This is a genomic window from Blastococcus sp. TF02A-35, from assembly GCF_004571075.1.
Classification (GTDB): domain Bacteria; phylum Actinomycetota; class Actinomycetes; order Mycobacteriales; family Geodermatophilaceae; genus Blastococcus.
On the sequence record NZ_SPQP01000009.1, the window covers coordinates 1 to 55,936 of the forward strand.

58 protein-coding genes and 1 pseudogene (1 of these 59 cut by a window edge) are annotated in these 55,936 nt (G+C 76.0%); 36 read left to right on the top strand and 23 right to left on the bottom strand.

Features of this window, described 5'->3' with window-relative positions:
- Both E4P43_RS06195 and raiA read left to right on the top strand, forming a co-directional pair.
- Positions 1-469, top strand: a pseudogene (locus E4P43_RS06195) (phosphoribosyltransferase family protein); the annotation flags it as partial.
- A 39-nt stretch (positions 470-508) separates the two neighbouring features.
- Positions 509-1,195, top strand: coding sequence for a ribosome-associated translation inhibitor RaiA (gene raiA, locus E4P43_RS06200; protein ID WP_135144547.1), 687 nt, complete (start codon positions 509-511; stop codon positions 1,193-1,195).
- A gap of 34 nt (positions 1,196-1,229) precedes the next feature.
- Here raiA and E4P43_RS06205 read toward each other — a convergent pair whose 3' ends face one another.
- Positions 1,230-1,781, bottom strand: a complete 552-nt coding sequence (locus E4P43_RS06205) for a GNAT family N-acetyltransferase (RefSeq protein WP_135144548.1) — start codon at positions 1,779-1,781, stop codon at positions 1,230-1,232.
- 10 nt (positions 1,782-1,791) lie between these two features.
- A complete protein-coding gene (locus E4P43_RS06210; RefSeq protein ID WP_135144549.1) occupies positions 1,792-2,184 on the bottom strand; it encodes a PPOX class F420-dependent oxidoreductase in 393 nt (130 codons plus the stop codon).
- Positions 2,185-2,267: 83 nt separating this feature from the next.
- Between E4P43_RS06210 and secA the strand changes: the two genes are divergently transcribed.
- Complete coding sequence (gene secA, locus E4P43_RS06215; protein ID WP_135144550.1) at positions 2,268-5,207, top strand: preprotein translocase subunit SecA; 2,940 nt, start codon at positions 2,268-2,270, stop codon at positions 5,205-5,207.
- A 63-nt stretch (positions 5,208-5,270) separates the two neighbouring features.
- Here secA and E4P43_RS06220 read toward each other — a convergent pair whose 3' ends face one another.
- On the bottom strand, positions 5,271-5,810 hold the full coding sequence (locus E4P43_RS06220) for an Rv3235 family protein (protein ID WP_135144551.1): 540 nt from the start codon (positions 5,808-5,810) through the stop codon (positions 5,271-5,273).
- A 44-nt stretch (positions 5,811-5,854) separates the two neighbouring features.
- Positions 5,855-6,559 carry a LysM domain-containing protein gene (locus tag E4P43_RS06225; protein WP_135144552.1) on the bottom strand — a complete coding sequence of 235 codons (705 nt, stop codon included), beginning with the start codon at positions 6,557-6,559 and terminating at the stop codon, positions 5,855-5,857.
- 86 nt (positions 6,560-6,645) lie between these two features.
- On the opposite strand from E4P43_RS06225, the gene E4P43_RS06230 reads away from it, so the two are divergent.
- The gene (locus E4P43_RS06230) at positions 6,646-7,215 is read left to right on the top strand and encodes a hypothetical protein (RefSeq protein ID WP_135144553.1); all 570 of its coding nucleotides are present in this window, start codon (positions 6,646-6,648) and stop codon (positions 7,213-7,215) included.
- Between the two features lie 4 nt (positions 7,216-7,219).
- On the opposite strand, the gene E4P43_RS06235 is transcribed toward E4P43_RS06230, so the two are convergent.
- The gene (locus E4P43_RS06235; protein WP_135144554.1) at positions 7,220-7,474 is read right to left on the bottom strand and encodes a helix-turn-helix domain-containing protein; all 255 of its coding nucleotides are present in this window, start codon (positions 7,472-7,474) and stop codon (positions 7,220-7,222) included.
- A gap of 203 nt (positions 7,475-7,677) precedes the next feature.
- Here E4P43_RS06235 and E4P43_RS06240 point away from each other — a divergent pair, with 203 nt between their 5' ends.
- The 5 genes from E4P43_RS06240 (at position 7,678) to E4P43_RS06260 (ending at position 12,388) form a co-directional block, all read left to right on the top strand.
- Positions 7,678-8,469 carry an SAF domain-containing protein gene (locus E4P43_RS06240; protein ID WP_135144555.1) on the top strand — a complete coding sequence of 264 codons (792 nt, stop codon included), beginning with the start codon at positions 7,678-7,680 and terminating at the stop codon, positions 8,467-8,469.
- A complete protein-coding gene (locus E4P43_RS06245; RefSeq protein ID WP_135144556.1) occupies positions 8,469-9,764 on the top strand; it encodes a chromosome partitioning protein in 1,296 nt (431 codons plus the stop codon). Before E4P43_RS06240 ends, E4P43_RS06245 begins: the two co-directional genes overlap by 1 nt.
- A gap of 64 nt (positions 9,765-9,828) precedes the next feature.
- Entirely contained in the window at positions 9,829-11,208 is a 1,380-nt protein-coding gene (locus E4P43_RS06250) for a wax ester/triacylglycerol synthase family O-acyltransferase (RefSeq protein ID WP_135144557.1), read from the top strand.
- 66 nt (positions 11,209-11,274) lie between these two features.
- Positions 11,275-11,787 carry a hypothetical protein gene (locus tag E4P43_RS06255; protein WP_135144558.1) on the top strand — a complete coding sequence of 171 codons (513 nt, stop codon included), beginning with the start codon at positions 11,275-11,277 and terminating at the stop codon, positions 11,785-11,787.
- 91 nt (positions 11,788-11,878) lie between these two features.
- On the top strand, positions 11,879-12,388 hold the full coding sequence (locus E4P43_RS06260) for a MaoC family dehydratase (protein WP_113798727.1): 510 nt from the start codon (positions 11,879-11,881) through the stop codon (positions 12,386-12,388).
- 24 nt (positions 12,389-12,412) lie between these two features.
- Here E4P43_RS06260 and E4P43_RS06265 read toward each other — a convergent pair whose 3' ends face one another.
- Positions 12,413-12,838, bottom strand: coding sequence for an NUDIX domain-containing protein (locus E4P43_RS06265; RefSeq protein WP_135144559.1), 426 nt, complete (start codon positions 12,836-12,838; stop codon positions 12,413-12,415).
- A 73-nt stretch (positions 12,839-12,911) separates the two neighbouring features.
- Between E4P43_RS06265 and E4P43_RS06270 the strand changes: the two genes are divergently transcribed.
- The 5 genes from E4P43_RS06270 to E4P43_RS06285 all read left to right on the top strand — a co-directional run bounded on the left by E4P43_RS06270 (position 12,912) and on the right by E4P43_RS06285 (position 16,274).
- Positions 12,912-13,535: a DUF6758 family protein gene (locus tag E4P43_RS06270; RefSeq protein ID WP_135144560.1), complete on the top strand. Its 624-nt coding sequence runs from the start codon at positions 12,912-12,914 to the stop codon at positions 13,533-13,535.
- A gap of 161 nt (positions 13,536-13,696) precedes the next feature.
- Complete coding sequence (locus tag E4P43_RS19820; RefSeq protein ID WP_167759088.1) at positions 13,697-13,855, top strand: hypothetical protein; 159 nt, start codon at positions 13,697-13,699, stop codon at positions 13,853-13,855.
- Between the two features lie 3 nt (positions 13,856-13,858).
- Positions 13,859-14,476, top strand: coding sequence for a PH domain-containing protein (locus E4P43_RS06275; RefSeq protein WP_135144561.1), 618 nt, complete (start codon positions 13,859-13,861; stop codon positions 14,474-14,476).
- A 43-nt stretch (positions 14,477-14,519) separates the two neighbouring features.
- Positions 14,520-15,377: a PHP domain-containing protein gene (locus E4P43_RS06280; RefSeq protein WP_135144562.1), complete on the top strand. Its 858-nt coding sequence runs from the start codon at positions 14,520-14,522 to the stop codon at positions 15,375-15,377.
- Positions 15,378-15,407: 30 nt separating this feature from the next.
- Complete coding sequence (locus tag E4P43_RS06285; protein WP_245158962.1) at positions 15,408-16,274, top strand: PD-(D/E)XK nuclease family protein; 867 nt, start codon at positions 15,408-15,410, stop codon at positions 16,272-16,274.
- On the opposite strand, the gene E4P43_RS06290 is transcribed toward E4P43_RS06285, so the two are convergent.
- Positions 16,263-16,898: a LysE/ArgO family amino acid transporter gene (locus E4P43_RS06290; RefSeq protein WP_135144563.1), complete on the bottom strand. Its 636-nt coding sequence runs from the start codon at positions 16,896-16,898 to the stop codon at positions 16,263-16,265. The genes E4P43_RS06285 and E4P43_RS06290 overlap by 12 nt on opposite strands.
- 70 nt (positions 16,899-16,968) lie before the next feature.
- Here E4P43_RS06290 and E4P43_RS06295 point away from each other — a divergent pair, with 70 nt between their 5' ends.
- Positions 16,969-17,853, top strand: coding sequence for a LysR family transcriptional regulator ArgP (locus E4P43_RS06295; RefSeq protein ID WP_135144564.1), 885 nt, complete (start codon positions 16,969-16,971; stop codon positions 17,851-17,853).
- Here E4P43_RS06295 and E4P43_RS06300 read toward each other — a convergent pair.
- Genes E4P43_RS06300 through E4P43_RS06315 form a run of 4 tightly spaced genes read right to left on the bottom strand, consistent with a single transcriptional unit; the run spans position 17,843 to position 22,634 of the window.
- Positions 17,843-18,709, bottom strand: a complete 867-nt coding sequence (locus tag E4P43_RS06300) for an oxygenase MpaB family protein (RefSeq protein WP_135144565.1) — start codon at positions 18,707-18,709, stop codon at positions 17,843-17,845. The genes E4P43_RS06295 and E4P43_RS06300 overlap by 11 nt on opposite strands.
- Positions 18,706-19,623, bottom strand: a complete 918-nt coding sequence (locus E4P43_RS06305; protein ID WP_135144566.1) for an alpha/beta fold hydrolase — start codon at positions 19,621-19,623, stop codon at positions 18,706-18,708. The genes E4P43_RS06300 and E4P43_RS06305 overlap by 4 nt, the downstream gene beginning before the upstream one ends.
- Before the next feature lie 45 nt (positions 19,624-19,668).
- A complete protein-coding gene (locus E4P43_RS06310; RefSeq protein WP_135144567.1) occupies positions 19,669-20,796 on the bottom strand; it encodes a PQQ-binding-like beta-propeller repeat protein in 1,128 nt (375 codons plus the stop codon).
- An 11-nt stretch (positions 20,797-20,807) separates the two neighbouring features.
- On the bottom strand, positions 20,808-22,634 hold the full coding sequence (locus E4P43_RS06315; RefSeq protein WP_245158963.1) for a DEAD/DEAH box helicase: 1,827 nt from the start codon (positions 22,632-22,634) through the stop codon (positions 20,808-20,810).
- A gap of 193 nt (positions 22,635-22,827) precedes the next feature.
- On the opposite strand from E4P43_RS06315, the gene E4P43_RS06320 reads away from it, so the two are divergent.
- A complete protein-coding gene (locus E4P43_RS06320) occupies positions 22,828-23,478 on the top strand; it encodes a ferritin-like fold-containing protein (RefSeq protein ID WP_135144568.1) in 651 nt (216 codons plus the stop codon).
- A 66-nt stretch (positions 23,479-23,544) separates the two neighbouring features.
- Here the strand turns inward: E4P43_RS06320 and E4P43_RS06325 are convergent, their stop codons facing one another.
- The gene (locus tag E4P43_RS06325) at positions 23,545-23,787 is read right to left on the bottom strand and encodes a DUF3107 domain-containing protein (protein WP_135144569.1); all 243 of its coding nucleotides are present in this window, start codon (positions 23,785-23,787) and stop codon (positions 23,545-23,547) included.
- A gap of 102 nt (positions 23,788-23,889) precedes the next feature.
- A complete protein-coding gene (locus E4P43_RS06330; protein WP_135144570.1) occupies positions 23,890-24,531 on the bottom strand; it encodes a TetR/AcrR family transcriptional regulator in 642 nt (213 codons plus the stop codon).
- 70 nt (positions 24,532-24,601) lie between these two features.
- Between E4P43_RS06330 and E4P43_RS06335 the strand changes: the two genes are divergently transcribed.
- The 9 genes from E4P43_RS06335 to E4P43_RS06370 all read left to right on the top strand — a co-directional run bounded on the left by E4P43_RS06335 (position 24,602) and on the right by E4P43_RS06370 (position 37,558).
- Positions 24,602-25,642: an alpha/beta hydrolase gene (locus E4P43_RS06335; RefSeq protein ID WP_135144571.1), complete on the top strand. Its 1,041-nt coding sequence runs from the start codon at positions 24,602-24,604 to the stop codon at positions 25,640-25,642.
- Positions 25,643-25,684: 42 nt separating this feature from the next.
- Entirely contained in the window at positions 25,685-26,566 is an 882-nt protein-coding gene (locus E4P43_RS06340; protein WP_245158964.1) for a DUF3152 domain-containing protein, read from the top strand.
- 41 nt (positions 26,567-26,607) lie between these two features.
- Positions 26,608-28,029 carry a hypothetical protein gene (locus E4P43_RS06345; RefSeq protein WP_135144572.1) on the top strand — a complete coding sequence of 474 codons (1,422 nt, stop codon included), beginning with the start codon at positions 26,608-26,610 and terminating at the stop codon, positions 28,027-28,029.
- 628 nt (positions 28,030-28,657) lie between these two features.
- Entirely contained in the window at positions 28,658-29,818 is a 1,161-nt protein-coding gene (moeZ, locus tag E4P43_RS06350) for an adenylyltransferase/sulfurtransferase MoeZ (RefSeq protein WP_135144573.1), read from the top strand.
- Positions 29,819-29,886: 68 nt separating this feature from the next.
- Positions 29,887-30,468 (top strand): TIGR03086 family metal-binding protein, encoded by a 582-nt coding sequence (locus E4P43_RS06355; protein WP_135144574.1) that lies wholly within the window; start codon positions 29,887-29,889, stop codon positions 30,466-30,468.
- 29 nt (positions 30,469-30,497) lie between these two features.
- Entirely contained in the window at positions 30,498-30,791 is a 294-nt protein-coding gene (locus E4P43_RS06360) for an MGMT family protein (RefSeq protein WP_167759089.1), read from the top strand.
- A gap of 45 nt (positions 30,792-30,836) precedes the next feature.
- Entirely contained in the window at positions 30,837-30,998 is a 162-nt protein-coding gene (locus tag E4P43_RS19825; protein ID WP_167759087.1) for a hypothetical protein, read from the top strand.
- 54 nt (positions 30,999-31,052) lie between these two features.
- Positions 31,053-34,235 carry an ATP-dependent DNA helicase gene (locus E4P43_RS06365; protein WP_245158965.1) on the top strand — a complete coding sequence of 1,061 codons (3,183 nt, stop codon included), beginning with the start codon at positions 31,053-31,055 and terminating at the stop codon, positions 34,233-34,235.
- Positions 34,232-37,558: an ATP-dependent DNA helicase gene (locus tag E4P43_RS06370; protein WP_135144576.1), complete on the top strand. Its 3,327-nt coding sequence runs from the start codon at positions 34,232-34,234 to the stop codon at positions 37,556-37,558. The genes E4P43_RS06365 and E4P43_RS06370 overlap by 4 nt, the downstream gene beginning before the upstream one ends.
- 36 nt (positions 37,559-37,594) lie before the next feature.
- On the opposite strand, the gene E4P43_RS06375 is transcribed toward E4P43_RS06370, so the two are convergent.
- A complete protein-coding gene (locus tag E4P43_RS06375) occupies positions 37,595-38,089 on the bottom strand; it encodes a GNAT family protein (RefSeq protein WP_167759090.1) in 495 nt (164 codons plus the stop codon).
- Entirely contained in the window at positions 38,086-38,937 is an 852-nt protein-coding gene (locus tag E4P43_RS06380) for an alpha/beta hydrolase (RefSeq protein ID WP_135144578.1), read from the bottom strand. The genes E4P43_RS06375 and E4P43_RS06380 overlap by 4 nt, the downstream gene beginning before the upstream one ends.
- Positions 38,938-38,993: 56 nt before the next feature.
- On the opposite strand from E4P43_RS06380, the gene E4P43_RS06385 reads away from it, so the two are divergent.
- Positions 38,994-40,400, top strand: a complete 1,407-nt coding sequence (locus E4P43_RS06385) for a M20/M25/M40 family metallo-hydrolase (RefSeq protein WP_135144579.1) — start codon at positions 38,994-38,996, stop codon at positions 40,398-40,400.
- Here the strand turns inward: E4P43_RS06385 and E4P43_RS06390 are convergent.
- A complete protein-coding gene (locus E4P43_RS06390; RefSeq protein WP_135144580.1) occupies positions 40,397-41,170 on the bottom strand; it encodes a putative protein N(5)-glutamine methyltransferase in 774 nt (257 codons plus the stop codon). The genes E4P43_RS06385 and E4P43_RS06390 overlap by 4 nt on opposite strands.
- Positions 41,171-41,220: 50 nt before the next feature.
- Here E4P43_RS06390 and E4P43_RS06395 point away from each other — a divergent pair, with 50 nt between their 5' ends.
- Genes E4P43_RS06395 through nudC form a run of 4 tightly spaced genes read left to right on the top strand, consistent with a single transcriptional unit; the run spans position 41,221 to position 45,713 of the window.
- A complete protein-coding gene (locus E4P43_RS06395; RefSeq protein ID WP_135144581.1) occupies positions 41,221-42,117 on the top strand; it encodes a DUF2510 domain-containing protein in 897 nt (298 codons plus the stop codon).
- 52 nt (positions 42,118-42,169) lie between these two features.
- Complete coding sequence (locus E4P43_RS06400) at positions 42,170-43,480, top strand: pitrilysin family protein (RefSeq protein ID WP_135144582.1); 1,311 nt, start codon at positions 42,170-42,172, stop codon at positions 43,478-43,480.
- On the top strand, positions 43,477-44,835 hold the full coding sequence (locus E4P43_RS20790; RefSeq protein ID WP_135144583.1) for a pitrilysin family protein: 1,359 nt from the start codon (positions 43,477-43,479) through the stop codon (positions 44,833-44,835). The genes E4P43_RS06400 and E4P43_RS20790 overlap by 4 nt, the downstream gene beginning before the upstream one ends.
- Positions 44,832-45,713 (top strand): NAD(+) diphosphatase, encoded by an 882-nt coding sequence (gene nudC, locus E4P43_RS06410; RefSeq protein WP_135144584.1) that lies wholly within the window; start codon positions 44,832-44,834, stop codon positions 45,711-45,713. The genes E4P43_RS20790 and nudC overlap by 4 nt, the downstream gene beginning before the upstream one ends.
- Before the next feature lies 1 nt (position 45,714).
- Here nudC and E4P43_RS06415 read toward each other — a convergent pair whose 3' ends face one another.
- From E4P43_RS06415 to E4P43_RS06425, 3 genes are all read right to left on the bottom strand, one after another.
- Complete coding sequence (locus E4P43_RS06415; RefSeq protein WP_245158966.1) at positions 45,715-46,266, bottom strand: uridine kinase; 552 nt, start codon at positions 46,264-46,266, stop codon at positions 45,715-45,717.
- 95 nt (positions 46,267-46,361) lie between these two features.
- A complete protein-coding gene (locus tag E4P43_RS06420; RefSeq protein WP_245158967.1) occupies positions 46,362-46,979 on the bottom strand; it encodes an ANTAR domain-containing protein in 618 nt (205 codons plus the stop codon).
- Positions 46,976-47,242 carry a mycoredoxin gene (locus E4P43_RS06425; RefSeq protein ID WP_135144586.1) on the bottom strand — a complete coding sequence of 89 codons (267 nt, stop codon included), beginning with the start codon at positions 47,240-47,242 and terminating at the stop codon, positions 46,976-46,978. The genes E4P43_RS06420 and E4P43_RS06425 overlap by 4 nt, the downstream gene beginning before the upstream one ends.
- A 173-nt stretch (positions 47,243-47,415) precedes the next feature.
- Here E4P43_RS06425 and E4P43_RS06430 point away from each other — a divergent pair, with 173 nt between their 5' ends.
- The 4 genes from E4P43_RS06430 to E4P43_RS06445 all read left to right on the top strand — a co-directional run bounded on the left by E4P43_RS06430 (position 47,416) and on the right by E4P43_RS06445 (position 50,593).
- Complete coding sequence (locus E4P43_RS06430; RefSeq protein ID WP_135144587.1) at positions 47,416-49,410, top strand: ATP-dependent DNA helicase UvrD2; 1,995 nt, start codon at positions 47,416-47,418, stop codon at positions 49,408-49,410.
- A 158-nt stretch (positions 49,411-49,568) separates the two neighbouring features.
- Positions 49,569-49,868, top strand: a complete 300-nt coding sequence (locus tag E4P43_RS06435; RefSeq protein ID WP_135144588.1) for a hypothetical protein — start codon at positions 49,569-49,571, stop codon at positions 49,866-49,868.
- A 141-nt stretch (positions 49,869-50,009) separates the two neighbouring features.
- The gene (locus E4P43_RS20925) at positions 50,010-50,378 is read left to right on the top strand and encodes a WhiB family transcriptional regulator (protein ID WP_348522151.1); all 369 of its coding nucleotides are present in this window, start codon (positions 50,010-50,012) and stop codon (positions 50,376-50,378) included.
- Positions 50,375-50,593, top strand: coding sequence for a hypothetical protein (locus E4P43_RS06445; protein WP_135144589.1), 219 nt, complete (start codon positions 50,375-50,377; stop codon positions 50,591-50,593). The genes E4P43_RS20925 and E4P43_RS06445 overlap by 4 nt, the downstream gene beginning before the upstream one ends.
- Before the next feature lie 60 nt (positions 50,594-50,653).
- Here E4P43_RS06445 and E4P43_RS06450 read toward each other — a convergent pair whose 3' ends face one another.
- The 3 genes from E4P43_RS06450 to E4P43_RS19830 form a co-directional block, all read right to left on the bottom strand.
- Complete coding sequence (locus E4P43_RS06450) at positions 50,654-51,976, bottom strand: AarF/ABC1/UbiB kinase family protein (RefSeq protein WP_245158968.1); 1,323 nt, start codon at positions 51,974-51,976, stop codon at positions 50,654-50,656.
- 65 nt (positions 51,977-52,041) lie between these two features.
- Positions 52,042-53,145: a ThiF family adenylyltransferase gene (locus E4P43_RS06455; protein WP_135144590.1), complete on the bottom strand. Its 1,104-nt coding sequence runs from the start codon at positions 53,143-53,145 to the stop codon at positions 52,042-52,044.
- Positions 53,146-53,266: 121 nt separating this feature from the next.
- On the bottom strand, positions 53,267-53,419 hold the full coding sequence (locus tag E4P43_RS19830) for a DUF5679 domain-containing protein (protein ID WP_012950213.1): 153 nt from the start codon (positions 53,417-53,419) through the stop codon (positions 53,267-53,269).
- 412 nt (positions 53,420-53,831) lie between these two features.
- Between E4P43_RS19830 and E4P43_RS06460 the strand changes: the two genes are divergently transcribed.
- Positions 53,832-54,422 (top strand): M48 family metallopeptidase, encoded by a 591-nt coding sequence (locus E4P43_RS06460; RefSeq protein WP_209313753.1) that lies wholly within the window; start codon positions 53,832-53,834, stop codon positions 54,420-54,422.
- A 3-nt stretch (positions 54,423-54,425) separates the two neighbouring features.
- Here the strand turns inward: E4P43_RS06460 and E4P43_RS06465 are convergent, their stop codons facing one another.
- Positions 54,426-55,799 carry a zinc-dependent metalloprotease gene (locus E4P43_RS06465; RefSeq protein ID WP_135144591.1) on the bottom strand — a complete coding sequence of 458 codons (1,374 nt, stop codon included), beginning with the start codon at positions 55,797-55,799 and terminating at the stop codon, positions 54,426-54,428.
- Positions 55,800-55,928: 129 nt separating this feature from the next.
- On the opposite strand from E4P43_RS06465, the gene E4P43_RS06470 reads away from it, so the two are divergent.
- Positions 55,929-55,936, top strand: partial view of a S16 family serine protease gene (locus E4P43_RS06470; protein ID WP_135144592.1) — the 5' portion only. 1,015 nt of this gene lie beyond the right edge of the window; only the first 8 of its 1,023 coding nucleotides appear in the window; it begins with the start codon at positions 55,929-55,931; its stop codon lies off the right edge, out of view.

Sequence of the window (55,936 nt, forward strand, 5' to 3'; positions counted from 1 at the left end):
CGGGAGCACCAGGACGAACGCGGCCAGCACGACCGACCAGATCACGACGAACCCTCCTCCGCGCGGCGCTGCCGGGCTCCGGCAGGAGGGGGTCGCCGCGGTCGAGCGCCGGCTGCTGCGCCGTCGCGGGCGGGTGCGCGACTCCGCCGGCCTGACCGCGGCCCAGCGGCGGGCCAACCTGGCCGGCACCTTCGTCCCCGACCCGCGCGGCGGGCGGCTCCCCGTGGGCGCGCTGGTGGTGGTCGTCGACGACGTCGTCACCACCGGGGCCACCCTCTGCGCCGCGGCCGCGGTGCTCTCCGACCGGGCCCGGGCGGGCGGGCCGGCGGTGCTGGCGGCCGTCCTCGCCGCCACGCCGCGCCCCTCCGCGACCCCTCGGCCGGGCACCTCCGAGCCGCTCCGGTACCGGGCCGGGAACGTCCCCGGGGGCCACCACGATCGACTGTCGGGACCGGGGAGGAGCGACTAGCGTCGAAGCGACCAATGCCCGTCCCAACCGGGAGGTCTCATGGAGATCGTGGTCCGTGGTCGTAACGTCGAAGTTCCCGAGCACTACCGGCAGCACGTGGAGGACAAGGTCGGTCAGCTGGAGCGGTTCGACACCAAGCTCTCGCGCATCGACGTGGAACTCTTCCACGAGAAGAACCCCCGCCAGGCGGCCAACTGCCAGCGGGTGGAGATCACCCTGAGGGGCAAGGGCCCCGTGGTCCGCGCCGAGGCCTGCGGCCCGGACTTCTACGCCGCCCTCGACCTCGCCGCCGGCAAGCTCGACAACCGGCTCCGCCGGGCCGCCGACCGGCGCCGCGTCCACCACGGGCGGCGCACCCCGGAGAGCGTCCGGCTCAACGGCGCCGTGCTCGACGGCGGTGCCCCGGAGCTCGCCATCGAGGCGCAGCTGGAACGGGACCGCGAGCTGGCCGCCGGCCCGCACCTCACCGACCTCGACGAGCACCTGCCCGGGCAGATCGTGCGGGAGAAGCACCACCCCGCGACGCCCATGACCGTCGACCAGGCGCTCCACGAGATGGAGCTGGTCGGCCACGACTTCTTCCTCTTCCAGTGCGCCGACACCGGGCAGCCGACGGTCGTCTACCGCCGGCACGCCTACGACTACGGCCTGATCCGGCTGGCGCCGGTGTCCCAGGACGGCGCCGCGCAGACGCCGTCCGCGGTGCCGCAGCCGGCGACCGTCTGACCCGGGCGGGGCGCGGCCACCGGCCGCGCCCCGCTCAGTCGCCGGGCAGCCGGCCGAACAGCACGGCGTCGCGCCGGCCGCCGTCGCGGTGGTCCAGCGCGGCCCGCACCACGCCCTCGTCGCGGAAGCCGGCGCGCCGCGCGACCGCCTGGGACGCGGCGTTGCCGACGTCGACGAACAGGTGCACCCGGGGAGCGCCCAGGCCCAGCGCCCACTCGGCCAGGGCGTGCGCGGCCTCGGCGGCGTAGCCCTGCCCGCGCGCCCACGGCGCGACCCAGTAGCCGATCTCAGGGCCCAGGCGTCCCGGTCGCAGGTAGGCGCCGGCGGAGCCGACGAGCTCCCCGTCGGCCTCCACCGCGGTGGTCAGGCCGGTCCCGGCGGACCGCTCCCCGGGCGCGACCTCCTCCACGAACGCCCTCGCCGAGTCCCGCGTGTAGGGCACCGGCAGCTGGCCGATCCAGCGCTGGATCTCCGGGTCCTGGCAGGCCCGGTGCACCGGCGCCACGTCGTCGGCCCGGTAGGGCCGCAGCACGAGCCGCTCGGTGCGGACGGTCTCGGTGACCAGGTCGACGGCGGAGAGGTCCACCGCGCCATCGTCACGCGTTGCCGAGGATCCGGTCCACCGAGATCTCGATGACCACGCGGGCCGGGTTCTCCCGCGGCTGCTTGTAGCGCCGGGCGTAGCGCTCGACCGCGTCGGCCACCGAGGCGGCGTCGTCGCGCACCACCGCCGTCCCCTCCAGGGTGGCCCAGCGCGCGCCGTCGACCTGGCAGACGGCGACGCGCCCCTGCCCGCCCCGCACGTGCCGCGCCTTCGCCGACGAGCCGGACGTGATGACCCGGGCGGTCCGCGTGGCGGCGTCGTAGGTGACCCCGACCGGCACCACGTGCGGGGTGCCGTCGGGGCGCAGCGTGGTCAGCGTCGCGAGGTGCCGCTCGGTGAGGAACTCCAGCAGACCGGGGCCCGGGTCGGTGAGGTCGCGCGCCATCGGTGCAGCGTACGGATGGGGCGCGTGGTGTGCCGCGGACCGCACGGGGCCGCGCTCCCAGCTGCGCCGCCTACGCTGGGGACGTGGTGTTCTCGAAGATCCTCCGTGCCGGTGAGGGCAAGCTCGTCCGACGGCTGTCCAAGATCGCCGATGCGGTCGACTCGCTGGCCGACGACTACACGGACCTCTCCGACGCCGAGCTGCGTGCGAAGACCGACGAGTTCAAGGAGCGGTACGCCGACGGGGAGTCCCTCGACGCGCTGCTGCCCGAGGCGTTCGCGGTCGTCCGCGAGGCGGCCACCCGGACGCTGGGCCAGCGGCACTTCCGCGTGCAGCTCATGGGCGGCGCGGCGCTGCACCTGGGCAACATCGCCGAGATGCGCACCGGTGAGGGCAAGACGCTGACCGGTGTCCTCCCCGCCTACCTGAACGCGCTGACCGGCAAGGGCGTGCACGTCGTCACGGTCAACGACTACCTGGCCAAGCGCGACGCGGAGTGGATGGGCCGGGTGCACCGGTTCCTCGGCCTGTCGGTCGGCACGATCCTCTCCGGCCAGACCCCTGCCGAGCGGCGCGAGCACTACGCCGCCGACATCACCTACGGCACGAACAACGAGTTCGGCTTCGACTACCTGCGCGACAACATGGCCTGGAACAAGGCCGACCTGGTGCAGCGCGGCCACCACTTCGCCATCGTCGACGAGGTCGACTCGATCCTCATCGACGAGGCCCGCACCCCGCTGATCATCAGCGGCCCGGCCGAGACGGCGGGCAAGTGGTACCAGGAGTTCGCGCGGATCGTCCCGTTGATGAAGCGCGACGTGCACTACGAGGTGGAGGAGGCCAAGCGCACGGTCGCCGTCACCGAGGAGGGCGTGGAGTTCGTCGAGGACCAGCTCGGCATCGACAACCTCTACGAGGCGGTCAACACGCCGCTGATCGGCTACCTGAACAACGCCCTCAAGGCCAAGGAGCTGTTCAAGAAGGACCAGCAGTACATCGTCAGCAACGGTGAGGTCCTCATCGTCGACGAGTTCACCGGCCGCGTGCTGGCCGGCCGCCGCTACAACGAGGGCATGCACCAGGCCATCGAGGCCAAGGAGAAGGTGAAGATCAAGGACGAGAACCAGACGCTCGCCACGATCACCCTCCAGAACTACTTCCGGCTCTACGAGAAGCTGTCCGGGATGACCGGTACGGCCCAGACCGAGGCCGCCGAGCTGCACCAGACCTACAAGCTGGGCGTCGTGCCGATCCCGACGAACCGGCCGATGGTGCGGCAGGACCAGGCCGACGTCATCTACAAGACGGAGAAGGCGAAGTTCGACGCCGTCGTCGAGGACATCGCGGAGCGGCACGAGGCCGGCCAGCCGGTGCTGGTGGGCACGGCCAGCGTCGAGAAGTCCGAGATCCTGGCGAAGTACCTGCTCAAGCGCGGCATCCCGCACGAGGTGCTGAACGCGAAGAACCACGCCCGCGAGGCGTCGATCATCGCGCAGGCCGGCCGCCCGGGTGCGGTCACCGTCGCCACGAACATGGCCGGCCGCGGTACCGACATCCAGCTCGGCGGCAGCGCGGAGTTCATCGCCGACGAGGCCCTGCGCGCCCGCGGCCTGTCCCCGGCGGAGACGCCGGAGGAGTACGAGGCGGCCTGGGACGAGGCGCTCGTCGCGGCGAAGGCCCAGGTGAAGGCCGAGCACGAGGCGGTCGCCGAGGCCGGTGGCCTGTACGTGCTCGGCACCGAGCGGCACGAGAGCCGGCGCATCGACGACCAGCTGCGCGGCCGGTCGGGCCGCCAGGGCGACCCGGGGGAGTCCCGCTTCTACCTCTCCCTCGGTGACGACCTGATGCGCCGGTTCAACGGCCCGATGCTCGAGTCGATGATGAACACCCTCCGGGTGCCCGACGACGAGCCGATCACCCACAGGATGGTCACCCGGGCGATCCGCTCGGCCCAGACGCAGCTGGAGCAGCAGAACTTCGAGGTCCGCAAGGACGTCCTCAAGTACGACGAGGTCCTCAACCGCCAGCGCACGGTCATCTACGACGAGCGCCGCAAGGTGCTCGACGGCGCCGACCTGCACGACCAGGTGCGGGCGATGGTCGACGACGTCATCGGTGCCTACGCCGACGGTGCCACCGAGACCGGCTACGCGGAGGACTGGGACCTCGAGCAGCTGTGGACGGCGCTCAAGGCGCTGTACCCGGTCGGGATCACGATCGAGGAGCTGGTCGAGCAGGCCGGTGGCGAGCAGTCCGACCTGACCCCGGCCGCGCTCAAGCAGGCGCTGCTGGACGACGTCCACCGGGCGTACGAGGAGCGGGAGGGCAAGCTCGGCGCGGAGGTCATGCGGGAGCTGGAGCGCCGGGTGCTGCTGTCGGTCATGGACCGCAAGTGGCGCGAGCACCTCTACGAGATGGACTACCTGCGGGCCGGCATCCACCTGCGCGCCATGGCGAACCGCGACCCCGTCGTGGAGTACCAGCGCGAGGGCTTCGACATGTTCACCGCGATGCTCGACGGCATCAAGGAGGAGTCGGTCGGCTTCCTGTTCAACCTCGAGGTGAAGACCAAGGAGGAGCAGGAGGCGGAGGCCAAGGCCAAGCAGGACGAGGCGGAGGCCAAGGCGCTCGCCGCCGCGCAGGCGGGGACGGCGAAGGTGCTGGCCCGCCAGGCCGCCGCCACGGCCACCACCGGCAAGGCTGCTGCGGCCACCGCCCGGCGGTCCACCGCCGAGGCGGCGCCGGCCACGCCGGCCGAGCCCGCGCCGGCCGAGGCGGCTCCTGCCGAGACCGGTGCGGCGCCGACGCTGTCGGTGAAGGGGCTGGACGAGCCGCGCCGGGCCCAGCAGAACCTGACCTACTCCGCGCCCAGCCTCGACGCCTCGGCGTCCGAGGGCGGCAAGGCCAAGGCGGCGAAGAGCGCGACCGTGGTGGGCTCCAAGGAGACGCCGCGCAACGCGCCCTGCCCCTGCGGATCGGGCCGCAAGTTCAAGCAGTGCCACGGAGCTGCCGGCAGCTGAGCGGCGCACCGCACGACGGCGCCCCCGACGACCCGGTCGTCGGGGGCGCCGTCGTGTGCGGTCTCAGCCGATCTGCAGGACCGTGCAGCGCCAGCGGCCGTCGACGCCCTCCAGGCGTGCGGCGACCGCGTGGGCCCGCCCACCCCGGTGGGCCACGGCGCTGACCTCGGCCACCCCGTCGACCGGCTCGCACACCCGGATCCGCCCGACGACCAGCGGGGCGCTGCCCTCGGCGCACCAGGCGGGGCGGCGACCGCCGCAGAGCGCCGCGTAGATGCCCGGCGAGGTCAGGTCGCGCACGTGCGTCAGGGGCCGCCGGCCGGCGAGGGCCTCGAGCGCCGTCCGGACGAGGCGGTGCCCGGCCTGCGCGGCGGGCGGCAGCTCGGAGCGGGTGGACCTGACCGGGCCGAACTCGTCGGCCGGGGCGACCGCGAGCGTCTCCCGCGGAGGGGGGCCGGGCCGGTACGCCGGCCGGGGGGTGGGCCGGCCCGGGTGCACCAGGCGCAGCGCCGGTCGCTCCTCCAGGGGTGGCTGGGGCGTCGGGACCACGGCCACCCGGAGGGCCGGGCGGGCGGCGGGTGCCGTGCGGGTCGGTGCGGTCATGGGGTTCTCCCTGCGGGGTGGGTGGGGTCGGGGGGCCGGGCGGGTCAGGCGGACGGCGGTCGCAGTACCTGGCCCGGCTGGAGCAGGTCGGGGTCCGGGCCGACCACGTCGGCGTTGGCCTGCCACCACGCCCGGACGGCCCGCGCGACGTCCGCGGGAGCGGGCGCCGTCCCGGACGCGTCGGCGAGGCGGCGCTCGGCGATGTCCCACAGGCAGTCGCCGCGGACGACGACGTGCTCGCCGGCCACCGGTGCCTGCGGCCAGTCCGGCAGCGACCCGGCGTCGTGACCGGCGTGGGCCACCGTGGGCGAGGGCGCTCCCGGCCAGTCCGGCACGCCCGCGCCCGGGACTGGCTCCTCCGCCGCCGCGGCGGCCGGGGCCGCCCACACCACCGCCGTCGCCAGGACGGGCGGGGCGACACCGAGGCCGATCCCGAGGGCGAGGGCGGCGGCCTGGCGGGCACCCGCGGGGAGGACCCGGCGGAGCACGCCGCTGGCGAGCCCGCCGGCGAGGCCGGGCAGGGCGGAGGCCGCCGTCAGCGCCAGCCCGACCGCCCCCCAGGCCCAGACGGCCCAGGCCAGGAGGCCGACGACGTGCAGCACGAGGGCGTCGGCACCGGCGGCGTCCGCGGTGGCCTGCGGCCGGCCGAGGGCCGCGACGCTCGCGCCGGCGGAGGGCGACAGCGCCACCAGCAGAGCAGCGACGGCCGCCATGCCGACGACGGTGCCGAGCAGCCGGTGGATCGACATCGCACCTCCTCGATCGTTGACGTCGCGACACTAAAGCAAGCAAACGCCAGCAAACGCAAGTATCCGCGTCGATCTAGGCTGTGCGCATGCGGTGGCAGCAGCTGTTCGCGGACCTGCAGGCGCAGTTCGAGGCCGCGGAGGACGCGCAGGAGCGGGCGGAGTGGGCCTCGCGCGCCCGCGCGGAGATGGGAGCCGTCCGGCTGGCCGAGCGGCTCGGTGGCTCGGTGGGGGCCCGGGTCACCGTGACCTGCCGCGGCGCCGGCCGCGTGGGCGGTGTGCTCACGGAGGTGGGCAGCGACTGGCTGCTCCTGGCCGACGACCACGGCCGCGACCAGCTGGTGTCGGTGGCGGCCGTGCGCGCCGTCGCGGGGCTGGGGCGGCGCAGCGCCGCCCCGGAGGACGAGGGGCCGGTCCGGGCGCGGCTGGACCTGCGCCGCGCGCTGCGCGGGCTGGCCCGCGACCGCAGCCCCGTCCAGGTCGTGCTGGACGACGGGACGGTCCTCGGCGGGACCCTGGACCGGGTGGGTGCCGACTACGTGGAGCTGGCCGAGCACCCGGCCGACGAGCCGCGGCGGTCCGGCGCGGTCCGCGAGGTGCACGCGCTCGTCATCGACGCGGTCGCGGTGGTGCGGACGCTGCTGCCCGGGTGGGACTGAGCGCTCAGGCGCGCTGCTCGGCCGCCGGGGTCTCGGACGGCGTGGCCGCGGGCTCCTCGGGCACGGTGCCGGCGCGCGCCTCGGCGTACTTCTGCTGGATGAAGCGCTCGAGCTCGTCCACCTCGACCCGCCACTGGCCCCGGCCGCCGATCTGGATGGCGATCAGCTCCTTGCGGCGGACCAGCGCGTAGGCCTGCGACCACGAGACGTTGAGGATCTCCGCGACGTCGTCGAGGGTCAGGAAGCGGGGCGTGGGCATCTGCGTCTCCATCCGGGTCGCCGCCCAGTGTGTCAGCCGCGCCGGGGAACGTCTGCGGCTGTCCACACACGTTCGTGTGGATGGCGGATGCACGGAAACGGGTCCGTGCCGCATCATCTGCACCCGAACGTCGTCAGCGCTCCGCAACGGCGTGTCAACGCACCGGTTCCCGGTGCACGACGTGCTGGAAGAGGTGAGGTGCCGTGACCGCCCTCCGGAGCCCGGTCCCCGCCGAGGCGGCCGCCGACCTGCCGGCCGGGCCCACGCCGCGGCGCGTCAAGCCCCCCGCCTGGCTCGACCTGCGCCTGGTGCTGGGCGTGCTGCTCGTGCTCGGCTCGGTGCTGCTCGGCGCGCGGGTCGTCAGCGCTGCCGACACCACCGTGCCGGTCTGGACCGCCGCGGAGGACCTGGCCGCCGGTACCGAGCTGGACGCCTCGGACCTCGTCGTCGTCGACGTCCGGCTGGACGACGCGGCGCAGGCCTACCTGTCGGGCAGCACCCGGCCCGACGGGCAGGTGCTGTCCCGCGCCGTGCGAGCCGGCGAGCTGCTCCCGGTCTCCGCGCTCGAGGAGCCGGCGGACCTGGTGGAGCTGTCCCTCCCGGTGCAGGCCGGCTACGTGCCCCCCGGCCTGCGCCACGGTCGGCTGATCGACGTCTACGCCGTGGGCGACCCGGCCGCCGGGGCCACCGGCCAGGGGGTCGGCAGCGTCGCGCTCGTCGTCTCCGGGGCCCCCGTGCAGACCACCTCCGGCGACGCCGAGGGCGTGCTGTCCACCCCGTCGACGACGGTCCAGGTGGTCATCCGCGTCCCCGCCGACGAGCCCGCCGCCCTCCTGGCCGCGATCGCCGGGCGTCCCCTGGTCGTCGTCGCCCACGACTCGGTCGACACGTCGGCGGCCGCCGCCGAACGGGCGCGGGCCGGAGCGGCGGCGCGGCCCACGGCGCCGGCTCCCGCCCCGGCCCCGGCCCCCGCGCCGGCCGGGCCGGTCGGCTGATGGCCGTCCAGGTCTTCACCGCGGTCACCGGGGCGGGCTGGGAGTCCGAGCTCGTCGGGGCGCTGGACCGCGACGCGCACGGGGTGACCGTCGTGCGGCGCTGCGTGGACGTCGCCGAGCTGCTCGCCGCCGCGGCCACCGGGACCGGCCAGGCGGCGCTGCTCTCGGCCGAGCTGCGCCGGCTCGACGGCGAGGCCGTGGCCCGCCTGCACGCCGCGGGCGTCGCGGTCGTGGGGCTGGTCGAGCCGGGGGACGAGGTGGCAGCGCAGCGGCTGCGCCAGCTCGGCGTGTCCCAGGTGCTGCCGGCCGACGCCGATGCCGAGGTCATCGCCGCCGCACTGCGCGACGCGGTCGCCGGGGTGCCCGACGCCGGCCGGGATGTCGCGGACCCGCGCGCGGCGCTCCCCGTGCTGGTCGAGCCGGAGGAGCCCCTGGCCCGGCCGGAGGGCCGCGGCCGGGTGGTCGCCGTGTGGGGGCCGACCGGGGCGCCCGGGCGGACGACCGTCGCGGTGGGCCTGGCCGACGAGGCGGCGCGGCTGGGGGCCGGCACGCTGCTGGTGGACGCCGACGTCTACGGCGGAGTCGTGGCCCAGGTGCTCGGGCTCCTGGACGAGTCACCGGGGCTGGCCGGCGCCGCCCGTCTGGCGGGCTCGGGGACGCTGGACGCCGCGGGGCTGGCCCGCCTGGCCTGGGCGGTCCGCCCGGAGCTGCGCGTGCTCACCGGCCTGGCCCGGGCGGACCGCTGGCCGGAGCTGCGGCCCTCGGCCGTGGCCACCGTGCTGGAGGAGGCGCGCCGCCTGGCCCACCTCACCGTGGTCGACTGCGCCTTCGGCGTCGAGGACGACGAGGAGCTCTCCTTCGACACCGCCGCGCCCCGCCGGAACGGGGCGACGCTGGCGGTCCTGGAGGAGGCCGACACCGTCCTGTGCGTGACCGGGGCCGACCCGGTGGCGCTGCAGCGCTGCGTGCGGGGCCTGGACCAGCTGCGCGAGGTGCTCCCCGACGTCGAGCCGGTGCTGGTGGTCAACCAGCTGCGGCGCGGGCCGGTGCCGGGCGACCCGCGCGAGGAGGTCGCGGAGGCGCTCGAGCGGTTCACCGGCCACCGGCCGCGGTTCTTCCTCCCGGCGGACCGGCGCGCGACCGACGCCGCGCTGGCCGCGGGCCGGACGCTGGCCGAGGTGGCGCCCGGCGCCCCGCTGCGGGAGGCTCTGCGCGGTCTGGCCGCGGAGCTCGCGGGACTGCGGGCCCCGGCCCCCGGCCGCCGCCGGCTCGTCGGGCGCAGGCGGGCGGGGTGACCGTCGGAGTGTCGGAGGAGCGGTCCTGCGTCGTAGCGTGAGGCCCCGGCCCGTGAGGAGAACGATGGTCGAGCGGCTCAGCACCCTGGACGCGTCCTTCCTCTACCTGGAGGAGCCCGGGACGCCCATGCACGTCGGTGGCGTCCTCGTCCTCGAGGCGCCGCCCGGAGGGCTCGACGCGCTCGAGTCGCTCGTGGCCGCCCGGCTGTCCCTGGTGCCGCGGTACCGCCAGCGGGTCGTGGAGGTCCCCGGCCAGCTCGCCAACCCGGTGTGGGTCGACGACCCCGAGTTCGACATCGCCTACCACGTGCGGCGGTCCGGACTGCCCCGTCCGGGCACCACGACGCAGCTGCTGGACCTCGTCTCGCGGCTGAACTCCCGGCCGCTGGACCGCAACCGCCCGCTGTGGGAGGCCTACCTCGTCGAGGGGCTGACCGGCGGCCGCGTCGCCGTGGTGACCAAGACCCACCCGGCGCTGGTGGACGGCCTGAGCGCCGTCGACATCGGCCAGGTGCTGCTGGACCCCTCCCCGGACGCGCCGGCGCCCGAGCCGGTCCCGTGGCGCCCGCAGCCGCTCCCCTCGGGGCTGGAGCTGGTCCGGTCCGCCCTGGACGAGTACCGGCAGCGACCGAGCACGCTGGTGGACGCCGCCCGGTCCGCGGTGACCGACACCCGGACCACCGCCGCCCGCCTCGGCGGGCTCGCCGGCGGCCTGCTGCGCACCGCCCGCTCGGCGATCCTGCCCGCCCCGCACAGCCCGATGAACGCACCCGTGGGCCGGCAGCGGCGGGTGGCTGTCGCCTGCGCCGACCTCGACGACCTCAAGCGCGTGCGCAAGGCGCACGGCGGCACCGTCAACGACGTCCTGCTCACCGTGGTCGCCGGCGCGCTGCGCGAGTGGCTGCTGTCCCGCGGTGAGCCGGTGGTGTCCGGGACCACGATCCGGGCGCTCGTGCCCGTCTCGGTGCAGGACGAGGAGGGGGAGGCCGGCAGCCGGGTCACCTCGCACCTGGTCGACCTGCCGGTGGGGGAGCCGAACCCGCGGGTGCGCCTGGCCCGGCTGACCTACGCCATGCGCGGGGCCAGCCAGCACGGGCGGTCCGTCGGGGCCGACAGCCTGATCGCGCTCAGCGGCTTCGCGCCCTCCACCCTGCACGCCCTCGGTGCCCGGGCGGCCCGCGGGCTGTCCCGCCGGCTGTTCAACGTGGTCGTCACCAACGTGCCCGGCCCGCAGGTGCCGCTGTACGCGGCCGGCGGCCGGATGCTGGAGGTCTTCCCGGTCGTCCCGCTGGCGCGGGGGCAGGGGCTGTCCATCGGCATGACGTCCTACGACGGCACGGTGTACTTCGGCTTCAACGCCGACCGGGACAGCGTGGGCGACGTCGACGTGCTGGCCGACCTCGTCGAGCAGCAGGTCGCGGAGCTGGTCGAGACCTCGTCCTGAGCCGCCGGGCGGTGCGCGCACCGCGGGCGGATACGGTCTCCCTCCACCGACGAAGGAGGAAGCCGCGTGCGCGTGTACCTGCCGGCGACGACGACCGTGCTGCGGACGCTGGTCGACGAGGGGCGGCTGCCCGCTCCGCAGACGGTCTTCGCGGTGACCCCGCAGCTGCGCGAGTTCTACGCGGTGAGCGACGCCGAGGCCGACACCGAGGAGCTGGAGTACGCCGCGCTGCTGACCGCCGCCCGCGCGAGCCTGCGGCTGCTGGACCTGGACCCGCTGGCCCCCCGGCGCCGCGTGGTGGTCGCCGCCGACGTCCCCGACGACGCGGTCGCCCCGATGGACGACCCGCACGTCGAGCGCGGCGCGGCCCGGCTCTCGCACGAGGTGCGGATGCAGGACGTCGCCAGCGCGCACGTCGACGACGCCGAGGCCGAGGACGACGTCCGCAAGGCGGTCAACGTGGTGCTGGAGGCCGACCTGGGCAGCGAGGAGTCGCAGTTCGTCGTCGACCAGGCCGAGGGGCACGAGCTCGCCTGGTACGCCTCGCAGGAGATCGGCCCGCTGCTCGAGCTGCTCTGAGGCCCGGCCACCGGCCGCCCGCGGGTGCGGCCGGGTGCCGCGTCCGTAAGATCACGACCCGTCTGTCAGCGTCGACGTCGGGAGCGAGCACATGCAGTTCGGTCGGTACTACGAGGAGTTCGAGGTCGGCGCGGTCTACAAGCACTGGCCCGGGAAGACCGTCACCGAGTACGACGACCACCTGTTCTGCCTGCTGACGATGAACCACCACCCGCTGCACATGGACGTGAACTACGCGGAGAAGACCACCGACTTCGGCAAGAACGTCGTCGTCGGCAACTACATCTACTCGCTGCTGCTCGGCATGAGCGTCCCGGACGTCTCGGGCAAGGCGATCGCGAACCTGGAGATCGAGTCGCTGCGCCACGTGGCGCCGACCTTCCACGGCGACACCATCTACGGCGAGACGACCGTGCTGGACAAGACGCCGTCGAAGTCCAAGGACGACCGCGGCGTGGTCTACGTCGAGACCATCGGCTACAAGCAGGACGGCACCGTCGTCTGCATCTTCCGCCGCAAGGTCATGGTCCCCAAGCGCTCCTACGGCGAGGCCCGTGGCGGCGAGCAGCCGGGCCGCCCGGAGCCCACGCCCCGCGGCTGACCTGCGGCCGGGGCGTGTCGCCGGTCAGTCCGGCAGCACGCCCCAGCCGGCCAGCGTCTTCACCAGCCCGGGCGTGCAGTCCAGCCCGGTGAGCGTCGCGGCGTCCACGAAGAGCGCCTCGGTCGCGTCGTCCCCGGCCACCGGCGCGGCATCGTCGAGCAGCACGCAGGCCAGGTCCGCGACGTCGTAGACGGCGGCACCGCCGTCGATGCGCACCCGGCCGACCTCGGCGCCGGCCCGCACGCGCAGGCCGGTCTCCTCCAGCACCTCGCGCTCGACCGCCGCGGCGAGGGTCTCGCCGGGCTCGACGCGGCCGCCGGGCACCGACCACAGGCCGCGGCTGGGCTCCTGGCCCCGCCGGACCACCAGCAGCCGGTGCGCCCGGTCGTGCACGATCCCCCCGACGCACGGCACCAGCGGCCGGGTGTCGTCCTGCTCGCCCGCGGCCACCCCCGGGAGGCTACGCAGCGCGGCGCGCCCCTGCGCTTGACGTGCGGCGCCGCTCCCGCGACGGTTGTCTGCGATGAGCGCCTCCCCGGTCTGCCCCCGGTGCGGCGAGCTGCTGGCCGCCCGGACCGGGTCGGAGGCGCTCGCCTGGTGCCACCTGCACGGCGCCGTCACACCGCTGCACCACACCGCCCTGGTCGCGCACGACGCGATCGCGGCGGTCACCGCCGACGCGCGCGTCCCGGCGTGGGTGCCCGACCCGATGCCGTCCGGCTGGGCGGTCACCGGCCTGGCCTGGGGTGGCGAGCCGGGGGCCCGGGCGATCGTCGTCGACTGTGCCGGACCGGCCCCTCTCGGTGGGTCGGCCGAGCTGGTCCTGGTCGCCGAGGAGCCCGGTACCGGAGTGGGCTGCGGGTACGCCGGCCTGCCCGGCCTGGACCCCGGCGACGTCATCTCCGGCCCGAGCTCGGTCGACGTCAAGGCGGCCGGCCAGCGGGCACCGCTGTGGACGGTCCCGACGACCGACGACCGCGCCGCGTTCGTGGGGGAGGCCTACGGCGTCTGGCTGTGGCTGGTCATGTGGCCGATGAACGCCGCCTGGCTGCTGGCCGAGCAGCTGGAGCTGCTGGACCTGCGGGATCGCATCTACCCCGACCTGCCGCTCGGCCCGCCGGGGGAGCACCTGCTGCCCGGCTCGTGACCGGCCCGTCTCCGGAACCGGGTGGGCCGCCCCATGATCGGCGCGCCTGCCGGAGTGGCCCTGGGGCCTGTGTTACTCATGGGACGAACGCGTCCGCCGCACCCGGCGGGCTGTCCGCGCGGGCTGGTCCCGCCCCTGCACTCGCACCCCTGGAGGTGGCGGTGAACCTCAAGAAGGTCCTCACCTGGGTGGTCGTCGCCTTCGTGCTCTTCTACGTCATCCAGCAGCCGGAGGCCTCCGCCGAGCTCGTGCGCAACGCCGGTGAGGCGCTGGGCAGCGCGGCGTCGTCGCTGTCGGAGTTCGTCGGCTCCCTGGTCTGACCCGTGGGGACCCCGGAGGCGCTCCCGACCCGGGCGGCCAAGGACGTCCAGAAGTACCTGCTGCCCGACGAGACGGCGGTGGTGGCCACCCGCCGGCACTGGGCGGTGCTGATCGGGCCGACGGTGCGCTTCCTGCCGGTGTTCCTCCTCGGCGGCTGGCTGCTGCTGCTGGACCCGGAGAACCGGGTCACCAGCACCGTCGGCATGCTGGTCGTCCTCGGGGCGCTGGTCGTGTACGCCCTGCGCATCGGCGAGTGGTGGATGCGGCACTTCATCGTCAGCACCCGGCGGGTGCTGCTGACCTCCGGCGTCATCGTCCGCACCGTCACCCTGCTCCCGCTGCGCCGGATCACCGACCTGACGTGGAAGGAGACGCTGTTCGGCCAGCTGCTCGGCTACGGCACCTTCCGCTTCGAGTCGGCCGGCCAGCAGCAGGCGCTGTCGGAGATCACGTTCCTCCCCGACGCCGGGACGCTGTACAAGGACGTGAGCAAGCTGCTGTTCACCAGCGACTACGGCGGCGCCGCCTCCGGGGGCGACGACGAGGGCAACGTGGAGCCGCAGCGCCCGGCCCGGCGCGACACCGAGCCGATCACCGGTCTCCCGCCGCAGCAGGCCTGACCCGCCGGGTGGCCGGCGGCGCGGTGCGGCAGGCTGGGCGGTGATGCGGATCGACCTGCACACCCACTCCTCCGTGTCCGACGGCACCGAGAGCCCCGCCGAGCTGCTCGCGACCGCGCGCGCCGCCGGCCTCGACGTCGTCGCGCTGACCGACCACGACACCACCGGTGGCTGGGCGGCCGCGGAGGCGGCCCGCCCGCCCGGGCTGACCGTCGTCCCCGGCATGGAGCTGTCCTGCCGCTGGTTCCCCGACGACGAGCCGCCGATCAGCGTGCACCTGCTCGGCTACCTCTTCGACCCCGTGCACCCGGTCTTCGCCGCCGAGCGCGCCCGGCTGCGGGACGAGCGGCTCAGCCGCGCCGAGCGGATCGTGCGGGCGATGGCGGCCGACGGGCACCCGGTCGACTGGGACGAGCTGGTGGCGCACGCCGGCGGCGGGGTGGTGGGCCGGCCGCACATCGCCGGCGCGCTGGTCCGCGGCGGGGTGGTCGGCTCGGTCGAGGAGGCGTTCGCGACCCTGCTCCACCACCGCAGCCCCTACTACGTGGCCAAGGCCGACACCGACGTCCGCGAGGGCATCGCGCTGGTGCGGGCGGCCGGGGGAGTGCCGGTCTTCGCGCACGGGCTGGCCACCAAGCGGGGCAGGGTGGTCGGTGACGAGGCGGTGGCCGCGATGGCCGAGGCGGGCCTGCTGGGTCTCGAGGTCGACCACCCCGACCACGACGAGGCGGAGCGGGCGCAGCTGCGAGGCCTGGCCGCGGACCTGGGGCTGGTCGTCACCGGCTCCAGCGACTACCACGGCAGCAACAAGACGACGCCGATCGGCGCCTGCACGACCGACCCGGCGGAGTTCGAGCGGCTGCTGGCCGCCGGGACGGGGACGGCCCTCCTGCGCGGCTGAACCGTCGGCGGCCGCGGCTACCGTGGCGGCATGCGCAACCCGACGGACGGCGGTGAGGCCGTGCTGCCCGGCATGCCGCGCCGGTTGCTGCGCGCCTCCCCGAAGTCGCTGGCGGACTTCTCCGACTGCCCGCGCCGCTACCGGTTCGCCAACGTCGACCGGCCGGTGCCGCCGCGCGGTCCCCGGTTCGCCCACCACACCGTCGGCACGGCGCTGCACCAGGTGCTCTCCTCGTGGTGGGACCTGCCGGTCGAGCGGCGCACGCCGGGGGCGGCCCGGCAGCTGCTGTACGCGGCGTGGACGCCGGCGGGGTTCCGCGACGACGCGCAGTCCGACCGCTGGAGGGCGAGGGCGGCCGGCTGGCTCACCGACTACCTCTCCGGCGTGGACCCCACCGACGAGCCGCGGTCGCGCGAGCGCACGGTGAGCACCACGACCGAGCGGATGACGCTGTCGGGCCGGGTGGACCGGATCGACGAGCGCGGCGACGAGCTGGTCGTCGTGGACTACAAGACCGGCCGCTCGCCGAGCACCGACGACGAGGCGCGGGGCTCCCAGGCGCTCGCGCTGTACGTGCTCGCCGTCCGCCGCACGATGCGCCGGCCGTGCAGCCGGGTGGAGCTGCACCACGTGCCCACCGGCACGGTGGCCTCCTTCGAGCACACCGAGCGGTCGCTGGCCAACCACGCCCGCCGGGCCGAGGACGTGGCGATCGACATCCAGGCGGCGATGGCGGCCGCGGCGGCCGGGGAGGACGCGGACGCCGCGTTCCCCGCCGTGCCCGGCGTGCAGTGCGGCTGGTGCGACTTCCGGCCCAGCTGCCCGACCGGCCAGGCCGCCGTCCCCGCCCGCGAGCCGTGGGCGTTCCTGCCCGAGGACGACGGCTCAGCCGCCTGAGAGCCCGCGGACCGCGAGCGAGACGCCCAGCGCGGTCATGACGACGGCGATGACGGCGTCCAGGACCCGCCACGCCGCCGGCCGGGCGAAGACCGGCCGCAGCAGGCGCGCGCCGAACCCGAGGCCGGTGAACCAGGCCGCGCTGCCGACGGCGGCGCCGGCCGCGAACCACCAGCGGTCCTCGGCGTAGGTGGTGGACAGCGAGCCGAGGAGCACCACGGTGTCCAGGTACACGTGCGGGTTGAGCCAGGTCAGCCCGAGGCAGGTGGCCACGGTGACCGCCAGGGCGGTGCGTGCACCGGACTCGTCGGCGGCGAGCGCACCGGCCGGGCGCAGCGCCCGCCGTGCCGCCATCGCGCCGTAGACCAGGAGGAACGCCGCGCCGGCAAAGCAGACCGCGGTCAGCAGGCCGGGCCGGCTCAGCAGGAGGGCCCCGGCACCGAGCACCCCGGCGCAGATGAGGACCACGTCGGAGAGCGCGCAGACGGCGACCACCGCGCCGACGTGCTCCACCCGCAGCCCCTGGCGGAGCACGAACGCGTTCTGGGCACCGATGGCGATGATGAGCGACAGCCCGAGGCCGAGGCCGGCGAGGACGGCGGTCCAGGCGGTCGAGGAGAGCACGCCGCCACGGTAGGCACGGGCGAGCCGGAAGCCCAGCTCATGATTCTTCGGCAGCTGTAGCGTTGCTTACGTGGACCTCGACGCCGGGCAGCTCCGGGCGCTGGCCGCGGCGGTGGACGCCGGCTCGCTCGACGGCGCGGCCCGGCGGCTGCACGTGACGCCGTCGGCGGTGAGCCAGCGGATCAAGGCGCTCGAGGCCGCCACCGGCCGGGTCCTGCTGGTGCGCGCGAAGCCGGTCCGGGTCACGCCGTCCGGCGCGGCGGTGCTGCGGCTGGCCCGCCAGGTCGAGCTGCTCGCCGCCGACACCGCCCGCGAGCTGCACACCGACGGCGCCGGTGCCGGCCCGGTCACCGTGCCGATCGCGGTGAACGCGGACTCGCTGGCGACCTGGGTGCTCCCGGCGCTCGCTCCGCTGTCGGAGGACCACCGCTTCGACCTGTACCGCGCCGACCAGGAGCGCACCGGGGACCTGCTGCGCGACGGGACCGTCATGGCAGCTGTCACGGCCGAGTCCGAGCCGGTGCCCGGGTGCCGGGTCGTCCCGCTGGGGGCCATGCGGTACCGGCCGATGGCGACGGCGGCCTTCGTCCGCCGGTGGTTCCCCGAGGGCGTCACGGCCGGCGCCCTCGCCGTCGCGCCGGTGGTCGTGTTCGACCGGGAGGACGACCTCCAGCACGCCTACCTGCGGCGCTGGGGGATCACCCGGCCGCTGGTGCACCACGTCCCCTCGTCGGCCGACTACGTGCGCGCGGTGCAGCTCGGCATGGGGTGGGGCACCGTCCCGGACCTCCAGCTGGCCCAGACGGCCGACGGCCCGGAGCTGGTGGAGCTGGACCCCGACGGCGCGACGGACGTCGTCCTGCACTGGCAGCAGTGGCGGCTGCACTCGCCGGCGCTGGACCGGGTCGCCGAGGCCGTCCTCGCCGCGGCCAGGGCCCAGCTGGTCAGGCGCTGAGCTGCTCGGAGCCGGCGACCCGGTCGATGCCGGCCCAGACGATGGGGGAGCGGCGGGCGGCCCGTGGCAGGCGGAGCGTCGCCTGCCGGAACGCCCGCACGGCGGCGGTCGCCGCCGCATCGGTCAGGGCGAGGCCGGGCAGCGAGTACATGCGCCGCGCCCAGGACGGCAGCAGCGCGACGGCGAGCGCCGCCAGCCCGCCCCAGGCCGGCTGGGCCGGGGTCAGGTACCGCACCCAGGTGGGCATGGGCGGCAGCAGCACCAGCCGGTAGGCGTCCTGCGCGGCGGGGGTCGCGGCCAGCTGCGGCCGCACCCGCTCGAAGTACGCGGCCAGCTCCGCGACCGACGACGGCACGTCGGCCCGCTCGACCCCCACCAGCTCCGCGGCGGTCACCTGCTCGGCGACGTAGCGGTCGGCGTCGTCGTCGGAGAGCTCCAGCCCGCCCCGGCGGGCGGCGGTCAGCAGTGAGTCGACCTCGCAGCAGTGCACCCACAGCAGCAGGTCCGGGTCGTCGACCCGGTACTCCCGCCCGGTGGTCTCCTCGACGCCGCCGAGCCGCCGGTGGATGCCCCGCACGCGGGCCACCGCGCGGACGGCCTCGGTGCGGGTGCCGAAGGTGATGGTGTCCACGTAGGCGGCGGTGCGGATCAGCCGCGGCCACGGCTCGTCGCGGAAGGCGCCGGAGAACCGCGCGACGCCGTCCATCGCGACCGGGTGCAGGGCCTGCAGCAGCAGGGCGCGCAGCCCCCCGATGGAGAACGACGGGTCGGCGTGCACCCGCCAGGTCACGCTGCCGGGGCCGAAGAAGCCCAGCCGGTCCTCCTCGGCGGTCCACTCGCGCGGCAGCGGGGTCATGCCGGGACCACGCCGGCCCAGAAGTCGCACAGCACCTCGAGGGTGCGTGGTGGGTTCTCGACGGCGGGGGAGTGGATCGAGCCGTCGATGACCTCGTGGCGGGCGCCCAGGCGCTGCGCCATGTCGGCCTGCACGTGCGGCAGCCAGGCGTCGTCGGCCTCGCCGTGCGCCACCAGCAGCGGGACGCCGGTGGCCTTGAGCTCGGCCACCCGGTCGGGCTCGGCGAGCATCGCGTCGGCCATGCCGCGCAGCCCGGCGGCGGAGTTGCGCAGGAACCGCCGCGTGTAGAACTCGCGGGTCGGGGCCGGCACCGCCTGCGCCTTGGGGTCGGTCATGGCCACCTGTTCGAGCGTCTCGTGCACCAGCGGCACGCCACCGGCGTCCAGCAGCGGGGCCAGGTGGTCGAGCAGGTCGGCGCGGCGCCCGGTCAGCCGCGACGGGCCGGAGCCCAGCAGGGTGAACGAGGTGAACAGCTCCGGCTCGGCGAGCACCGCGGCACGCGTCACCAGGCCGCCGAAGCTGTGGCCGACCAGGTGCAGCGGCCCGCCGGACTCCTCGAGCAGGACGCGGGCCACCGCGACGACGTCCGAGCCGAGGATCTCCACGGTGTACTCGGCCGGGCCGTCCGGCCCGGGCGACTCGAACTGCCCGCGCTGGTCGATGGCCACCACGCGGTAGCCGGCCTCGGCCAGCGGGCGGAGCAGGGGCGCGAAGTCCTCCTTGCTGCCGGTGTAGCCCGCCACCATCAGCACCGTGCCGCGCGCGGCGTCGCCGCCGGTGTCCAGGGCGGCCAGGGGGCCCGCCCCTCCCGGGAAGGTGCGGGCCGCCGCGTCGTGCTCGGCGAGCTGCCGCAGGTCGTCGGGGGCGATGGCGAGGTCAACGGGGAGGGCATCGGAGCCGCCGGGCAGGACCATGGTCCCCAGTGAACCCCGATCCCGGCGCCGGTGCCGCGAGGGGGTCTAGCGGAGGCCCAGCACCCGGTCGTCCAGCCGGAGGACGACCACGGGGCCGGTCACGGCGACCGTGCCCCCCGGGGGGAGCCCCTCCGCTGTCGTGCGGCCCACCTCGGCGCCGGTGACCGGGTCCCGGAGGACGACGGCCCCGCCGTCGGGCACGGCCAGCGAGGTGGCGCCGGCGGCGACGTCCGGCAGGCCCGAGGCGGGGACCTCCCACAGCCGCTGCCCGGACACCGGGTCCAGCGCGGTGAGCCGCCCGTCGGCGAGCACCACCGTGGCGGCGGGTGCCGAGGTCTGCCGGACCGCGCCGTCCGCCCCGGTGGGGAGCGTCGTCAGCAGGGTGCCGTCGGCGGAGGCGAAGAGGCGGGCCTCGTTGCCGGCCCGCACGCCCACGAGCCGGTCGGCCGCCAGCAGGGCGACCTCCTCCTGCTCGCCCGCCACGACGTCGCGGGTCCAGTGCTCGCTGCCGTCGAAGCCGTCCACCAGGCGCAGCTGGACGGCCCGGACCTCCGGGCACCGGTACAGGACGGCCACACCGGCCTCACCGGCCGAGCCGTCCAGCAGCCGGCAGCCCGGCGGCACGGGCCAGCGCCAGCGCAGCCCGTTGCCGGTCGGGTCCAGGGTGACCACGCCCGTGGGGCTGGTGGCCAGCACGATGCGCGAGGTCGAGGTCAGCGTCGCGTCGGCCCGGAAGTTCACGTTCCGGGTCCACGTCCGGACGCCGGTGCCCGCGTCGAGCGCGACCGCCTCGTCGCAGCGGTCCGCGGTGCGGAAGACCGCGACCGCGACGCCGTCGGTCGCGGTGAGACCGCACAGCCAGGCGTTCCCGCGCGTGTAGTGCCAGGCCTCCTCACCGGTGAGCGGGTCCAGCGCCCGGACCCCGTGCGGGGAGCCGAGCAGCACGCGGCCGTCCTGGACGACGGCGCCCGGGACCGGGTCGCCGGCGGCGGACCAGGCCTCGGAGACGGCGCCGGCCGGCGCCCCGTCGGGGGCGTCGGCCGGCGCCGCGGTGGTGCTGGAGGTGGCGGCTGCGTCGGAGCCGCGCCAGAGCAGCGCGGCGACGACGGCCAGCGCCAGGGTGGCGGCCGTCCAGACCCAGACCCGCAGGGGCGGGAGCCCCGGGCGGGACACCGGTGGCGGGGTCAGTCGGTGCCGGGCTCGGCGCCGGCCGCGGCGGCCGAGCCACCGCGACCCGCACCACCCCGGCGGCGGCGACGGCGGGGACGGCTCGGGCCGCCCTCACCGGCTGCCTCGCCGGAGCCCGCGCCCGCCTCGCCGGCCGGGGCCGACGGCTGCGCCGGGGCGTCGGCGTCGCCGGAGCCGCTGCCACGCGTGCGACGGCGGGGACGGCTCTTGCCGCCGCCGGCGGGCTTCTCCTCGTCGCCGGTGCGCCCGCCGGGCCCGCGGGAGTCCCCGCGGCCGCCGGACTGGGCCGGGCGGTTGCGCTTGCCCGTCTCGCCGAGGTCCTCGAGGCTCTCGGCCTCCAGCCCCTCGCGGGTCCGCTGCGAGCGCGGCAGCCGGCCCTTGGCGCCCTCGGGCACGTCGAGGTCGGTGTAGACCCACGGCGAGGTCGAGTAGGTCTCCGGCGGGTCGGCGAAGTCGAGGTCGAGCGCCTTGTTGATCAGCTGCCAGCGCGGGATGTCGTCCCAGTCGACCAGCGTGACCGCGACGCCGGTGCTCCCGGCGCGGCCGGTGCGGCCGATGCGGTGCACGTAGGTCTTCTCGTCCTCGGGGCACTGGTAGTTCACGACGTGGCTGACGCCGGTGACGTCGATGCCGCGGGCGGCGACGTCGGTGGCCACCAGGACGTCGACCTTCCCGCTGCGGAAGGCGCGCAGGGCCTGCTCGCGAGCGCCCTGGCCGAGGTCGCCGTGCACGGCGGCCGCGGCGAACCCGCGGTCGACCAGCTCGTCGGCGACCTTCTGGGCGGTGCGCTTGGTGCGGCAGAAGACCATGGCCAGGCCGCGGCCGCGGGCCTGCAGCACGCGGGAGAGCAGCTCGGGCTTGTCCAGGTTGTGCGCCCGGTAGATGAACTGGGTGGTCTGCGGGACCGTCGAGCCCTCGTCGTTGCCGTGCGCCCGGATGTGGGTCGGCTGGGTCATGAACGACCGCGACAGCGTGACGATCGGGCCGGGCATGGTGGCCGAGAAGAGCATCGTCTGCCGCTTCTCCGGGACCATGGCGAGGATCCGCTCGATGTCGGGCAGGAAGCCCAGGTCCAGCATCTCGTCGGCCTCGTCGAGCACGAGCACCCGCACCTTGCCGAGGATCAGGTCACCGCGCTGGGCCAGGTCGAGCAGCCGGCCGGGGGTACCGACGACGACCTCGACGCCCTTCTTCAGCGCCTCGATCTGCGGCTCGAACGCGCGGCCGCCGTAGATGGCCTGCACCCGCAGGCCGCGGGTGGCGCCGGCGGTGCCGAGGTCGCGGGCGACCTGCACGCACAGCTCGCGGGTGGGGACGACGACCAGCGCCTGCGGGACGCCGTCGGCGCCCTCGCTCGGCGGGGTCACGCGGGTGAGCAGCGGGACGCCGAAGCCGAGGGTCTTGCCGGTGCCCGTGCGGGCCTGGCCGATGAGGTCGTTGCCGGCCAGCGCCAGGGGGAGGGTGAGCTCCTGGATGGCGAAGGTCCGGGTGATCCCCGCGTCGGCCAGCGCCGAGACGATGTCGGGGTGCACGTCGAAGTCGCTGAACAGCGGGCTGTCCTCGGCGACGGGTGCGCCGCCGAGCTCCTCGACGACCTGCTCGAGCTCCTCGGGCGCGGGGGCGCCGCTCTCGGAGTGGTCGAGCGCGGCGGTCTCGGTGGGGGTGGTGTCGGTGGGGGTGTTCTCGGTGGAGGTCAGTGCAATCGCCTCTGGTCTGCTGGGGGACCGGCTGCGGCAGCGGTGTCGCCGCCTCGCGCCCGTCCCGGTTCGGTGTCGCGGGATCGGTTCCAGCGCCGACGCGGCCAGCAGAACCGGGCCTCGCAACAGCCCGGGAGACAGCCCGGGGGCGTCGTCCAGCGGTCGTCAGCGCACAGATGTACGAGCGGGCCCGAGGGCTCGCCGGCTCCCATGCTAGCGCGAGCACCGGTTAGCCTCTCCGCGCCGCGCTCCCCGTTGTTGCCTCGGTCACTCGCCGGGGGCATGTGCACCACGCTGTCGAGCCCCGTAGGAGAGTGCCGTGCCCCCGGTCGAGAACACGGCCGTCGCCGATCTGCTGGGCGCGCTGGCCTACGCCGAGCTCACCGCGTTCGACCGGCTCGCCGAGGACGCGCGCATGGCGCCGACGCTCGCCGGCCGGGCCGCGCTGGCCCGCATGGCGGCCGCCGAGATCGCCCACCACGTCCGGCTCACCGCGCGTCTCACGGAGCTGGGCGTGGACCCCGCCGACGCCATGGCGCCGTTCGTCGCCGCGCTCGACACCTTCCACGAGAGCACCCGGCCCACCACGTGGCTGGAAGGGCTCGTGAAGGCCTACGTCGGCGACGGGCTGGCCACCGACTTCTACCGCGAGGTCGCCGGCTTCCTGCCCGAGCTCGACCGCGGCCTGGTGCTCGACGTCCTCGCCGACACCGGCTACGCCGACTTCGCCGTCCGGGAGGTGCGGGCGGCCATCGCCGCGGACCGCAAGGTGGCCGGCCGGCTCGCCCTGTGGGGACGGCGGCTGGTGGGGGAGGCGATGACCCGCTCGCAGGCGGTGATCGCCGAGCACGACGGGCTCGCCAGGCTCATCGTCAGCGGCACCGGCGACCTCTCCGGCATCGGCCGGCTGATCGAGCGGATCACCAAGGCGCACACCGAGCGGATGAAGGCCCTCGGCCTCAACCCGTGAGGGAGGGCCCCGGTGCCCCCCACGCCTCGCGAGCGCGGTGTGGGGGGCCGCACCGGGGCCGTCCCGTCAGGCTCCGGTGCCGGCGATGAAGCCGACGCGGCGCTGGTCGGCCTGCGCGATCTCCACGTAGGCGATGCGGTCGACCGGGACGAGGACCTTGCGGCCCCGCTCGTCGACCAGGGTGAGCAGGCCGTCCTTGGTCGAGCCGGACATGGCCGCGGCCACGTCGGACGCGATCTCGTCGGGGGACTTGGGGCTGTCGATGACCAGCTCCCGGGGCGAGTGCTGGACGCCGATCTTGACTTCCACGTGGGCGATGCCTCCTCGATTCGCGACTGCGCCCACGCTAGTCCAGCGGGTGGCCCGGGGGCCGGGCGAGCGGGTGCGCCGACAGCGAACGCGGCGCGACCGTCAGGTGGCGGGGGCGTCGTCCACGCGGGGGAAGCCGGAGATGCCGCGCCAGGCCAGCGACGACATGAGCTCCACCGCCTCGTCCCGGGAGACCGTGCCCTTGCGCGGCAGCCACCAGCGGGCGCTGCTCTCGGCCAGGCCGGCGAGCCCGGAGGCGATGAGCAGGGCGCGCTCGGCGTCGGCGCCGGTGTCGGCCGCGATCACGCCGGCGATCGCCTCGACGCAGACCCCGGTGCCGCGGTCGACGATGGCGCGGACGTCGTCGTCGTTGCGGAGGTCGGACTCGAAGACCAGCCGGAAGGCCTCGCCGTCGGCGTCGATGAAGTCGAAGTAGGCGCCCACGGCGGCGTCGACGCGCGCCCGGTTGTCCTCGGTGGTGCCCATGGCCTCGGCGACCCGGTCGGCCAGCTCCGAGACGTGCTCCTCCAGGAGGGCCAGGTACAGCTCCCGCTTGCCCGGGAAGTGCTGGTAGAGCACCGGCTTGCTGACGCCCGCCCGGTCGGCGATGTCGTCCATCGCGGCGGCGTGGAAGCCGTGCGCGACGAAGACGTCCTGCGCGGCACGCAGGAGCTGCAGCCGGCGCGCGCCGCGCGGCAGGCGGGAGGTGCGCCGGCTGGCCGCGGCGGGGCGTGAAGGCTGCATGGCGGGGAGATGTTACCGAGCGGTCGGGGTCGGCTCGGGGCCGCGGCACCCGGCGCTACCGTCGAGGGTGATGTCCGAGGCCCCGCTCTCCGCCACGCCGTTGCCACCGGTCGAGGGCGTCCTCCCGCCCTGGCCCGGCGAGGAGGTGCCCGTGCGCGGGGGCGCGGTGTTCGTCCGGCGCACCCCCTGGGCCGGCCTGCAGGACGGGGACGACGGCGCCGCCCGGGAGCGCGCGCTGTACGTGCACGGGCTCGGCGGGGCGTCGACCAACTGGACCGACCTCGCCGCGCTCCTGGCCGTCCGCTTCGAGGGCTGGGCGGTGGACCTCCCCGGCTTCGGCCGGTCGCAGCCGCCGCCGGGGGGCCGCTACACGGTCCGGGGCCACGTGCGCGCCGTCGTCGACGTCCTCGAGCACCTCGTGGCGCTGCCGGGCGCGGCCTCGGGCCGGCCGGTGCACCTGGTCGGCAACTCCCTCGGCGGCCTGGTGAGCCTGCTCGTCGCCGCCCAGCGCCCCGACCTGGTCGCCACCCTGACCCTGGTCTCCCCGGCGATGCCGGTCTACCGCGTGCCCCCGGCGTTCAGCCGTGCGCTGCTGCTGCTCCTGCTGCCGGGCGTCCCGACCCTCGCCGAGCGCCGGCTGGCCGGCGTCCGGCCCGAGGACAGCGTCCGCTCGATGGTGCAGATGTGCTTCGGGGAGCCGGGGAACGTGCCGGCCGAGCGCGTCGAGCAGGCGGTCGAGGAGATGCGCGAGCGCAGCGGCCAGCCGTGGGCGGACCGGGCGCTGGCCCGCAGCATGCGTGGCCTGATCAGCTCCTACCTGCGGGTCGGGCGGGCGAACGCCTGGCGCGCGGCCCGCAGGCTGCGGATGCCGACGCTGGTGGTCTGGGGCGCCCGCGACCGCCTGGTCGACCCGGCCCTCGCCCCCCGGCTGGCCGCCACCGCGCACGACGCCCGCCTCCTCGTCCTCGACCGGGTCGGGCACCTGGCGATGCTCGAGACGCCGGAGGTCACCGCCCGGGCCGTCCTCGCGCTCGCCGAGGCCCGAACCGCCGGAGCCGACGGCGCGGATGCGTCGGCTGTCGCCGACACGGCACGGAGCGTGAGACGCTGACTGCCTGACGACGGGAGCGTCGAGGAACGGGGAGACCGGCCGGTGGGTGGACGTCTGACCGACGACCGGCCCACGGCACGCCGGGAGCCGCTGGTCGCCCGGCGCGAGCCCCGGATCGGCCCGGACCGCCGCGACGGCGGGACGACCCGCCTGCGCCGCTTCGTGCGGCGCTACGGCTGGCGGGCCTACGCCATCCCGTTCCTCACCGTCGCCACCCTCGTGGTCCTGGTGGACCTCGCCCTCCACCCGCGGGCGACCCCGCCCGCCGCCGCTCCGACCGCGGCCACCCCGCCGGTGACGACGGCGCCGACCCCCGTCCCGACGGCGCCGGCCCAGGGCGACGCCGGTCCCACCGAGCCCGTCCCGCCCGCGGTCGCCGACGCCTACGTCGAGGTGGGCGCCGGCACCCTCTCGGTGGTCGACAGCGCGTCCGGGGTCCTCGGGTCCGGGCCGCTCCAGCGGTTCGTCGTCGAGGTCGAGGACGGCATCGGGGTCGACGGCGCCACGTTCGCCGCCGAGGTCACCGCCACCCTCGGTGACCCGCGCTCCTGGGGCAACGCCGGGCGGCTGTCGTTCCAGCGCGTGGGCGCCGCCGCGGCGGCGTCGGGCGAGTACGACTTCCGGGTCAGCCTGGTGAGCCCGGGGAGCATGGAGCGGTACTGCCCCGGCGTGGGCACCGGTGGGTACACGTCCTGCCGGTACGGCGAGCGGGCGGTCATCAACCTGGCGCGCTGGGCGACGGCGGTGCCCGACTACCAGGGCGACGTCGCCACCTACCGGCAGTACGTCGTGAACCACGAGGTCGGCCACGCGCTCGGCAACGGGCACGAGAGCTGCCCCGGGCCCGGCGCCCTCGCGCCGGTCATGCAGCAGCAGACCCTCGGCCTCGAGGGCTGCGCGAAGAACGCCTGGCCGTTCCCCTGAGCGGCGCCCTGCCGGTGCGGGCCCGTCGATAGCCTGGTCCGGTGACCGGCCGGCGCTCGGACGACCCCCTCCTGCTCACGTTCGAGGAGGTGACCCGGCACCGGCCCGTCGAGCTGCTCTCCCCGTTCGTCGCCCACGACCGCACCGACGGCCTCGACGTCCCCGGCGGGGAGCCGGTCCGGCTCGGGAGCGGGCCGCGGGCACCCTTCTGCGCCGTCCTGGTCGACGTCGCCGCCCTGGACGCCGACGGCGTGGTCGAGTGCGGGCTCGCCGGTCCGGGCGGGGTGCTGGCCTCCTACCGCGCGGGGGAGGGTGCGGTCACCGTCGAGGTGGCGGGTCCGGGCGGCGGCGTCGTCGTCGGCTCGGCGCCGGCGGGGCTCACCGCCCCGTTCCGGCTGGCCTGCGTCGTCAACGAGAGCCGGGTGACGGTGCTCGCCGCCCCCGCCGGGGGCGAGGAGTGGCGGCCGCTGCTCACCGTCCGCGAGGAGGTCTCCGCCGTCACCGACCTGCGGGACCCGGCGGTGCTGGGGGAGCTGCAGTACGCCTGCGGGGGCCGCTCCACGCGGCTGGCCCGCGTCCGCGCCGGTCACTCGGGGGCCGTCGGCCTGCGCGACCCGCAAGTGGTGCGCACCGCCGACGGGCGGCCGGTGGTCCGCGACGGGCGGCTGTACCTGACCGCCACCAACGCGGGGCTGGGGTTCTTCCAGCAGGCGCACTGGGGGGTGTGGGCCCTGGACCTCGCCGACCCCACGCGGCTGGCCCAGGTGGGCGCGCTGTTCGCCGAGCGCGACGGGCTGCTGCTCGGTGACCACGCCGGCGCCCTGGTGCTGGACGAGGAGGACGGCAGCTGGCTGGTCCTCGTCTCCTCGTGGGGGGACCACACCCCCGAGCGCGGCGTGCACGTCCGCCACGCGACGGTCAGGGGCGCCGACCTGCTCGAGGGCGTGCACGTGGTCACGACCGAGCGGCTGGCGCTGCCCACCGACGTCAGCGCCTGGGACCCGTCGCCGGCGCGCGTGGGCGGGCGCTGGTTCCTGGCGTTCACCGAGTGCCCCTCGTTCGGCCCGCCGCGGTACGTCTTCCACCCGGCGCTGGCGACGACGACGGACGCCGACCCCACGCAGGGCCTCCGGCGGGTCGGTGCCGACGAGGCGCTGGAGCAGACCGAGGGCACGCTCCTCCAGCGGTTCGGGGAGGACTGGTTCCTGCTGGCCAGCTACCGCGACGCCGCCGAGTACCCCGTCTACGACCTCGGGGTGCGCCGGCTGGGTGCCCTCTGCGCGCCGTACGGGACCAACATCCCTCATCCCATGGCGGTGCACGCCGACGGCCGGTGGTGGATGGTCACCTTCGACGGCACGCCCTGGCACGAGGAGGCCCTCGGCTACGGCACGCACGGCGACCTGGTCGTGCTGGCAGGTCGTGCGCCGTCGGCGCGCGGGACGCTGGACGCCGCCGCCTGAGCGGAGGGCGCGCCGGCCTCGATGACCTCTCCCGCGACCGTCGTCGTGACGGCGTCATGGTCTCGGCCCTCGACGAGCAACCGGGCCGTCCGGATCTCCGGCAGCACCTGGACGACGTCGGTGGTGGCACGCCCGACCCCCTCGGCCGGCACCTGCACGGCGGCGAGGGTCTCCGCGATGGCTTCCTCCGGGGAGCCGCACCGGGTCGCTGGCCCCGAGGTCCTGTGCAGCCGTGACAGCACCTCCAGCGCACGGCCCGCCGTCGTCGGACCGCTGCCGAACCACGGCGTCCAGCTGCAGGTCCCGGCGGCCGAGGACAGGACGGGCCGTGGCCGGCGGGTCGACGGTCTGCTCCACGGACCTGTCGTGTGCCTCGCCGTGCAGCTCGGCTGCGAGGCTGCCGACGAGCTGCCGCTGCGACGCGGTGTCGGCCTCCGCCTGCGGCCCGTACGACAGCAGCTCCACAGCTCGGGCGGAGGTCGGCAGGTCCGCGACCCTTCTGCCGGGACAGGGGCAGGGGGAGCGGTGAAGGACCCATGCCGCGGCGGGATTACCGGCGCCTGTCACGCTGTTCTCCACTCGAACGCCGGTCCTCCGGGGCCGTTGTCCGCGACGTGAAGGAGCAAGCGTGTCCCTGCCACCGCTGGTGGAGCCGGCCGCAGACCTGTCGATCGACGAGGTCCGCCGGTACAGCCGTCACCTGATCATCCCCGACGTCGGCATGGACGGGCAGAAGCGCCTGAAGAACGCCAAGGTGCTCGCCGTCGGTGCCGGTGGCCTCGGTTCGCCGGTGCTGATGTACCTGGCCGCGGCCGGCGTGGGCACGCTCGGCATCGTCGAGTTCGACACCGTCGACGAGTCCAACCTGCAGCGCCAGATCATCCACGGCGCCTCCGACGTCGGCCGGTCCAAGGCCGAGAGCGCGCGGGACTCCATCAAGGAGATCAACCCCTACGTCGACGTCCGCCTGCACGAGACCCGGCTGGACAGCGACAACGTGCTCGACATCTTCGGTCAGTACGACCTGATCGTGGACGGCACCGACAACTTCGCCACGCGCTACCTGGTCAACGACGCGTGCGTGCTGCTCGACAAGCCCTACGTCTGGGGCTCGATCTACCGGTTCGACGGCCAGGTGTCGGTCTTCTGGAACGAGCACGGGCCGAACTACCGCGACCTCTACCCGGTCCCGCCGCCGCCCGGCATGGTCCCCAGCTGCGCCGAGGGCGGCGTGCTCGGCGTCCTCTGCGCGACCATCGGCGCCATCCAGGCCACCGAGGCGGTCAAGCTCATCACCGGTATCGGCGAGACGCTGCTCGGCCGGCTCATGGTCTACGACGCCCTGGAGATGACCTTCCGCGAGATCAAGATCCGCAAGGACCCCGAGGGCGAGCCGATCACCGGTCTCATCGACTACGAGACCTTCTGCGGCGTCGTCTCCACCGAGGCGCAGGAGGCGGCCGCGGGCGCGACGATCACCGTCGACGAGCTCAAGGACATGATGGACGCCGGCAAGGACTTCGAGCTGATCGACGTCCGCGAGCCCAACGAGTACGAGATCGTGTCGATCCCCGGCGCGAAGCTCATCCCCAAGGACGAGCTGCTCTCGGGCCGGGCGCTGTCGCAGCTGCCGCAGGACCGGCCGATCGTGCTGCACTGCAAGACCGGCGTCCGCTCGGCCGAGGTGCTGGCCGCGATCAAGAACGCCGGCTTCAAGGACGCCGTCCACGTCCAGGGCGGCGTGACGGCGTGGGCCACGCGCATCGACAAGGCGCTGCCCACCTACTGACCCACCGGAGGCCCGGTTCCGTTCCGATTCGAGGAGCGGGCCGGGCCTCCGTCGTCTTGACTGGCGGTATGGCCGACTTCTCGCCCGTGGAGCTGCTCGAGCTCTTCCAGCGCGCCCAGAACCAGTTCACCGACCGCGTCGACGCCGTCGACCCGGACCAGTGGGAGGACCAGGCGCTGCCGGAGTGGACGGTCGCCGACCTGGTCGCGCACCTGGTGAGCGAGCAGCTCTGGGTGCCGCCGCTGCTGGCCGGTGAGCCCTACGCCGAGGGCCGCTTCCCCGACGAGACCAGCGACCTGCTCGGCAACGACCCCTTCATCGGCTGGGAGTCCGCCGCGGACAACGCCCTGTCCGCCTTCGCCGAGGACGACGCCCTGGTCCGCACCGTCCACCTGGAGCGGGGGCCGACCCCCGCCACCCAGTACATCCTCGAGATGACCGCCGACCTGACGGTGCACGCCTGGGACCTGGCGCACGCGACCGGCGGCGACACCGAGCTCGACGGCGAGCTGGTCACCGCCGCCCTGGTCTTCGCCGAGCAGCTTCCCGAGGACGGCGTGCCGGGGCTGTTCGACCCGCCGCTGGACGTCTCGGCCGCTGCCTCGCCGCAGACCCGTCTCCTGGCGCGGTTCGGCCGCAAGGACTTCTGAGCGGGCGGCCCGCACGCCACGATGGGCGGGTGACCGGTGCGCTCGACGTCGACGAGGCCGTCTTCGACGCCGTGGAGCGGATCCCGCCGGGGCGGGTGAGCACCTACGGCGCCATCGGCCGGCTGGTCGGGGTCGGGCCCAGGCGCGTCGCCCGTGCGCTGTCGCAGGGCGGGGGAGCGGTGCCCTGGTACCGCGTGGTGCGGGCCGACGGGTCGGTGGCCGAGCCGGTGCGCGTCCGCCAGCTGGCGCTGCTGGCGACCGAGGGCGTGCCGGTGCGCAACGGCCGGGTGGACCTGGCGGCCGTCGGCTGGCCGGACGGCTGAGGGGCCGCGCTCAAGCACGCGGCCCGGCGTGCCGATCACCGGGGCATGAACACCATGGCGTGCCGGGCAGTGGCCCAGGCCGGGCTGGTCGCCGGAACCGCGTCCCTGGACGAGGAGCGCGCCTTCCCGCTGCTCCTCGTCGCCGGCTGGCTGACGACCGCGGCCGACCTGATGCTCGAGCAGGGCCTGCTGGACTCGCTGGCCTGACCCACCGGCCACTCCTGCCCCGGGGATGTCGTAGCCCCGTGCTTCCATCGAGGGGTGGCACAGCGCGGGGGTGAGGGCGGTCCGGTCTACCGGCTGCTGGCAGGGGAGCCGCCGCGCACCACCGCACCGGTCCTCGACCCCACCCAGCAGGCGGTCGTGGACCACCCCGCCGGGCCCCTGCTGGTCCTCGCCGGACCGGGGACCGGCAAGACGACGACGATCGTCGAGGCCGTCGCCACCCGCATCGACGCCGGGATCGACCCCGAGCAGATGCTGGTCCTGACCTTCAGCCGCAAGGCCGCCGCCGAGCTGCGCACCCGGATCACCGCCCGCGTCGCGCGCACGATCCGCGAGCCGCTGGCCCGCACCTTCCACTCCTACGCCTACGGCGTGCTCCGGCGAGCCGCCGTGCTGCGCGGTGACCCCCCGCCGCGGCTGCTCACCTCCGCCGAGCAGGACGCCGTCGTCGCCGAGCTGCTGCGCGGCGACGCCGAGGGCCTGGGCACCGTCCGGTGGCCGGAGGACCTCGCGCCGGCGCTGGGCACCGAGGGCTTCCGGGCCGAGCTGCGCGAGCTGCTGCTGCGCGCCACCGAGCGCGGGGTGGGCTCGGCGCAGCTGGCGGCGTGGGGCCGGGAGACCGGCAACGAGCACTGGGTGCACGCCGCGGCCTTCCAGCAGCAGTACGAGAACGTCAGCGACTTCTGGGTGGCCTCCCGCGGTGACGCCTCCGGCTACGACCCCGCCGAGCTCGTCCGCCAGGCCATCCTCGAGCTGAGCGAGGACCCCGAGCTGCTCCGGCAGGAGCGCGAGCGGGCCCGGTGGCTGTTCGTCGACGAGTACCAGGACACCGACCCGGCCCAGGTGGAGCTGCTCGAGCTGCTCGCCGGCGGCGGCGGCAACCTGGTCGCCGTCGGCGACCCGGACCAGTCGATCTACGCCTTCCGCGGCGCCGAGCCGCGCGGCATCGTCGAGTTCACCGAGCGCTTCCGGCACACCGACGGGCGCCCCGCGGGCCGCGTCTCGCTGGGCGTCTGCCGGCGGTCCGGCGCCGAGCTGCTCCGCATCAGCCGGCAGGTCGCCGAGGGGCTGCCCGGCCCGTGGGAGCACCGCCGCCTGGCCGCCGGTGAGGGCACCCCGCCCGGGGAGGCCGAGGTGCACGTCTTCGGCTCCGCCGCGGTCGAGGCGGCCTACGTGGCCGACGTGCTGCGGCGGGCCCACCTCCTCGACGGCGTTCCGTGGTCGGAGATGGCCGTGGTCGTGCGCACCGCATCGGTGCTCGGCCCCTTCCGCCGGGCCCTCGCCTCGGCCGGTGTACCCGTCACCGTCTCCACCGACGACCTGCCGCTGGCTGCCCAGCCGGCCGTCGCCCCGTTCCTGCGGGCGCTGTCCGCGCTCCTGCCCGGTCCCGACGGCGGGCCCGCCGGCCTCGACGAGCCGGGGGCCGAGGCGCTGCTGGCCTCCGCCCTGGGCGGGGCCACCGTGCTGGACCTCCGCCGCCTCCGTCGCGCGGTGCGGGTGGCGCTCGCGAAGCAGGGCGTGGACGCCGCCGAGCGCGGTGCCCCGCTCGCGGACGCGCTCACCGACGCCACCCTGCTGGACGCGCTGCCCGACCACGTCGCCCGCCCGGCCGCCCGGGTGGCCGCCGTGCTGGACGCCGGCCGGCTGGCGCTGGCCCAGGACGGCACGGCCGAGGACGTGCTCTGGGCGATGTGGCAGCGCAGCGGCCTGTCCTCCCGCTGGGCGCAGGCCAGCGCGGCGGGCGGGCCCACGGGCGCGGTCGCCGACCGGGACCTCGACGCGGTCGTCGCGCTGTTCGACGCCGCCGCCGGGTTCGTCGACCGCCTCCCCTCGGCCGACGTGCGGGCCTTCGTCGAGCACCTCTCCGCCCAGGAGCTGCCCGGTGACACCGGTGCGGCGCGCGCGGTCGCGGGCGAGACGGTCCGCCTGCTCACCGCGCACGCGTCCAAGGGCCTGGAGTGGGAGCTGGTCTGCGTCTCGGGCGTCCAGGAGGGCCTGTGGCCCGACCTGCGCGAGCGGACCTCGCTGCTGGGCGCCGAGGTGCTCGTCGAGAAGGCCGCGGGCATCGACGGCGCGCGGGTCGACCGCCGCACCCTGGCCCTGGCCGAGGAGCGCCGGCTGTTCTACGTCGCCGCCACCCGCGCCCGCCGGCGGCTGGTGGTCACCGCCGTCGAGGGTGCGCTGGACGGGGCGGACGCCGGGGCCACGGCGTCGCGGTTCCTGGACCTCGTCTCCCCACCGCCGGCCGACGGGCGGCCGCTGACCGAGCTGCCCCGCGCGCTCACCCTGCCGGCCCTGGTCGCCGAGCTGCGCCGGGCGGTCACCGACCCGCAGACCGCACCGGCCCGTCGCTCCGCCGCGGCGGCGCTGCTGCGGCGGCTGGCCGACGAGGGTGTCCCCGGCGCCGCCCCGGCGCGCTGGTGGGGGCTGGCGCCGCTGTCCGACGACGCCCCGCTGGTGCCCGAGGAGGAGCCGGTGCGGGTGCGGCCCTCGGCCATCGAGACCTTCCAGCGCTGCCCGCTGCGGTGGGTCCTCGGCGCGGTGGGTGCCGAGGCCTCGCCGGACGCCACCCGGACGGTCGGCACCGCGGTGCACGACGTCGCCCAGCAGGTCGCCGAGGGGATGTCCGCGGCCGATGCGCGGGTCGCGCTCGACGCCGAGCTGGACCAGCTCGACCTCGGCCCGGGCTGGGCGGACCAGCGCCAGCGGGTGCAGGCACAGGAGATGCTCGACCGGTTCCTGCGCTGGCACGCCGCCAACGACCGGGAGCTGCTCGCCGCGGAGGGCGACGTCGACGTGGTCGTCGGCCGGGCGCGGATCCGGGGCCAGGTCGACCGGCTGGAGCGCGACGCCGAGGGCCGGCTGGTCGTCGTCGACCTGAAGACCGGCAAGAGCCCGGCGAAGAACACCGAGGAGCACGGCCAGCTGGCGGCCTACCAGGTGGCGGTCGCCGCCGGCGGGTTCGCCGAGCACGGCACGGTGCCCGGTGGGGCGGCCCTGCTGCAGGTGGGCACCGGCGCGAAGGCCAAGGAGCAGCACCAGGAGCCGCTGCCGGCGGAGGTGCCGGTGGGCGAGACCTGGGCCGGGCAGCTCGTCGCCGAGGTGGGCGAGGGGATGGGGGCGGGCAGCTTCGAGGTGCGCACGGGGCCCCACTGCTCCCGCTGCCCCGCGCGGCGCAGCTGCCCGATGCAGGAGCCGGGCCGGCAGGTGACCGGGTGAGCCGCCACGACGACGGTCAGCTCTCCTTCGAGGACCTGCTGGCCGAGGTGGCCGAGCCGCAGGCCGCGCCGCGCCGGCTGCTCAGCCCGGCCGAGGTGGCGGAGCGGTGCGGGCTCTCCTACGCGCCGTCCGACGAGCAGGCGGGTGTCGTCTCCGCCCCCGCGGACCGCCCGCTGGTCGTCGTCGCCGGTGCGGGGTCGGGCAAGACCGAGACGATGGCGGCCCGGGTGTCCTACCTGGTGGCCAACCGCATCGTCGAGCCGGAGGCGATCCTCGGGCTGACCTTCACCCGCAAGGCGGCCAGCGAGCTCAACGAGCGGATCCGGCTGCGGCTGGCCGCGCTCGCCCGCCACCCCGACACCGACGCCGACCTCCGCGAGCGGCTGGCGATCGCCCAGCCCACCGTGTCGACCTACCACGGGTACGCGGCGGCGCTCGTCGCCGAGCACGGGCTGCGCATCGGCGTCGAGCCCGGGGCGGGCGTCCTCGGACCGGCCATGTGCTGGGGTCAGGCGGCGACGGTGGTGGCCGCCTGGACCGGCGACATGTCCGACGTCCCGCTCACCCTCCTCACCACCGTCGAGGACGTGCTCGCCCTCGCCGGCGAGATGGGGGAGCACGACGTCACCTCCGCGGCGCTGCGGAGCTGGACGGCGCGGCTGGAGGCGCAGGTCGCCGGCTACCCGGACGCGCCGCGCAAGCGCGGCCCCTACAAGGACGTCACCGACATGCTCGCCCGGCAGAAGGCGCGGGTGGCGCTGCTGCCGCTGGTCGAGGCGTTCGAGGCGCGCAAGCGGTCGCTCGGCTCCATCGACTACGCCGACCAGGTGGCGTACGCCGCGCGGATCGCCGTCGCCTCGCCCGAGGTCGGCCGCCGCGAGCGGGCGCGCTGGAAGGTCGTGCTGCTCGACGAGTACCAGGACACCAGCGTCGGGCAGCTGCGCATGCTCGAGGCCCTCTTCGGCGGTGCGAGCGGGCACCCGGTGCTCGCCGTGGGCGACCCGCGCCAGTCGATCTACGGGTGGCGCGGGGCGTCGGCCGGCACGATCGAGCGGTTCGCGCGCACGTTCCCCGGGCTGCCCGGGCGGGCGGCGCAGCGGCTCACGCTGGCGACGAGCTGGCGCAACGACGAGGCGGTGTTGGCGGTCGCCAACGCCGTCTCCGCGATGCTGCCCGAGCCGGCCCAGCCGCTGCCCGACCTCGCCCCGGCACCCACCGCCGGCCGGGGTGCGGTCACCGTCGGGCTGTACGAGACCGTCGCCGACGAGACCACGGCCCTGGCCGACCGGATGGCCGCCTGCTGGAACGGGAAGGACGCCGTGGTCCAGCCGCGCCCCGACGGCCGGCCGCCGTCGATGGCGGTGCTGGTCCGGACCCGCAAGCAGCTGCCCGGCATCGCCGCGGCCCTGCGCGAGCGCGGCCTGCCGGTCGAGGTGGTCGGTCTGGGCGGCCTGCTCGAGGTGCCCGAGGTCTCCGACGTCGTCGCCACCCTCACCGTGCTGGTCGACCCGACCGCCGGCGACGCGATGGGCCGGCTGCTGAGCGGCGCCCGCTGGCGGATCGGCCCGCGCGACCTGGCCGCGCTGGAGGCCCGCGCCCGCGCGCTCGTCCACTCCCGCCGGCCGGCGCGCCGGCCCGAGGGGGAGGCCGCGGCCACCGCCGAGCCGCCGCAGGAGCGGGGCAGCATCGTGGAGGCGCTGGACGACCTGGGCGACGCCGAGCAGTACTCGCCGGCGGGCTACCGGCGGCTGCGCCGGTTCGGTGCCGAGCTCGCCCACCTGCGCGGCCGGATCGGGGAGTCGCTGCCCGACCTGGTCGACGAGGTGGCCCGCACCCTCGGCCTGGAGACCGAGCTGGCGAGCACGCCCGGGGTCAGCCCGGCCGGTGCACGCGCCCACCTCGACGCGCTGCACGGTGTCGCCGCCGAGTTCACCGAGCTGTCCGAGCTGCCCTCGCTGCCGGCGTTCCTCGGGTACCTGCGCGACGCCGAGGAGCGCGAGCGCGGGCTGGAGCCCGGGGAGGTGGCGGTCAACCCCGAGGCGGTGCAGCTGCTCACCGGGCACTCGGCCAAGGGCCTGGAGTGGGACGTCGTCGCCGTGCCCGGGATGACCGACGGCCAGTTCCCGGCCCGCACGAACGCCAGCGACTCCTGGATCAAGGACCCCGGGGCGGTGCCCGCGGAGCTGCGCCTCACCGACCGGGCCGAGCTGCCCAGCCTGAAGCTCCCGGTCCCCGGCTCCGGCGACCAGGCGGCGGTGCGGGACGCGCTGGAGGACTACGTCCAGGACTGGAAAGACTTCGGCCGGGACGAGGAGATCCGGCTCGGCTACGTCGCCGTCACCCGCGCCAAGAAGCTGCTGCTGTGCTCGGGCAGCTGGTGGCGCGACGGCGTGAAGCCCTGCGGACCCTCGTCGCTGCTGGTCACCGCCAAGGAGGCGTGCGAGGCCGGCGCCGGCACGGTCGTGCACTGGGCCCCGGCGCCGGAGGACGGCGCCACCAACCCGGCGCTGGAGGAGTGGCCGGTCGGGGTCTGGCCGGCCGACCCGCTGTCCGGGCCCCGGCGCCGCGCGCTGACCGCGGCCGCCCAGCTGGTCGAGGGCGCCGCGCCGCACCCCCTGGACGCCGAGCGGACCCTGGGCGGCGAGGACGAGCTGCTCGACCAGTGGGTCCGCGACGCGGACCTGCTGCTGCGCGAGCGGGCGCGTCACTCCGGCTCGACCGTCGACGTCCCGCTGCCGTCGCACCTGTCGGTGTCGGCGCTGGTCACCCTGCGGCGCGACCCCGCGGAGCTGGCCCGCCGGCTCCGCCGCCCCATGCCCGCCGCGCCCGCGCCGCAGGCCCGCCGCGGTACGGCCTTCCACGCGTGGCTGGAGGAGCGGTTCGGCGCGGCCCGGCTCGTCGACCTCGACGAGCTGCCCGGCTCGGGTGACGAGCTGGCCGCGCCCGACGACGCGCTGACCGAGCTGCGCGAGGCGTTCCTGGCAAGCGAGTGGGCCGACCGCCAGCCGGTCGAGGTCGAGGTCCCCTTCGAGACGCCGCTGGGACCGCTGACCCTGCGCGGCCGGATCGACGCGGTCTTCCAGCGGGAGGACGGCGGCTACGAGGTCATCGACTGGAAGACCGGCCCGCCACCGTCCGCGGCGGAGATGGCCGCGGCCTCGGTGCAGCTGGCCGCCTACCGGCTGGGCTGGTCGCGGCTCACCGGCGTGCCGGTCGAGCAGGTGAGCGCGGGGTTCCACCACGTGGCGGCGAAGGAGACGATCCGCCCGGTCGACCTGCTCGACGAGGCCGGGCTCCTCGCCCTGGTCACCGGGGAGGACTAGGCGACGCGGCGATGTGTCGACTCGTCGACACGTCGCTCAGCCGAGGAGCAGCCCGAACTCCTGCACGGGGGCGCCGTCAGGGGACCGGTGGAGTGCCGACGGCGTCATGCCGAGCCTCCGCGCCACCGCGGCCGAGGCCGCGTTCTCCGCGTGCACCATCGACACCAGCCGGTCGACGCCGCGTTCGCGGGCCAGGCCCACCGCGGCACGGGCGGCCGCCGTCGCCAGCCCGCGCCCCCAGAACCGGCGGCCCAGCCGCCAGCCGGCCTCCAGCGACCCCGTCGGGCCCCACGGGTGGCTCCACGGGTGGATGCCGGCGAAGCCCACCACCTCGCCGTCGACGACGACGCTGAACAGGCACAGGCCGGTGGCGCCGGCGAGCTCCTGCTGCCGCTGGACCAGGCCCGCGTAGTACGGCCGGTCGCGCACCTCGCCGGAGCCGATGAACCGCATGACCGCGGCGTCGTCGAACAGCTCGGACCACCGGTCGGCATCGGCAGCCGTCGGGACCCGCAGCCGCGGCCCGGTCACGACGAGGCGACGCGGTCCAGGATCGCTGCGGCCAGCTGCTCGGGCGCCTGCTCCGGGACCCAGTGCGTGACCCCCGGCAGCTCCACGAAGCGGTAGTCGCCGACCACGAACTCCGCGCACGCCTCCGCGGCGGTCCGCCCGATGGCGACGTCGCCGTCGCTCCACACGTAGGTCGTCGGCACCCCGACCTTGTCCACGCGGATGTCGGAGCTCATCGCCCGGTACCAGTTCAGCGCCGCGGTGAGCGCGCCCGGCGCCGACAGCACGGCGACGTACTCGTCGACCGCCTCCGGCGACACCCCCGTCTCGCCGTCGGTGCCCAGCAGCATCCGCCGCAGCCGGCGCGCGCCGTCGGCGAGGAGGACCTCCTCGGCCTTGCCCGGCTGCCAGAACAGGCGGATGTAGGCCGACCGCTCCTTCTGCTCCGGGTCGACCCGGAAGGCGGCGGTGTAGGCCGCCGGGTGCGGCACCGAGACGGCGGTGAGGGAGCGCACGCGGTCGGAGTGCCAGGCGGCCAGCGTCCAGGCGACGTTGGCGCCCCAGTCGTGCCCGACGACGTCGGCGACGGGGATCTCCAGCGCGGTCATCAGGTCCGCTGTCACCTGCGCCAGGTTCTGCATCGCGTAGGCCTCGACCTCGTCCGGCCGGGCGCCGGGGGAGTAGCCCAGCTGGTCGGGGGCGTAGGTCCGCAGGCCGGCCTCGGTCAGCAGCGGCGTGACCGCCGCCCACGACGCCGAGGTCTCGGGGAAGCCGTGCAGGAGCAGCACCGGCCGCCCGTCCTCCGGCCCGTCGACCCGCACGTCGAAGGTCAGGTCGCCGACGTCCACGCGCAGCAGCTCTCCGGGCATGGCCCGCACGCTAGCCGGGCGGGGGCCGCCGCGCTGGCGGCACTACCGTCGACCCCGTGACCAGCGAGCGCGAGTACGTCACCGCCCACCTCGACGACCTGCACGCCGACCTCGACGCGTGGGTGCGGATCCCGTCGATCTCCGCGGACCCGGCGCACGCCGGGGACGTCGCCGCGAGCGCCGCCTGGCTCGCCGACGCGCTGCGCCGCACCGGCTTCCCGACCGTGGAGATCTGGCCGACCGCGGGCGCTCCCGCCGTCTTCGCGGAGTGGCCCTCGGCCGACCCCGACGCCCCGGTGGCGCTGGTCTACGGCCACCACGACGTGCAGCCGGTCGACCCGCTGGAGCTGTGGGAGCACCCGCCGTTCGAGCCGACGCTCGTGGAGGGCCCGGACGGACCCGAGCTGCACGGCCGCGGTGCCAGCGACGACAAGGGGGTGCTGATCGTCCACCTGCTGGGCCTGCGCGCCCACCTGGCCGCGACCGGCCGCGAGACCCCTGCCGTCACCGTGAAGATGCTCGTCGAGGGCGAGGAGGAGTCCGGCTCCCCGCACTTCGAGGCGCTGCTGCGGGAGAGGGCCGACCGGCTGGCCTGCGACGTCGTCGTCGTCAGCGACACCGGCATGGCGGCACCGGACGTGCCGAGCGCGGTGACGGCGATGCGCGGCCTGGCCGACGCCGAGATCACGCTGCGCGGCCCGGCGGTCGACCTGCACTCCGGCTCCTTCGGCGGCGCGGTGCCCAACCCGCTGCACGCGATGGCCGAGCTGGTCGCGAAGCTGCACGACGAGCAGGGCCGCGTCGCCATCCCCGGCTTCTACGACGAGGTGCGGCCGCTGGGGGAGCGCGAGAAGGAGCTGATGAGCCGCGTCCCCTTCGACGAGCAGGCGTGGCTGGCCGGCCCCGCCGCCTCCCGCGCCACGTTCGGCGAGGCCGGCTTCAGCACCCTGGAGCGCACCGGCGCGCGCCCGACCGCGGAGGTCAACGGTATGTGGGGCGGGTACACCGGCCCGGGCCACAAGACGATCATCCCGGCCGAGGCGCACGCCAAGGTCACCTTCCGGCTGGTGTCCGACCAGCGGCCCGAGGACGTCGGCCCCCGGCTGCGCGCGTGGGTGGAGGCCAACGTCCCCGACGGCATCGAGGCCGAGGTGCACACCCCGCCCGGTGGTGTCGCGCCCTGCGCCAGCGACCTGGACTCCCCGCACGTGGAGGCGCTGCTGGCGGCGATCGGGCAGGCCTTCGACACCGACCCGGCCGACGTGCTGTTCACCCGCGAAGGGGGCAGCGGCCCGGAGGCCGCCATCGAGGGCGCGCTCGGGGCACCGCTGCTCTTCCTCGGCGTGGGGCTGCCCACCGACCGCATCCACTCGCCGAACGAGCGGGTGCTGCTGCCGATGCTGCACCGCGGCGCCGAGGCGGCCGCCCACCTCTGGCGGGAGCTGGCCGCCCGCCGGGCCTAGGGGGCGGTGCCGACGACGACGGTCGCGCCACGCTCCTCGTCGGTGACCAGCCGGGCGGCCAGACCGGCCGCGCCGACCAGCGACAGCGCCTCGGCCACCTGGCCCCGGCCGCACTCGAAGAGGAGCGACCCACCGGGGGCCAGCCACGCGCGGCCCTCGGCGGCGACGCGCCGCGCGAGCGCCAGGCCGTCCGGCCCGCCGTCGAGCGACACCCGCGGCTCGTGGTCGCGGGCCTCGGGCGGCATGAGCGCGATCGCCCCGGTCGGCACGTAGGGCACGTTGGCGGCCAGCACGTCGATCCGGCCGCTGAGCCCCGGGGGCAGCGCGGCGAACAGGTCGCCGGCGTGCACCGGGACGCCGGGCAGGTTCCGCCGCGCGCAGGCGACCGCCGCCGGGTCGACGTCGGCCGCGTGCAGCTCGACCCCCGCGACGGCCGCGGCGAGCGCGGCACCGACGGCGCCGGACCCGCAGCACAGGTCCACGACGACGGCCCCGGGGCGGGCCAGCCGGACCGCCTCCTCGACCAGGGCCTCGGTGCGCCGCCGGGGCACGAAGACCCCCGGTGCCACCACGATCCGCAGGCCGGCGAACTCCGTCCAGCCCAGCAGCACCTCGAGCGGCGTCCCGGCGACCCGCCGCGCCACCAGGCCCTCGAGCGCGTCCCGGCTCCCTGCGGCGGCGGTGAGCAGCCGCGCCTCGTCCTCGGCGAAGACGCAGCCGGCCGCCCGCAGCCGGCCGACCAGGCGGGGGTCCGGCGGCGACGGCTGCACGGGACCTCCGGGAGCGGTGGGGGCGGTGGGCGACGACCTAGGCTGGCGGGGTGACCGGAGCCGGGCAGACCCCTCCACCGGGCTGGTACCCCGACCCCAGCGGTGCGCCCGGCATGGTGCGCTGGTGGAGCGGGGAGACCTGGTCCGACGTCATGATGCCGTCGGGCCCGGGCGTCTCGGTGGGCACGGTCCCCGGCGCCCCCGCGCAGCGACCGGCCGAGCCCGCCGCGGAGCAGCCCTCCGAGGGGCCCGCGCGCCGCCCGGGACCGTCGCGCGCCTGGACCGCCGCGGTCGCGGTCGTCGTCCTGGTCGCCGCCGTCGTCGGCACCCTGCTCGCCGTCCGGTCCGGGGACGACGGCCCCGACCGCAGCGCTTCCCCGCCCTCCTCGGGAGGGCTGCCCGACCCGCCCTCCGGGGCGGGCCCGGGCTTCCCGCCGGGGACCGTCCGGATCATCGACGAGGCCGCCGGCATCTCCTACCCGTACCTGGGGGAGGGCTGGTCGGAGTTCGACCTCGGCCTGCAGCTGGAGACGACGGAGACGGCGGGGCAGTACTTCACCACCCAGGAGGACACCCCCGACGGCGGCATCTTCATCTCCCAGTGCACCTCGGGGCCGGTGGAGCCGCAGTACGGGGACGCGGCGGACCTGCGCTCGACGGTGACCACGCTGGCGGCGAGCGTCCGCGCGAACTACTACCCCGGACCGAACGAGCGGGAGGTGCTGCGCGACGAGGCCCGCACGGTCGACGGCCACCGGGCGCACCTCTACGAGTTCTCGCTGAGCTGGGACATCGAGGGGTACGACGCCACCGGGGAGCGGGCCGCGCTGCTGCTGGTCGACGTCGGGCGCCCGGCGCCGGCGCTGCTCTACATCTCGATCCCGAACTCCCACGCCGAGCTCTACGGCGTCATCAACCGGGTGCTCGACGCCGTCGACGTGCTGTGACGGTCGTCCACCGGACGGCGGGGCGTCGGCGCCCGCGGCTACTGTCGGGCGCGTGACTGCAGCTGGTACCGAACTGACCCTGCGGCACCCGATCGAACGGTTCACGCTGGAGAACGGGCTGCGGGTCGTCCTCGCCCCCGACCGCAGCGTGCCGGTGGTGGCGGTGAGCGTCTACTACGACGTCGGGATGCGCAACGAGCCCGAGGGGCGGACCGGGTTCGCCCACCTCTTCGAGCACATGATGTTCCAGGGGTCGGCGAACGTCGCGAAGATGGAGCACGCCCGGCTCGTCCAGGCCGCCGGCGGCACGTTCAACGGGTCGACGCACCAGGACTACACGAACTACTTCGAGGCGCTGCCCGCCGAGGCGCTGGAGCGCGCCCTCTTCCTCGAGGCCGACCGCATGGCGGCGCCGGCCATCACCGAGGAGAACCTCCGCAACCAGATCGACGTGGTGAAGGAGGAGATCCGGGTCAACGTGCTCAACCGGCCCTACGGCGCCTTCCCCTGGCTGCAGCTGCCGCAGGTCGCGTTCAAGAGCTTCGCCAACACCCACGACGGCTACGGCTCGTTCGTCGACCTGGAGTCCTCGACCGTCGACGACGCGACCGACTTCTTCCACCGGTACTACGCGCCGGGCAACGCCGTCCTCTGCATCGGCGGCGACCTCGACGTCGCCGAGACCGAGAAGCTGGTGCGCCGCTGGTTCGGCCCGGTGCCCGCCCGCGACGTCCCGCCGCTGCCGCCGACCGGCGAGCCCTCGCCGACCACCGTGCGCTCGGCCGTCGTGGAGGACCGGCTGGCCACCGCGCCCGCGCTGGCGCTGGGCTGGCGGGTGCCCGACCCGGTCGGCGACTTCGACACCTACCTCGGCACCGTGCTCCTGGCCGAGGTGCTCAGCGAGGGCGACGCCTCCCGCCTCGAGCGGCGGCTAATCCACGGCGACCGGACCGCCATCGCGCAGAGCAGCTACGTCGGCCTCTTCGGCGACCCGTTCGACGTCCGCGACGCCACCCTCCTCACCACCCAGGTGCACCACCCGGCCGGCGTCCCCGCCGAGCGGGTGACCGCGGCGGTGCACGAGGAGATCGGCCGGATCGCGCAGGACGGCGTGGACGCCGAGGAGCTGCGCCGGGTCCAGGCACGCACCGAGGCCCAGCTGCTCCAGCAGTCGGACTCCATCCTGGGCCGCACCCTCTCCTTCGCCGCCGCCGAGCTCGTCCACGGCCGCGCCGAGCTGGCGGGGGAGCTGGCCGCGCGTCTCGCCCGGGTCACCCCCGAGGCGGTGCAGGCGGCGGCCCGGGGCCTGGACCCCGGCACCGTCGCGATGCTCGAGCTGCGACCGGCAGGAGGCGCCCGATGAACGCCCCGACCTCGCTGATCCCGCCGCTGGGCGAGCCCCGGCCGCAGCCGGTCCCGCAGGCCGAGGAGACGACGCTGCCCAACGGGCTGCGCCTCGTCGTCGTCCCGCGTCCCGGGGTGCCGCTTGTGGAGCTCCGCCTGCGGGTGCCCTTCGCCGCGGCGAGCGCGCGCAACGCCGGGGTGCACGCCGCGCGCGGCGCCGTCCTCTCCGGCGCGGTGCTGCTGGGCAGCCAGCAGCACGACCAGGCGGAGATCGCGCAGCTGCTGCAGACCCACGGTGCCGAGCTCTCCGTGGCCACCGACGCCGACCGGCTGCTCTTCGGGACGACGCTGCTGCCCGGCGGCCTCGCCCCGGTGCTGGGCGTGCTCGCCGAGCTCCTCACCGGCGCGAGCTACCCGGCCGGCCAGGTCGACGGCGAGCGGGACCGGCTGGCCGAGCGGATCGCCATCGCCCGCACCCAGCCCGGCACGATCGCCCGGTCGGCGCTGGCCGCCCGGCGCTACGGCGCCCACCCCTACGCCATCCAGCTGCCCGACGCCGACCTCGTGTCGGCGGTGCGCGCCCCGGCGCTGCGCCGGCTGCACCGCGAGCGGGTGCTGCCCGCCGGGAGCATCCTCGTGCTCGTCGGCGACCTGGACCCGCGGGCCGCGGCCGACACCGTCGCCGCCGCGCTCGAGGGGTGGACCGGCAGCGGCACCGCCGTCGAGGCCCCACCGGTCACCGAGCTGCGGCCGGCCGGCATCGAGCTGGTCGACCGGCCCGGGGCGGTGCAGTCCAACCTGCGGCTGGGTGGCCCGGCGCCGCGCCGCACCGACGCCGACCTCCCGGCGACGCGCCTGGCCGCGATGATCTACGGCGGCTACTTCTCCTCCCGGCTGGTGGAGAACATCCGCGAGCGCAAGGGCTACAGCTACAGCCCGCGCAGTGCCATCGACCACCAGCGGGCGACCTCGTCGTTCCTGGTGGAGGCCGACGTCGCCACCGAGGTCACCGGCCCGGCGCTGCTGGAGACGCTGTACGAGCTCGGCCGGATCGCGCTCACCCCGGTGACCGAGGTGGAGCTGGACGCGGCGCGCCGCTACGTGCTCGGCAGCATGGCGCTGTCCACCGCGACGCACGCCGGGCTGGCCAGCACGCTGTCGGCGCTGCTGGGCGCGGGCATGCCGGCGGACTGGCTGCGCAGCCACCAGCAGGACCTCGCCGCGGTCACCGTCGAGCAGGTGCAGGCGGCCGCCGCCCGGTACCTGGCGCCGGAGGCGCTCACCGCGGTCGTGGTCGGCGACGCCGACCGGGTCGCGGCCGAGCTGGGCACCCTCGGCCCGGTCACCGTGACCGGGAGCGGCGACAAGGCATGACCGGGGACCGGCGGCCGCTGCTGTCGCGGGCCGCGCACGACCGGGCGCACCTCGCCCGGTCGCTGCCCGACCCGGCGCGCGGCCGCCCGGTCCGGGTGCTGACCGTCGACCCCCAGCGCACCGTCCCGGTCCAGGAGGGCCCGTCCGGGCCCGCGCTGGTCTGGGACGAGCGACCCGAGCTGCCGCTCGGGGCGGTGTTCCTCGGCGAGGCCGACGGCGTCCCCTACGCGGCGGTCCGCGGCGAGCGGTCGCTCACCGTCAACGGCCGCCCGGTCGACTCCTGGGCCGGGCTGCGCGACATCGGGGCCGACCTCGGCGACCTCGACGCCGGGCTGCTGGCGGAGGCCATCGGCATCCTCGAGTGGCACGAGCGGCACCGGTTCAGCCCGCTGACCGGCGAGGCCACGACGGTGGAGCGCGCCGGGTGGACGCAGCGCGACCCGAGCACCGGGGTGGAGTTCTTCCCCCGCACCGACCCCGCCGTGATCATGCTCGTCCACGACGGCGGCGACCGCGTCGTCCTCGGCCGGCAGGCGGTCTGGCCGCCCGGACGGTTCTCCATCCTCGCCGGCTTCGTCGAGCCGGGGGAGTCGGCCGAGGCCGCCGTCGCCCGGGAGGTCGAGGAGGAGGTCGGCCTGCGGGTCACCGACATCCGCTACGTGGCCAGCCAGCCGTGGCCGTTCCCGCAGTCGCTGATGCTCGGCTTCGTCGCCCGGGCCGACGGGGAGCAGGAGATCCGGGTCGACCCCACGGAGATCGAGGAGGCCCGCTGGTTCACCCGCGACGAGCTGCGCGCACCGGACGGCCGGCTGGCCATCCCGCCGTCGATCTCCATCGCCCGGCACATCCTCGACCTGTGGGTCGCGGGCGAGCTCTGACTCAGCTCCAGCGACCGCCGAGGACCAGGGCGGGCTTCTCGGGGTGGTCGGCGAGCACCACGGCGTCGGCGAGGGCCGCCGGGTCGACCTCGTCGTCGTAGCGGTCGAAGGCCGGGAGCGCCCACTGCTCCTCGGGCGGTGTGCGTCGCCTCCGGGCGGCCGGGGACATCCGCAGGTGGACGACGACGTCCAGGGCCAGCCCCACCCCCTGCAGCAGGGAGCCCGGCACCAGGACCACGGCGCCGGGCGGTGCCGGCCGGCGCGGTGCGCGCGCAGCACGGTCGCGGTCGAGGTCCCACAGGACCGGCAGGTACTCGCCGCTGCCACCCGGGCCGAGCGGGCCGAGCACCTCGCGGTTGAGGGCGTTCCCGTCCAGCCAGTCGGTGTACCGGGCGTCGGGGTCGGTGCGGCCGTGCTCCAGCCGCAGCGAGGCCGGCCGGTAGAAGCCCGTGGCGGGGACGACGACGGCGCCGTGCCCGAGCGCGGGCAGCCGTTCGGCGACCGCCCCGGCCAGCCGTTCCGGCTCGGCGGCCTCCGGGCCGTCGACGCCCACGCGCAGGGCGGCCGCGCCCGGGTCGGGAGGGGTGGCCGCGAGCAGGGCGGCCAGCCGGTCGGCCAGGGCGTCGGGGGAGAGCGGCTCCGGACGGGTCAGGACCGGCCGTCCGCGACGACGGCGGCCGGCGGTGCGGGCTGCACCCGGGGGAGCGGGGCGGTGGCGGGGCCGACGGCGGGGGCCACCGTGACGGCGCCGGGTGCCGGGTCCGCGGCCAGCCCGTCGAGCACCTCGCGCGCCAGGTCCACGACGGGCCGCCCCTCGGAGCGCGCCTGCCGGCGCATCTCCTCGAACGCCGCCCGCGGGCTGCTGCCGTTGCGCTCCGCCAGCACGCCGATCGCCCGCTCGGTGGAGACGCGGGCCGCGAGGGCGTGCTCCAGCTGGGCGACGGTGCGCTCCAGCGCGGCGATCCGGGCGTCGACGGGGTCGTCGTCGGCGGGGGCGCCGGAGGGTCCGCGGGCGGAGCGCCGGGCGGTCCGGTCGGGCTCCGGCAGACCGCCGAGCTCGTCGGCCACCAGGTCGGCGAGGGTCATGCCCTCGAGGAGGTCACCGACCGCCTCCCCGGCGACCGGGCCGGAGACCGGGATGACGGTCCAGCCGCGCGCGGTGCGGGTGAGCGCGACCCGCGCGTGGTCGTCGGTCGGGCCCGCGCCGGACGACGGGGACCCGTCGCGCTGGCCGGAGGGCCGGGGGCCGGGGACCACGGGTCTCACGCCTCCGGTTGCTGTGCCAGCTGGGCCTTGACCTGGTCGATGCTCGGGTTGGTCAGGGCGCTGCCGTCGCGGAAGACCAGCGTGGGGACCGTGCGGTTGCCGCCGTTGGCCTGCATGACCAGGTCGGCCGCCGCGGCGTCCTCCTCGATGTTGACCTCGGCGTAGTCGATGCCCTCGCGCTGCATCATCTTCTTGAGCCGCACGCAGTAGCCACACCACGAGGTGGTGTACATCGTGACGGCGGCGCCGGGGGTCGTGGTCATCGCGGGGAGTCTCCCTGTTCGTGCCGGGCGGGTCCAGTCCCGTTCCGGGGTGGCGTGCTCGTGATCGACAACGCCGACCCCCCTGGGGATGCTTCCCGGGCCGTGTCGGCCCGGGCTGGGAGGATCGGGTGGGGCCCGTCGGGCCGGCAGGGCGAGCAGGAGGGACGGCGGCGATGTCGCAGGCGGAGGCGGAGGCCGTGCTCAGCGGTCTCGACGACGAGCAGCGCGAGGCGGCGCAGGCGGTGTCGGGCCCGGTCTGCATCCTCGCCGGCGCCGGGACCGGGAAGACCCGGACCATCACCCACCGCATCGCCTACGGCGTGCACACCGGCACCTACGTGCCCGAGCAGGTGCTCGCCGTGACCTTCACCGCCCGTGCCGCGGGCGAGCTGCGCGCCCGCCTCGCCGGCCTCGGCGTGGGCGGGGTCCAGGCCCGCACCTTCCACGCCGCCGCGATGCGCCAGCTGCGCTACTTCGCCCCGCGGGTGCTGGGCGGCCCCATGCCCTCGCTCATCGAGAACAAGCTGCGCGTGGTGGCCTCGGCGGCCACCCGCAACCGGCTCACCACCGACCGGACCAGCCTCCGCGACCTGGCCAGCGAGATCGAGTGGGCCAAGACCACCCTGGCGACGCCGGAGGACTACCCGGCGCGCGCGAAGGCGGCCGGCCGCGAGGCGCCGTTCGAGCCGGCGGCGGTGGCCGCGGTGTACGCCAGCTACGAGTCGGCGAAGCAGCGCGACGGCTCGCTGGACTTCGAGGACCTGCTGCTGGTCACCGCGTACGCCATCGAGGGCAACCCGGACGTCGCCCGGCAGGTGCGGGCGCAGTACCGGCACTTCGTCGTCGACGAGTACCAGGACGTCAACCCGCTGCAGCAGCGGCTGCTCGACGCCTGGCTGGGCGGGCGGGCGGAGGTCTGCGTCGTCGGCGACCCGAACCAGACCATCTACTCCTTCACCGGCGCCAACCCCGACTACCTGCTGGGGTTCGCCGACCGGTACCAGGACGCCGCGGTGGTGAAGCTGGAACGCGACTACCGCTCGACGCCGCAGGTCGTCGGGCTGGCCAACAAGCTCATCGGCATGGCACCGCGGCGCAAGGGCCTGCCCGGCCTGCGGCTGCTGGGCCAGCGGGCCGAGGGTGCCGAGCCGCGCTTCACCGAGTACCCCGACGAGCCGGCCGAGGCCGCCGCCATCGCGGCGCGGTGCCGGGCGCTGATCGACGAGGGCATGCCGGCGGCGGAGATCGCGATCCTGTTCCGCATCAACGCCCAGTCCGAGGTCTACGAGAACGCGCTGGCCGCGGCCGGCGTCCCCTACGTGCTCAAGGGCGGGGAGCGGTTCTTCGAGCGCCCCGAGGTGCGCGAGGCAGTCCTGCTGCTGCGCGGGGCGGCGGCAGGTGGCAACGACCCGGGCATGCTCGTGCCCGCGGTCCGCGACGTGCTGGCCTCGACCGGGTGGGCCGAGCACCGGCCGCCGCCCGGGGGAGCGGCCCGCGACCGCTGGCAGTCGCTGGCCGCGCTGGTCGACCTGGCGGTGGACCTGGTGGCCGAGAACCCCGCGCTCGACCTCGGCGGCTTCGTCGACCACCTGGCCCAGCGGGCCGACGCGCAGCACGCGCCCACCGTGCAGGGCGTCACGCTCGCCTCCATGCACGCGGCCAAGGGCCTGGAGTGGGACGTCGTCTTCGTCGTCGGCCTCGTGGAGGGGGTGCTCCCCATCGCGCAGTCGCTGAGCCGTCCCGACGCGGTGGAGGAGGAGCGGCGGCTGCTGTACGTCGCCATCACCCGGGCACGGGAGCAGCTGTCGCTGTCCTGGTCGCTGGCGCGCAACCCCGGCGGACGCCGGGCGCGGCCGCGCAGCCAGTTCCTCACCGGGCTGGCTCCCGAGTCCGGCCCGACCGCGCCGCCGGCCCGCCGGCCGGCCAAGAAGGCCAAGGTCGTGCTCGAGGGCGAGGCGGGGGAGCTGTTCGAGCGGCTCCGCGCCTGGCGCAGCCAGGCGGCGCAGACGCAGTCGGTGCCGGCCTACGTGGTGTTCTCCGACGCCACGCTGCAGGCGATCGCCGAGAGCCGGCCGACCAGCCTGCGCGAGCTCTCCGGGCTGCCCGGGGTCGGCGCGAAGAAGCTCGACCTGTACGGCGAGGACGTGCTCGCCACCGTCAGCGGCTGACCCGCGAGGGACTCGTCGCACCCGTCCGCGGGATCTCCGATTAATTCGTTTGACCGCATCTCGGCCGTCCCCCTAGTGTCCTGACACACACGAGCTGCGCCCCCGTGCGATCCCGGCCGACCGGCCAGGACGCGGACAGAGGAAGGAGGGGCACTTCGATGATCACCATGAACCGGACCGCCACCTCCGCCGATGTCCTGAGCCGTGGCGGCTTCGAGCCGGTCAACGGCTCCGCCGCCCCGTCCGGCGCCACCGGTCTGTCCCTCGCCCCGTGCACCGGCTGGGCCCTCACCGCTGCCGCCCTCCGCGCCCCCGCCACCCGTGTGCCCGCCATCGCGGGCGTCCTCGGCAAGCGCCGGGAGCAGGCCCTCGTCGAGCGCTTCCTCGCGCCGACCCACACCCCCACCGACGACAGCACCCCCCTCGGGATCCACTCCCCGGGGAGACCGCAGAGCTAGCGCTCGACCGGTCCTCCTCGAGGCCGCGGAACCCGAACCCCGGGATCCGCGGCCTCTTCGTTTCTCCGCGGCACCCGGCCCCCGACCTCGGTCGGCGGAGCCCCCGCCGGCCGTACCCGACGAGTACGAGGAGGAGCGGCAGTGCAGCAGACGATCGACCGCCCGACGTCCCACCGCCGACCCGGGCTCCCCCGGACCGGTGGACCGACGCCGACCTTTCCCCACCCGCCTCAGCGGGGACGTCCCCGTCCGCCCCTGTCACCCGCGCCGGTGCGGCTCCCGCTGCCGTGCCGGGTGGAGGACCCGGACCTGTGGTTCGCCGAGAGCCCGAGCGAGCTGGAGCTCGCGAAGGGCTTCTGCGGCAGCTGCCCGGTGCGCCAGAAGTGCCTGGCCGGTGCGCTCGACCGCGCCGAGCCGTGGGGCGTCTGGGGCGGCGAGATCTTCGAGCGCGGCGTGGTCATCGCCCGGAAGCGGCCCCGTGGCCGCCCCCGGAAGGTGGTCGCCGCGTGAGCACCGAGACCAGCGACGAGCAGTCCTCCAGCAGACCGAAGGAAGCAGCCATGTACACCACCGAGCACGAACTGGCCCGCAGCCGGCACGCCGAGCTGCAGGCCGAGGCGGAGGCCGTCACCCGCGCCCGCCGTCTCTACCTGGCCAGGCGGTCCGCCCGCCGGGCCGAGCGTGCGGTCCGCCGGGCCGCGCGCGCCAGCGCCGCCGTCTACTGACGGCGGTGGGCAGCCGGGCCCGGCGTCTCCCGGTGCGTCCGGACCCGGCTGCCCCTCCGGTCAGTCCTTGAAGCCGGGGAGCCACTCCTCGAGGACCGCACGCCAGTCGGCGTCGGCGTCGAGCTGGCACAGCACCCCGATCGAGCCGATCGTCACCCGGTGGATGAGCAGGTAGGCCGGGGGCAGGTTGAGCTGGCGCCCCAGCCGGTTGGCCTCGGTCCGCGGGTCGGCGATGCGGGCTGCCTGCTCCTGCATCCACGCCCGGGTGAAGTGGAAGTGGCTGCCGGCCACCGGCTCAAGCAGGGGGCGCAGGTAGTCCAGGACCCCCTCGGCGTCGATGTCCACCCCGGGGCGCACGAAGCCCTCCGTGCGCAGGTCGGCCAGCACCTCCCCGGCGCGGCCGGCCAGCGCCCAGCGCAGCAGCCGGCCGATCGGCTCGGGATGGCCGTCGGGGAGCCGCGCGGTGGCGCCGAAGTCGATGACGCCCAGCCGGCCGTCGGGCATCAGCCGGAAGTTCCCCGGGTGCGGGTCGGCGTGCAGCAGCCCGGCCCGCTGCGGACCGGAGAAGTGCAGCACCGCGAGCAGGCGCCCCGCCCGGTCGCGCTGCTCCCGCGACCCGTCGGCGATCACCCGGGACAGCGGCGTCCCCTCCATCCACTCGGAGACGACGACCTTCGGGGCGCTGGCCACCACCCGGGGCACCGCGATCTCCGGGTCACCGGCGTACGCGGCCGCCATCGCCCGCTGCGCGTCGGCCTCCAGGCCGTAGTCCAGCTCCTCGGCGACCCGGGCCTTGAGCTCGGCGATCAGCGGCTTGACGTCCAGCCCCGGGAACAGCGAGGCGAACAGCCGGGCGAAGCGGGCCAGCTGGTTGAGGTCGGCCATGAGCGCCGTGCCCGCGCCCGGGTACTGGATCTTCACCGCGACGTCGCGGCCGTCGCGCCAGGTCGCCCGGTGCACCTGCCCGATGCTCGCCGCCGCCGCGGGCGTGTCGTCGAACTCGCGGAACCGCTGTCGCCAGGTGCCGCCCAGCTGCTGGGCGAGGACGGCGTGCACCGTCCGCACCGGCATCGGCGGCGCCTCCTCCTGGAGCTTGACCAGCGCCTCGCGGTAGGGGGCGGCCATCTCCTCGGGGACCGCCGCCTCGAACACCGAGAGCGTCTGCCCGAGCTTCATCGCGCCGCCCTTGAGCTGGCCCAGGACGGCGAACAGCTGCTCGGCCGTCCGCTGCTGCAGCTCGGCGTTGACCGCCTCCGCCGACTGGCCGGACAGCCGCTTGCCCAGGCCGAGCGTGGCCCGGCCCGCGGCACCCAGGGGGAGCGACGCCAGCCGGGCGGTGCGCGAGACCGACCCCCGCGGCATCACCGGTCGCTCGTCACTCACACGTCCTCCTCGCCGGCGCGGGGAGAGCGGCGCCGTGTCGTGTCCGGTGAGCGGCGTGGGCGCGCTCAGCTCCCCATTGTTCCCTGCTCCGGCGCCTCCCCGCCCGGAGGAGCCGGATCCCCGCCGTCGTCGCCGGCCCCGGCGCCGCATCCGCAGGACGGGTGCGCAGGCCAGCGGCGCACCCGGGGGAGGAGGTCGGGGGGCCGCAGCTCCACGGTGGCCCCCAGCGTGAGCGGCGCACCGGCGTCGTCCAGGTAGGCGAGGGCCTGTCCCGCGGCCAGCAGCGCGGTGAGCAGGCAGGTCAGCGTCGAGCCGCTCGGCGGGGCCTCCGCGGCGACCAGCTGGGCGGCCAGCCGCGGCCAGCGGGCGTCGGCGTCCCGCCGGTGCAGGTCGGCGCAGAGCAGGCAGCTGGTGGCGCCCCGCACGACGAGCGGGCCAACCACCCCCGTCTCCCCGCGCACGGTGGCCACCAGGTGCGCGCCGGACCCGGTGCCGCGCAGCGCCACCGGGTCCGAGGCCGCCCACGGCCGGGTCAGCACCACCAGGTCGGGCAGGGCGCCCGGCGGCAGCGGTCGCAGGTCGGTGAGCGGGCTCGCCCGGCGCACGGCGTCGGCTGCGGCCATCGAGCGCGGCCGCCCCTCGTCCCCGGCGGTCAGCCCGCCGACGACGGCGTCCCCGGCGCGGACCACGCCGCTGTCGTGGACGACGACGCGGCCCACGCCGCTGGCCGCCAGGACCGCCGCGAGCGGCGTCCCCACCCGGGTGGCCCCCTCGACGACGACCGAGGACAGCGCCCGGGTGCGCCACACCGCCGAGCCGGGCACGCGGACCGCGGACGGCAGCTCGACCCGGGCCCGCGCGGCCGCGGCGGGGCCCGCCCCGGTGGCCAGCAGGTCGGCCGGGTCGAGGTCGGTCAGCAGCCCGGTGCCCCGCAGCGCCTCGAGCGCGGTGTCGACGAGGCCGGGGTCCAGGCCGTCGCGCGCGGCCTGGGCGCGCACCGCCCGCTGTGAGCGCCGTCCGTCCAGGGCGCGGATCAGGTTCGGCAGCCCCGGCACCGGGTCGAGCAGCAGGCCGTCGGTCGAGTCCACGCCCCCGACCTGCACGGCGCCGCCGTCGGCGTGCAGGAGGGGCGTCGCCGGCGGGAGGAGGGGATGGGCGCTGTCGCTCACCCGGGCAGCGTGGCAGCCGGGCGGCCCGGGCCGCTGCCGTTCTCCACAGGCCCGGGACGACGGACGGCGGCGCCCCCGTGGGGACGCCGCCGTCCAGCCTGCCCCGGTGGGGCAGGAGGGCTCAGGCCTTGCCGAGGATCCGGTTCATCTTGGTGCCGCAGACGGGGCAGGTCCCCTGCGCCATCCGTCGACCGGACTCGCTGACCTTCACCTCTCCGTCGAAGTCGCGCTTCTCCTTGCACTTCACGCAGTAGCCGTTGTAGCTCTCCGCCACGGGGATCTCCTCGGAACTCGGGGCCGCCCGGCTCGCACGCCGGGCGCCGTTGCGCGAGCACGCTACCCGTGCGGACCGGGCCCGGCCCGGACAGCGGGCACGCGGAGGCGGCGGCCCCACGGGCGTCGTCGCACTGCGTCACCCACAGCTGTGGACGAACCTGTGGACGCCATGGGGACGACGTGGCGTGTCGCTGTGCGCGGCCCGGGGACGGCTGGGGGACGGGTCGCGCTCCGCAGCGCCGTCGCCGCCCCCGACCTGCGGCGATGCCCCCGACCGGGTGTGGACGGCGCACAGCGCGCGACCTCGTCACCGGCTGGAGCGGCGGCCGTGTCCACCGTCCGTGCGACCTGCACCCGAGAGGGTGTCCGTGGGCAGGCGCCACGCCCGGCCGGTGTCTTACGGTGCCTCCGTGCCCGCAACGCCTCCCGACAGCTCCGCCGTGCCCGACCCGGCGGACGACGACGTCGTGGAGGTGCGGCGCAGCCCGCGTCGCCGGCGCACGGTGACCGCCTACCGGGAGATGGGGCGCACCGTCGTCCTGATCCCCGCCGCGTTCAGCCCGGCGGAGGAGCAGCGCTGGGTGGCGCAGATGGTCGCCAAGCTGCGCACCCGGGAGGAGCGCCGCAAGCGCTCCCTCGGCGGGGACAACGAGCTCATGGCCCGGGCACGGGCGCTCTCGGCCGCCCACCTGGACGGCCTGGCCGAGCCGGCCAGCGTCCGGTGGGTGGAGAACCAGCACCGCCGCTGGGGGTCGTGCACCCCCGCCGACCGCACCATCCGGCTGTCGGGCCGGCTGCGGTCGATGCCCGACTACGTCGTCGACTACGTGCTGGTGCACGAGCTGGTGCACCTGCTCGAGCCCAGCCACGACGAGCGCTTCTGGGCGCTGGTCGCCCGCTACCCGCGCGCCGAGCGCGCGCGGGGCTTCCTGGAGGGCGTCGAGCTGGCCGCCACCGCGGGCGCGGCGAACCTGGAGCCCGCGGCCGACCCGGTGGACTGAGGGTCAGCGGGCGGCGTCGTCGCCCGGCTCGTCCTGCTCGTCGGGGCGCTCGGCGTCCTCGGCGGTCAGCTGCGCCAGCTCGTCGTCCAGCCCCTGGCGGGCCACGAAGTCCAGCGGCTCGTCCAGGTCGTCGGAGGTCGGCAGCAGGTCGGGGTGCGACCAGAGCCGGTCGCGCTCCGCGCTGCCGTGCTGCTGGGCCATCGCGCCCCAGACCGTGGCGGCGTCGCGCAGCCGGCGCGGGCGCAGCTGCAGGCCGACCAGCGTCGCGAACGTCTGCTCCGCCGGCCCACCGGAGGCGCGGCGGCGGCGCATCGTCTCGGCCAGCGCCGGGTAGCCGGGCAGCCGCTCGGCGGCGGCCGCGGCGACGACGGCGTCGACCCAGCCCTCCACGAGGGCGAGGAGGGTCTCCAGCCGGCGCAGGGCCATCTGCTGCTCCGGCGTCTCCGCGGGCTCGAGGACCCCGGAGCTGAGCAGCCGCTGAATGCTCTCCGGGTCGCTCGGGTCCAGCCCGCCGCCCAGGCCGCCGGACATGGCGTCGTTGATGCCGCGCTCGATGGCCTCGCGGTCGATGGTGATGCCGCGGGCGTAGGCGTGCACCGCGTCCTGCAGCTGCTGGCGCAGCCACGGGACGTGGGCGAACAGGCGCTGGGAGGCCGCCTCGCGGAGGGCGACGAAAAGCCGGACCTCGTCGGCGGGGCGGTCGAGGCCCTCCGCGAAGGCGGCCAGGTTCTGCGGCACGAGGACGCCGGTGCCCGCCGGGGCCAGGGGCAGGCCCACGTCGGTGCTGGTCAGCACCTCCTCGGCGAGCTTGCCCATGGCCTGGCCGACCTGGGCGCCGAACATGACCCCGCCCATCCGGCCCATGATCCCGGCGATCGGGCCGAAGGACATCGCCGCCTCCTGGGGGAGGGCGCTGGTCATCGCCGAGACCACCCGCTCGGCGAGGGGGTCGATGAGGGCGCCCCAGGCGGGGAGCGTCTGCTCGACCCACTCGACCCGCGACCAGGCCGCGGTGCGCTCGATGCCCGAGGGCAGCTCGGTGACCTGGTCCAGCCACAGGTCGGCCAGCCGCAGCGCCTCGGCCGCGGCCGAGCGCTCGCCGTCGGACGCCGGCTGGTGGCCGGGCGCGAGCTGGCTGATGGCGCCCTGCCGGGCGAGGTCCCAGTTGACCGGGCCGCCGGACCAGTTCATGAGCTTCTGCAGCTCGGCGAACAACGGCATCTTGCCCAGCACGTCCTCCGGCGAGCCGCCGCCGGCCATGCCGCCGAACAGCGCGCCGAGGCCGAACGGGTCACCACCCTGCTCGCCTCCGCGCCCGGGCTCCCGGCGCTCGGGGTCGCGGTCGGGCAGGCCGAAGCCGAACGGCACGTCGCTCATGCCGTCCACGGTAGACGCCGGTGTTCCCGCAGGTGGACGCGTTCGCTGGCAGCGGATGGGCCCTCGCCCGTGCCCGCGCCGGCCCGTGAGCGGTGGGGGGCCCGGGGCCGTCACCTAGGCTCGCGCCTCGTGACCCG

Bases quoted from the DNA above. Each gene is read 5' to 3' on its own strand.
- raiA (WP_135144547.1), top strand. From the start codon at position 509: ATGGAGATCGTGGTCCGTGGTCGTAACGTCGAAGTTCCCGAGCACTAC.
- E4P43_RS06210 (WP_135144549.1), bottom strand. From the start codon at position 2,184: ATGGCGCGCGACCTCACCGACCCGGGCCCCGGTCTGCTGGAGTTCCTC.
- E4P43_RS06220 (WP_135144551.1), bottom strand. From the start codon at position 5,810: ATGACCGCACCGACCCGCACGGCACCCGCCGCCCGCCCGGCCCTCCGG.
- E4P43_RS06225 (WP_135144552.1), bottom strand. From the start codon at position 6,559: ATGTCGATCCACCGGCTGCTCGGCACCGTCGTCGGCATGGCGGCCGTC.
- E4P43_RS06230 (WP_135144553.1), top strand. From the start codon at position 6,646: ATGCGGTGGCAGCAGCTGTTCGCGGACCTGCAGGCGCAGTTCGAGGCC.
- E4P43_RS06235 (WP_135144554.1), bottom strand. From the start codon at position 7,474: ATGCCCACGCCCCGCTTCCTGACCCTCGACGACGTCGCGGAGATCCTC.
- E4P43_RS06245 (WP_135144556.1), top strand. From the start codon at position 8,469: ATGGCCGTCCAGGTCTTCACCGCGGTCACCGGGGCGGGCTGGGAGTCC.
- E4P43_RS06250 (WP_135144557.1), top strand. From the start codon at position 9,829: ATGGTCGAGCGGCTCAGCACCCTGGACGCGTCCTTCCTCTACCTGGAG.
- E4P43_RS06260 (WP_113798727.1), top strand. From the start codon at position 11,879: ATGCAGTTCGGTCGGTACTACGAGGAGTTCGAGGTCGGCGCGGTCTAC.
- E4P43_RS06270 (WP_135144560.1), top strand. From the start codon at position 12,912: ATGAGCGCCTCCCCGGTCTGCCCCCGGTGCGGCGAGCTGCTGGCCGCC.
- E4P43_RS06280 (WP_135144562.1), top strand. From the start codon at position 14,520: ATGCGGATCGACCTGCACACCCACTCCTCCGTGTCCGACGGCACCGAG.
- E4P43_RS06285 (WP_245158962.1), top strand. From the start codon at position 15,408: ATGCGCAACCCGACGGACGGCGGTGAGGCCGTGCTGCCCGGCATGCCG.
- E4P43_RS06300 (WP_135144565.1), bottom strand. From the start codon at position 18,709: ATGACCCCGCTGCCGCGCGAGTGGACCGCCGAGGAGGACCGGCTGGGC.
- E4P43_RS06305 (WP_135144566.1), bottom strand. From the start codon at position 19,623: ATGGTCCTGCCCGGCGGCTCCGATGCCCTCCCCGTTGACCTCGCCATC.
- E4P43_RS06330 (WP_135144570.1), bottom strand. From the start codon at position 24,531: ATGCAGCCTTCACGCCCCGCCGCGGCCAGCCGGCGCACCTCCCGCCTG.
- E4P43_RS06335 (WP_135144571.1), top strand. From the start codon at position 24,602: ATGTCCGAGGCCCCGCTCTCCGCCACGCCGTTGCCACCGGTCGAGGGC.
- E4P43_RS06355 (WP_135144574.1), top strand. From the start codon at position 29,887: ATGGCCGACTTCTCGCCCGTGGAGCTGCTCGAGCTCTTCCAGCGCGCC.
- E4P43_RS19825 (WP_167759087.1), top strand. From the start codon at position 30,837: ATGAACACCATGGCGTGCCGGGCAGTGGCCCAGGCCGGGCTGGTCGCC.
- E4P43_RS06380 (WP_135144578.1), bottom strand. From the start codon at position 38,937: ATGCCCGGAGAGCTGCTGCGCGTGGACGTCGGCGACCTGACCTTCGAC.
- E4P43_RS20790 (WP_135144583.1), top strand. From the start codon at position 43,477: ATGAACGCCCCGACCTCGCTGATCCCGCCGCTGGGCGAGCCCCGGCCG.
- nudC (WP_135144584.1), top strand. From the start codon at position 44,832: ATGACCGGGGACCGGCGGCCGCTGCTGTCGCGGGCCGCGCACGACCGG.
- E4P43_RS06425 (WP_135144586.1), bottom strand. From the start codon at position 47,242: ATGACCACGACCCCCGGCGCCGCCGTCACGATGTACACCACCTCGTGG.
- E4P43_RS06430 (WP_135144587.1), top strand. From the start codon at position 47,416: ATGTCGCAGGCGGAGGCGGAGGCCGTGCTCAGCGGTCTCGACGACGAG.
- E4P43_RS06435 (WP_135144588.1), top strand. From the start codon at position 49,569: ATGATCACCATGAACCGGACCGCCACCTCCGCCGATGTCCTGAGCCGT.
- E4P43_RS06465 (WP_135144591.1), bottom strand. From the start codon at position 55,799: ATGAGCGACGTGCCGTTCGGCTTCGGCCTGCCCGACCGCGACCCCGAG.